This window comes from Ruegeria sp. AH7 (genome assembly GCF_056541325.1).
In genome coordinates this window covers 1-57,671 of the sequence record NZ_JBQFYF010000010.1, presented here as the reverse complement: position 1 = coordinate 57,671, position 57,671 = coordinate 1, and the positions used below count along the sequence as shown (strand labels likewise).

The 57,671-nt window shown below is 57.1% G+C and carries 51 protein-coding genes and 2 tRNA genes; 11 read left to right on the top strand and 42 right to left on the bottom strand.

Features of this window, described 5'->3' with window-relative positions; translation table 11 throughout:
* Positions 1 to 44: 44 nt before the first annotated feature.
* Complete coding sequence (locus ACR0JX_RS18885) at positions 45 to 332, top strand: HU family DNA-binding protein (RefSeq protein ID WP_170453278.1); 288 nt, start codon at positions 45 to 47, stop codon at positions 330 to 332.
* Positions 333 to 593: 261 nt separating this feature from the next.
* Here ACR0JX_RS18885 and ACR0JX_RS18880 read toward each other — a convergent pair whose 3' ends face one another.
* On the bottom strand, positions 594 to 980 hold the full coding sequence (locus tag ACR0JX_RS18880; protein ID WP_480545303.1) for a hypothetical protein: 387 nt from the start codon (positions 978 to 980) through the stop codon (positions 594 to 596).
* A 498-nt stretch (positions 981 to 1,478) separates the two neighbouring features.
* On the opposite strand from ACR0JX_RS18880, the gene ACR0JX_RS18875 reads away from it, so the two are divergent.
* On the top strand, positions 1,479 to 2,207 hold the full coding sequence (locus ACR0JX_RS18875; protein ID WP_480545302.1) for a hypothetical protein: 729 nt from the start codon (positions 1,479 to 1,481) through the stop codon (positions 2,205 to 2,207).
* 293 nt (positions 2,208 to 2,500) lie between these two features.
* A complete protein-coding gene (locus tag ACR0JX_RS18870) occupies positions 2,501 to 3,388 on the top strand; it encodes a DMT family transporter (RefSeq protein WP_480545301.1) in 888 nt (295 codons plus the stop codon).
* Here ACR0JX_RS18870 and ACR0JX_RS18865 read toward each other — a convergent pair.
* The gene (locus tag ACR0JX_RS18865) at positions 3,364 to 3,885 is read right to left on the bottom strand and encodes a glutathione peroxidase (RefSeq protein ID WP_480545300.1); all 522 of its coding nucleotides are present in this window, start codon (positions 3,883 to 3,885) and stop codon (positions 3,364 to 3,366) included. The genes ACR0JX_RS18870 and ACR0JX_RS18865 overlap by 25 nt on opposite strands.
* A 142-nt stretch (positions 3,886 to 4,027) precedes the next feature.
* On the opposite strand from ACR0JX_RS18865, the gene msrB reads away from it, so the two are divergent.
* Positions 4,028 to 4,474 (top strand): peptide-methionine (R)-S-oxide reductase MsrB, encoded by a 447-nt coding sequence (msrB, locus tag ACR0JX_RS18860; protein WP_480545299.1) that lies wholly within the window; start codon positions 4,028 to 4,030, stop codon positions 4,472 to 4,474.
* Positions 4,474 to 4,983 (top strand): peptide-methionine (S)-S-oxide reductase MsrA, encoded by a 510-nt coding sequence (gene msrA / locus ACR0JX_RS18855; protein ID WP_480545298.1) that lies wholly within the window; start codon positions 4,474 to 4,476, stop codon positions 4,981 to 4,983. The genes msrB and msrA overlap by 1 nt, the downstream gene beginning before the upstream one ends.
* Positions 4,984 to 5,014: 31 nt before the next feature.
* Here the strand turns inward: msrA and ACR0JX_RS18850 are convergent, their stop codons facing one another.
* From ACR0JX_RS18850 to ACR0JX_RS18815, 8 genes are all read right to left on the bottom strand, one after another.
* Positions 5,015 to 7,018, bottom strand: a complete 2,004-nt coding sequence (locus ACR0JX_RS18850) for a hydantoinase/oxoprolinase family protein (protein WP_480545318.1) — start codon at positions 7,016 to 7,018, stop codon at positions 5,015 to 5,017.
* Between the two features lie 71 nt (positions 7,019 to 7,089).
* On the bottom strand, positions 7,090 to 8,127 hold the full coding sequence (gene queG / locus ACR0JX_RS18845; protein WP_480545297.1) for a tRNA epoxyqueuosine(34) reductase QueG: 1,038 nt from the start codon (positions 8,125 to 8,127) through the stop codon (positions 7,090 to 7,092).
* A gap of 73 nt (positions 8,128 to 8,200) precedes the next feature.
* Positions 8,201 to 8,866 carry an FtsZ-binding protein FzlA gene (fzlA, locus tag ACR0JX_RS18840; RefSeq protein WP_170534489.1) on the bottom strand — a complete coding sequence of 222 codons (666 nt, stop codon included), beginning with the start codon at positions 8,864 to 8,866 and terminating at the stop codon, positions 8,201 to 8,203.
* Positions 8,867 to 8,924: 58 nt separating this feature from the next.
* On the bottom strand, positions 8,925 to 9,659 hold the full coding sequence (mtgA, locus tag ACR0JX_RS18835; protein ID WP_480545296.1) for a monofunctional biosynthetic peptidoglycan transglycosylase: 735 nt from the start codon (positions 9,657 to 9,659) through the stop codon (positions 8,925 to 8,927).
* A 39-nt stretch (positions 9,660 to 9,698) separates the two neighbouring features.
* On the bottom strand, positions 9,699 to 10,613 hold the full coding sequence (locus ACR0JX_RS18830; protein ID WP_480545295.1) for a Hint domain-containing protein: 915 nt from the start codon (positions 10,611 to 10,613) through the stop codon (positions 9,699 to 9,701).
* Between the two features lie 186 nt (positions 10,614 to 10,799).
* Entirely contained in the window at positions 10,800 to 15,332 is a 4,533-nt protein-coding gene (gltB, locus tag ACR0JX_RS18825) for a glutamate synthase large subunit (protein ID WP_480545294.1), read from the bottom strand.
* Positions 15,329 to 15,763, bottom strand: a complete 435-nt coding sequence (locus tag ACR0JX_RS18820; protein WP_480545293.1) for a GFA family protein — start codon at positions 15,761 to 15,763, stop codon at positions 15,329 to 15,331. The genes gltB and ACR0JX_RS18820 overlap by 4 nt, the downstream gene beginning before the upstream one ends.
* Before the next feature lie 27 nt (positions 15,764 to 15,790).
* Positions 15,791 to 17,224 (bottom strand): NAD(P)-dependent oxidoreductase, encoded by a 1,434-nt coding sequence (locus ACR0JX_RS18815; protein WP_480545292.1) that lies wholly within the window; start codon positions 17,222 to 17,224, stop codon positions 15,791 to 15,793.
* Between the two features lie 229 nt (positions 17,225 to 17,453).
* On the opposite strand from ACR0JX_RS18815, the gene ACR0JX_RS18810 reads away from it, so the two are divergent.
* Positions 17,454 to 18,257, top strand: coding sequence for an undecaprenyl-diphosphate phosphatase (locus tag ACR0JX_RS18810; RefSeq protein ID WP_480545291.1), 804 nt, complete (start codon positions 17,454 to 17,456; stop codon positions 18,255 to 18,257).
* Here the strand turns inward: ACR0JX_RS18810 and ACR0JX_RS18805 are convergent, their stop codons facing one another.
* A complete protein-coding gene (locus ACR0JX_RS18805) occupies positions 18,258 to 19,241 on the bottom strand; it encodes a complex I NDUFA9 subunit family protein (RefSeq protein WP_480545290.1) in 984 nt (327 codons plus the stop codon). It abuts the gene before it with no gap.
* Between the two features lie 201 nt (positions 19,242 to 19,442).
* Here ACR0JX_RS18805 and ACR0JX_RS18800 point away from each other — a divergent pair.
* A tRNA-Leu gene (locus tag ACR0JX_RS18800) sits at positions 19,443 to 19,529 on the top strand.
* Positions 19,530 to 19,630: 101 nt separating this feature from the next.
* Here ACR0JX_RS18800 and ACR0JX_RS18795 read toward each other — a convergent pair.
* The 9 genes from ACR0JX_RS18795 to ACR0JX_RS18755 all read right to left on the bottom strand — a co-directional run bounded on the left by ACR0JX_RS18795 (position 19,631) and on the right by ACR0JX_RS18755 (position 28,962).
* Positions 19,631 to 20,893: an O-antigen ligase family protein gene (locus tag ACR0JX_RS18795; RefSeq protein ID WP_480545289.1), complete on the bottom strand. Its 1,263-nt coding sequence runs from the start codon at positions 20,891 to 20,893 to the stop codon at positions 19,631 to 19,633.
* Between the two features lie 76 nt (positions 20,894 to 20,969).
* Positions 20,970 to 22,814 (bottom strand): GumC family protein, encoded by a 1,845-nt coding sequence (locus ACR0JX_RS18790; protein WP_480545288.1) that lies wholly within the window; start codon positions 22,812 to 22,814, stop codon positions 20,970 to 20,972.
* Between the two features lie 294 nt (positions 22,815 to 23,108).
* Positions 23,109 to 24,335: a flavin monoamine oxidase family protein gene (locus ACR0JX_RS18785; protein WP_480545287.1), complete on the bottom strand. Its 1,227-nt coding sequence runs from the start codon at positions 24,333 to 24,335 to the stop codon at positions 23,109 to 23,111.
* A 17-nt stretch (positions 24,336 to 24,352) separates the two neighbouring features.
* A complete protein-coding gene (locus tag ACR0JX_RS18780; RefSeq protein ID WP_480545286.1) occupies positions 24,353 to 25,189 on the bottom strand; it encodes a sterol desaturase family protein in 837 nt (278 codons plus the stop codon).
* The gene (locus ACR0JX_RS18775; RefSeq protein WP_480545285.1) at positions 25,186 to 25,743 is read right to left on the bottom strand and encodes a TetR/AcrR family transcriptional regulator; all 558 of its coding nucleotides are present in this window, start codon (positions 25,741 to 25,743) and stop codon (positions 25,186 to 25,188) included. Before ACR0JX_RS18775 ends, ACR0JX_RS18780 begins: the two co-directional genes overlap by 4 nt.
* 158 nt (positions 25,744 to 25,901) lie before the next feature.
* Positions 25,902 to 26,498, bottom strand: coding sequence for a rhomboid family intramembrane serine protease (locus ACR0JX_RS18770; RefSeq protein ID WP_480545284.1), 597 nt, complete (start codon positions 26,496 to 26,498; stop codon positions 25,902 to 25,904).
* 46 nt (positions 26,499 to 26,544) lie between these two features.
* Positions 26,545 to 27,651, bottom strand: a complete 1,107-nt coding sequence (locus ACR0JX_RS18765; protein ID WP_480545283.1) for a saccharopine dehydrogenase family protein — start codon at positions 27,649 to 27,651, stop codon at positions 26,545 to 26,547.
* Entirely contained in the window at positions 27,644 to 28,357 is a 714-nt protein-coding gene (locus ACR0JX_RS18760; RefSeq protein WP_480545282.1) for a DUF4166 domain-containing protein, read from the bottom strand. Before ACR0JX_RS18760 ends, ACR0JX_RS18765 begins: the two co-directional genes overlap by 8 nt.
* Before the next feature lie 41 nt (positions 28,358 to 28,398).
* The gene (locus ACR0JX_RS18755; RefSeq protein WP_480545281.1) at positions 28,399 to 28,962 is read right to left on the bottom strand and encodes a GbsR/MarR family transcriptional regulator; all 564 of its coding nucleotides are present in this window, start codon (positions 28,960 to 28,962) and stop codon (positions 28,399 to 28,401) included.
* 246 nt (positions 28,963 to 29,208) lie between these two features.
* Between ACR0JX_RS18755 and ACR0JX_RS18750 the strand changes: the two genes are divergently transcribed.
* A complete protein-coding gene (locus ACR0JX_RS18750; RefSeq protein WP_480545280.1) occupies positions 29,209 to 30,180 on the top strand; it encodes an alpha/beta fold hydrolase in 972 nt (323 codons plus the stop codon).
* Positions 30,181 to 30,252: 72 nt separating this feature from the next.
* Here the strand turns inward: ACR0JX_RS18750 and ACR0JX_RS18745 are convergent, their stop codons facing one another.
* Both ACR0JX_RS18745 and ACR0JX_RS18740 read right to left on the bottom strand, forming a co-directional pair.
* Positions 30,253 to 32,232 carry a bifunctional 2',3'-cyclic-nucleotide 2'-phosphodiesterase/3'-nucleotidase gene (locus tag ACR0JX_RS18745; protein WP_480545279.1) on the bottom strand — a complete coding sequence of 660 codons (1,980 nt, stop codon included), beginning with the start codon at positions 32,230 to 32,232 and terminating at the stop codon, positions 30,253 to 30,255.
* Between the two features lie 293 nt (positions 32,233 to 32,525).
* Positions 32,526 to 32,601, bottom strand: a tRNA-Lys gene (locus tag ACR0JX_RS18740).
* 211 nt (positions 32,602 to 32,812) lie between these two features.
* Between ACR0JX_RS18740 and dapF the strand changes: the two genes are divergently transcribed.
* Complete coding sequence (dapF, locus tag ACR0JX_RS18735; RefSeq protein WP_480545278.1) at positions 32,813 to 33,655, top strand: diaminopimelate epimerase; 843 nt, start codon at positions 32,813 to 32,815, stop codon at positions 33,653 to 33,655.
* The gene (gene mtaB, locus ACR0JX_RS18730; protein ID WP_480545277.1) at positions 33,652 to 34,908 is read left to right on the top strand and encodes a tRNA (N(6)-L-threonylcarbamoyladenosine(37)-C(2))-methylthiotransferase MtaB; all 1,257 of its coding nucleotides are present in this window, start codon (positions 33,652 to 33,654) and stop codon (positions 34,906 to 34,908) included. The genes dapF and mtaB overlap by 4 nt, the downstream gene beginning before the upstream one ends.
* A gap of 143 nt (positions 34,909 to 35,051) precedes the next feature.
* On the opposite strand, the gene ACR0JX_RS18725 is transcribed toward mtaB, so the two are convergent.
* The 3 genes from ACR0JX_RS18725 to petA are packed head-to-tail and all read right to left on the bottom strand — an operon-like array spanning position 35,052 to position 37,788.
* Positions 35,052 to 35,840, bottom strand: a complete 789-nt coding sequence (locus ACR0JX_RS18725) for a cytochrome c1 (RefSeq protein WP_170534384.1) — start codon at positions 35,838 to 35,840, stop codon at positions 35,052 to 35,054.
* Between the two features lie 17 nt (positions 35,841 to 35,857).
* Entirely contained in the window at positions 35,858 to 37,189 is a 1,332-nt protein-coding gene (petB, locus tag ACR0JX_RS18720) for a cytochrome b (protein WP_170534382.1), read from the bottom strand.
* A gap of 14 nt (positions 37,190 to 37,203) precedes the next feature.
* Positions 37,204 to 37,788, bottom strand: coding sequence for a ubiquinol-cytochrome c reductase iron-sulfur subunit (gene petA / locus ACR0JX_RS18715; RefSeq protein WP_170534380.1), 585 nt, complete (start codon positions 37,786 to 37,788; stop codon positions 37,204 to 37,206).
* Between the two features lie 458 nt (positions 37,789 to 38,246).
* Between petA and ACR0JX_RS18710 the strand changes: the two genes are divergently transcribed.
* Positions 38,247 to 38,690 carry a c-type cytochrome gene (locus ACR0JX_RS18710; protein WP_480545276.1) on the top strand — a complete coding sequence of 148 codons (444 nt, stop codon included), beginning with the start codon at positions 38,247 to 38,249 and terminating at the stop codon, positions 38,688 to 38,690.
* Between the two features lie 44 nt (positions 38,691 to 38,734).
* Here the strand turns inward: ACR0JX_RS18710 and ACR0JX_RS18705 are convergent, their stop codons facing one another.
* The 17 genes from ACR0JX_RS18705 to ACR0JX_RS18625 all read right to left on the bottom strand — a co-directional run.
* Positions 38,735 to 40,231 carry a mannitol dehydrogenase family protein gene (locus ACR0JX_RS18705; RefSeq protein ID WP_480545317.1) on the bottom strand — a complete coding sequence of 499 codons (1,497 nt, stop codon included), beginning with the start codon at positions 40,229 to 40,231 and terminating at the stop codon, positions 38,735 to 38,737.
* Complete coding sequence (locus ACR0JX_RS18700) at positions 40,231 to 41,004, bottom strand: L-iditol 2-dehydrogenase (RefSeq protein WP_480545275.1); 774 nt, start codon at positions 41,002 to 41,004, stop codon at positions 40,231 to 40,233. The genes ACR0JX_RS18705 and ACR0JX_RS18700 overlap by 1 nt, the downstream gene beginning before the upstream one ends.
* Positions 41,001 to 42,005, bottom strand: coding sequence for an ABC transporter ATP-binding protein (locus ACR0JX_RS18695; RefSeq protein WP_480545274.1), 1,005 nt, complete (start codon positions 42,003 to 42,005; stop codon positions 41,001 to 41,003). Before ACR0JX_RS18695 ends, ACR0JX_RS18700 begins: the two co-directional genes overlap by 4 nt.
* Before the next feature lie 12 nt (positions 42,006 to 42,017).
* A complete protein-coding gene (locus ACR0JX_RS18690) occupies positions 42,018 to 42,848 on the bottom strand; it encodes a carbohydrate ABC transporter permease (protein ID WP_170568548.1) in 831 nt (276 codons plus the stop codon).
* Positions 42,849 to 42,860: 12 nt separating this feature from the next.
* A complete protein-coding gene (locus tag ACR0JX_RS18685; RefSeq protein ID WP_480545273.1) occupies positions 42,861 to 43,727 on the bottom strand; it encodes a carbohydrate ABC transporter permease in 867 nt (288 codons plus the stop codon).
* A gap of 107 nt (positions 43,728 to 43,834) precedes the next feature.
* Positions 43,835 to 45,139 (bottom strand): ABC transporter substrate-binding protein, encoded by a 1,305-nt coding sequence (locus ACR0JX_RS18680; RefSeq protein ID WP_480545272.1) that lies wholly within the window; start codon positions 45,137 to 45,139, stop codon positions 43,835 to 43,837.
* Positions 45,140 to 45,234: 95 nt separating this feature from the next.
* On the bottom strand, positions 45,235 to 46,260 hold the full coding sequence (locus ACR0JX_RS18675; RefSeq protein ID WP_480545271.1) for a LacI family DNA-binding transcriptional regulator: 1,026 nt from the start codon (positions 46,258 to 46,260) through the stop codon (positions 45,235 to 45,237).
* A gap of 142 nt (positions 46,261 to 46,402) precedes the next feature.
* Positions 46,403 to 46,855: an SRPBCC family protein gene (locus ACR0JX_RS18670; RefSeq protein ID WP_480545270.1), complete on the bottom strand. Its 453-nt coding sequence runs from the start codon at positions 46,853 to 46,855 to the stop codon at positions 46,403 to 46,405.
* 107 nt (positions 46,856 to 46,962) lie between these two features.
* Positions 46,963 to 47,775, bottom strand: coding sequence for an XdhC family protein (locus tag ACR0JX_RS18665; RefSeq protein WP_480545269.1), 813 nt, complete (start codon positions 47,773 to 47,775; stop codon positions 46,963 to 46,965).
* An 11-nt stretch (positions 47,776 to 47,786) separates the two neighbouring features.
* A complete protein-coding gene (locus ACR0JX_RS18660; protein WP_480545316.1) occupies positions 47,787 to 48,977 on the bottom strand; it encodes a vWA domain-containing protein in 1,191 nt (396 codons plus the stop codon).
* Positions 48,977 to 49,843: an AAA family ATPase gene (locus ACR0JX_RS18655; RefSeq protein ID WP_480545268.1), complete on the bottom strand. Its 867-nt coding sequence runs from the start codon at positions 49,841 to 49,843 to the stop codon at positions 48,977 to 48,979. The genes ACR0JX_RS18660 and ACR0JX_RS18655 overlap by 1 nt, the downstream gene beginning before the upstream one ends.
* A 100-nt stretch (positions 49,844 to 49,943) precedes the next feature.
* The gene (locus ACR0JX_RS18650; RefSeq protein WP_480545267.1) at positions 49,944 to 52,361 is read right to left on the bottom strand and encodes an aerobic carbon-monoxide dehydrogenase large subunit; all 2,418 of its coding nucleotides are present in this window, start codon (positions 52,359 to 52,361) and stop codon (positions 49,944 to 49,946) included.
* Entirely contained in the window at positions 52,358 to 52,852 is a 495-nt protein-coding gene (locus tag ACR0JX_RS18645; protein ID WP_480545266.1) for a (2Fe-2S)-binding protein, read from the bottom strand. The genes ACR0JX_RS18650 and ACR0JX_RS18645 overlap by 4 nt, the downstream gene beginning before the upstream one ends.
* Before the next feature lie 12 nt (positions 52,853 to 52,864).
* Positions 52,865 to 53,698, bottom strand: coding sequence for an FAD binding domain-containing protein (locus tag ACR0JX_RS18640; RefSeq protein WP_480545265.1), 834 nt, complete (start codon positions 53,696 to 53,698; stop codon positions 52,865 to 52,867).
* A gap of 139 nt (positions 53,699 to 53,837) precedes the next feature.
* Positions 53,838 to 54,935 (bottom strand): MHYT domain-containing protein, encoded by a 1,098-nt coding sequence (locus ACR0JX_RS18635; RefSeq protein ID WP_480545264.1) that lies wholly within the window; start codon positions 54,933 to 54,935, stop codon positions 53,838 to 53,840.
* Positions 54,936 to 55,017: 82 nt separating this feature from the next.
* Positions 55,018 to 56,511, bottom strand: a complete 1,494-nt coding sequence (locus ACR0JX_RS18630; RefSeq protein WP_480545263.1) for a heme biosynthesis HemY N-terminal domain-containing protein — start codon at positions 56,509 to 56,511, stop codon at positions 55,018 to 55,020.
* A 10-nt stretch (positions 56,512 to 56,521) separates the two neighbouring features.
* Positions 56,522 to 57,671: COG4223 family protein (locus tag ACR0JX_RS18625; protein ID WP_480545262.1), on the bottom strand; the 1,150-nt coding region annotated here is incomplete at its 5' end.

Genomic DNA, 57,671 nt, shown 5'->3' with positions numbered 1-57,671 from the left:
CGCGGTGAGGCCCAATTTATCGGGCACGTTAAGGAGACCAAGAAATGGCAAAGCCTATGACAAAGACTCAGCTGGTTGCTGCTCTCGCTGAGGAAATGGGGACTGACAAGAAATCAGCGAATTCCGCGCTGGAGGCCATCACCGGCCTGATCACCCGCGAAGTTTCGGCTGGCGGCGCAGTCACGCTGCCCGGCGTTGGCAAAATCTACTGCCGCGAGCGCCCCGAGCGCATGGTGCGCAACCCCGCCACCGGCGAGCAGTTCAAGAAAGAGGCCGACAAGGTGGTCAAGATGACCATTGCGAAGGCGCTGAAGGACAGCGTGAACGGCTGATCCAAGCTGTCACTGCGAAATGATCAAGGGCCGCCGCTTGGGGGGCCCTTTTTCTTTTGGGGTAGATGCGGGCTCAAAAGTGCAAGCATCGTTGTTCTCCCGTTTGGCCTACTCTAATCCCAAATGACTATATTGAAGTGTTTGAGCTCAGCACCATCGGGATAGCTTAGGTCGATTTGATCAGAGAAGGATCGACCTAAATTGGTTGAAAGAACACGACAAAGAGCTAGCGCAAAAATCCGACCTTGGGACGTTGATGCGCTACCATCTGCAGTTTGGAGCATCCATAATGCAATCCATGGGGTACTTCAAAGCATTGTCGATCACAAGCGACACCGACTCAAGCTTGCTGGCGTCAGTTCCGTTCACAGTCTGATAGTCAAACTGTAGGTTGCCGTCCTCCAGCTTCGGATTGCTGAGTGTGACGATCAATCCAACCTGTTCACCATCGCTCTGTCCGGTCAGAGCCGCATTGGGAGGGTCAACCGCAAAACTGTTTTCGCCTTTGTCCCAGATATCTATGATAGACTGCACAGGCGCATCCATTGCGTCGCGATAGGGGCGATCTGCAAAGACAACAACCTGATCGTCAACGCCTTCAAGCACCAATACACCATTGTCTAGTGTTGCGCTTTCAGCGACTTCCATAAGGAGCCAACTCTTGGGTTCTTCCGCGGCAGCTACAGAAGCACAAGCAACGAGGCCTGCAGCAAATCCCATCTTGAGCAAATCAAACTTCACATTATTCTTCTTCAACGAGGTCGCGGTCATCGCAGAAACAATTTCTGGTTTGAAAAACTATGGTACCAATTGTCCTATGGTTGCAAGTTAAGAAAGATCTATCGGGCGGTATGATAGAGCCCTACTCAAGTTCTTATTTGCAATGGTCAAGTTTCCACAAAGAGCGCTGATGATAGCTGCCAGCCCGGAGTTGGTTGGGTCATTTTCCGGCGTGAAGGTTCCAAATGGCGCACTCTATTGCCTAAGCCTGTCTACGATATGCCGTGTCGACTAAAGAACAGCCGAAATACGGCAGCACTATTCATTTAGACAAAGCGCAAACTATTGAGTGAGCAGCTTCACTGACAAGAAAACAACCATCAGTTAAAAATTGGGGGTTCTTCCAGTAAAATTGGAGTTCTTCTTATGTATCTTAAACTAATTGCATCACTGGCAATCGCATATCTTGGGCAAGCAACCTTTCTTGTTGCACAAGAGACTGAGACAGAAATCATAACGTCCAATAGCCTGACAAGACTGAACTACGAAGTGGTGGATCACGGAACCGTCAGCATTTTTCTTCCCGCACAAATCTTACCTGGCGATACCGTAACCAGTCGTATTCGAACGAAAGAAATCCCGGATGGAAAGCTTGATACTTACCGAATTCGAATGGCGAACAAATCGCACTACCTCCGCGACGGCTTGGTCGAGTGGACAATTCCGAACGACGCAAGCGCAGAGGTGAACTTCGAGTTAGTCGATGCATCAGGCGACGTTTCTGCCCGAGTTACACTGTCGCTTGCCAATTATCCCACCAAATCCAAAGGATCGCCGGGACGCGATGGTACCGGAATCAAAACGCTTCCGATGCATCCAAAATCAGGATCATATACTCCTATCGCAGACGACTTCTTCGAAGGTATTGAAATCGTTGCTGCATCGCCTCGTGAGCTGGTCATCTTTGACAGTCTCGTGCTCGACATTCGCCCTGATCCGGTTTTGTGTTGCTCAGAAGGCGGACCATGTGGATTAACCAGTTGCTGCGACTTCATCCCCTCCCGCAACTGCGTGCACTGCAACGTATCCGGCTATGATATTTGCCTCACAGACAAGGGCCCGCCAACACCTAACCCTAGTCCGACTCAAGACTGATAATCAGTGTGTTAGGTTGCACCTGTCTTTGTTGTGCGCACGATGTGCTGTCAAAAACGCAAAGGACTATATACCAATACTAAAAAGGGGCAGGTGCCTATCAAAGCACCTGATTCAAATCACTTGCTAAGCCCGAACAGAAGTCAACCTTGCCCGTGCTAAACAGAGTTACCTGCTTTCCCTTAAAGATCAATGGCTTGAGATTTTTTCATTTTAGAAACGGGTTCTTCGAAGCAACCCTTGCGGATAGTTCAATTATCGGGAAAGCTCCGATCGTTGAGACGGAGGGGTAAATGGATTTACGCGCCATTGCCATGGGGCTGACATTTGCGTTCATCTGGTCATCGGCATTCACCTCGGCACGGATCATTGTGGCCGATGCGTCACCTTTGTTCTCCCTTGCGCTACGCTTTTTGATCTCGGGCCTGATCGGCGTCGCGATCGCGCGAGCCATGGGGCAAAGCTGGGCGCTGACGCGGGCACAGTGGCGGGCGACTATTCTGTTCGGAATATGTCAAAATGCCCTGTATTTGGGTCTAAATTTCTATGCGATGCAATCGATCGAAGCCTCGGTTGCAGCCATCATCGCGTCGACTATGCCCTTGCTGGTGGCACTGGCCGGTTGGCTGTTTCTTGAAGATAAACTTCGGCCTCTAGGGGTACTCGGCCTACTGGCCGGATTCGCCGGGGTCGCCCTGATCATGAGCAGCCGCGTTACCGCTGGGATCGACCTGTTTGGTGTGATGCTGTGCGGCATCGGTGCCCTGGCTCTGACTTTTGCCACGCTTGCGGTGCGGGGTGCGACCTCGGGCGGGAACTTCATGATGGTTGTTGGTCTTCAAATGCTGGTGGGGTCGGCGGTTCTGTTCGTTGCAGCGCCTGTTTTCGAGAGCATCTATATCAACCCAACCGTCCCTCTGGCGCTGGCGTTCATCTACACAACTCTTTTCCCCGGCCTTCTGGCGACGTTGATCTGGTTCCTGTTGCTCGACCGTATCGGCGCCACCCGCGCGGCCACATTCCACTTTCTGAACCCGGTCTTTGGGGTTGCCGTCGCAGTGATCATACTCGGAGAGAAACTTGGGCCAATGGACCTGTTGGGCGTTGCCGTCACAACCCTTGGCATCTTGGCCGTGCAGATGTCCCGGCAACCCGCTCAGCGCAGCAGCGCTTCGACCTGAGACAACAGTTTACGCGAGTCTGGCCTGACATTCGATCCAAAGGTCGCCGCAACCTCTCCGTTGGGATCAATCAGGATCTTGTTGAAATTCCAATTGGGTACAAAGCCTGTCTGACTGGCAACTGCCTGATAGAACGGATGCGCGTTTCGGCCTGTGACCGATGTGATATCCGTCATAGGAAGGGTCAAACCATAGTTCATTTCGCAGAATTGTTTGACCTCATCCGCTGATTCCAGCTCCTGATTGAAGGAATCGGACGGAACGGCCAGAACCACAAGACCTCGGTCCGCGTAAGCTTCATACACATCTTGCAACACAGCATATTGCCCGGTGAACCCGCATTGAGACGCCGTGTTTACAACCAAAACCGGCTGCCCACGCCAGTCTTCGATCGACAGCGTGCCGCCATCTATCGACTCAAACTCACCCACCAGCGGGGCCGCCTGAACTACGCGTCCCACCAATATCAAAGCCGTCAAAAGCAGTAGTCTCAACACTGACCATCCTCCTTTTAAGACTTCTACGTCCGAAACGGGCCGGCAGATCACTTGCACGAAGGCGAGAGGCCTCTGAAATATGACTTTGCTTTCCCACGCTCAAACCCCAAATATTGGGCAAAAGCCAAGAAAAGGAGACGCCATGACCCGTTATACCAAAGACCCCGAGGCCATTGCCGCTCTTTCCCCTGAAGAGTTCCATGTGACTCAGCGCAACGGCACCGAACGACCCGGAACTGGAAAGCATCTGGGCAACAAAGAACCCGGCATCTATGTGGACATCGTTTCGGGTGAACCTCTGTTTGCGTCGACCCATAAGTACGAATCCGGCTGTGGCTGGCCCAGTTTTACCAAACCCATCGTCCATGAACATGTGGAAGAGTTTCGCGACACCACCCATGGTATGATCCGAACCGAGGTCCGCTCGAAACACGGTGACAGCCATCTGGGGCATGTATTCCCGGATGGCCCGCGTGACCAGGGCGGGCTGCGCTATTGCATCAACTCAGCCGCCTTGCGGTTCATCCATCGCGATGAGATGGAGGCCGAAGGCTACGGCGATTACCTGAATCATGTGGAGGAAATCTGATGACCATTAAACGCGCCGTTCTGGCAGGGGGCTGCTTTTGGGGCATGCAGGACCTGATCCGCAAACTGCCCGGTGTTTCGCGCACGCGTGTCGGATATACCGGTGGCGATGTGCCCAACGCCACCTATCGCAACCACGGCACCCATGCCGAGGGGATCGAAATCTGGTTTGACCCTGCAGGCATCACCTATCGGGAACTGCTGGAATTTTTCTTCCAGATCCATGATCCAACCACCCCGAACCGTCAGGGCAATGACCGCGGGATGAGCTATCGCTCTGCCATTTACTACGTCGACGGGGCACAGAAACAGGTGGCGCTGGACACGATTGCCGATGTGAACGCCAGCGGTCTGTGGCCCGGTAAGGTTGTGACCGAACTAGAATCCGTGGGTGACTTTTGGGAGGCCGAGCCAGAGCATCAGGACTATCTGGAACGCATTCCCAACGGGTATACATGCCACTTCCCGCGTCCCGATTGGGTCTTGCCCAAGCGCGACGCGGCAGAATAAACATCGGCCCCTGTCAGAGGTCTGAAGGGGGCTATCCCGTCGCCACGCGCGGGCGGCCACTGGCCTCAACGGTCAGCATCGCCTCGACAAACACGTCTCGCTCTTCAATCCGGGCTGTTCGGATGTCGCGGTCGACGACCACCCGAATATCGTCGGCCCCGGCATCCCTTACCGCACCCTCAGCCTCAATACGCAGCACCCGCTCCAACAGTGCGAGCGCCTCGTCTGATGCACCAAAATCCTGTGGCCCATCTTCCAGATGAACGCGGTATCGCCCTTCAGAAGGCGATGTGACGGTGCCCGACCGCCGCAAGGTCAGCCGCCCGACCACCGCACCGATGGCATTGGCGACACCTGCATGTTCAGGCAACACCATCTGACAGCGCAACCGATCCCCCACTGCAGGGTAATAGCTGGGGGCAGACGCGCCCAGCCCCACCACATCCACATTCAACGCTGCATCTAAAGCCAGCAAACCCCGGTGTTGCGCCAAACCCCGTTGGGTCAATACATGGCGGGCAAGGTCTTTTGCGGGCAGGTCGAAATCCTCTGCTTCTTCGGCAAAAGCAGTCTCTAACAAGGTCAAACTGGTTTGCTCGGTGAGTTGATCGATGATCATCTGCGCCAAATGTTCAGGCGACGTAGCCAGCATATCACCCGACCCAACCCGCTTACGGGCCACCAGCTCCAGTCCCTTGCGCGCAGCATCGGCATCCCAGGCATCTACGCGCCCCAGCACATGGCTGGCATCTGACGGGGTAATACCTGAGACCTGCACGAGCCCTCGATCCACCAGACGAGTCAGCGCCCCGTTCTCCATTCGCGTCCGCAACAAAGCGCTCAGCGGCAGAACCTGATCGCCAAGCCGATCGAGCAAAACCTCTTCTCGCGCGCCAACACCATCCGCGTGAACCCCGGGCACGCGACGGGCAAACCGGGTATCATGCTCGCCAACCGTGGTTGAACGCAGTTGTTCGTCAAGCACCGAATGCACCACTTCAGGCGCCTCCGAAGCGATGAGAGAAACCGGCAGCACCCGTCGCGGCCCCAGGAAAACGCCGCCGCCCAGCCCTTCAGTCACCACATGCGCCTGGCTGTCTCCGCCTAGCCCATGGGTGCGCATTGCCACGGCTTCGACCATGGTCCGAAACCCGCCAACCTGCGCCCCCGCGGGGTCAATCGCGGGCTTCCCATCGCGGATCAGCGCCACATCGGTCGTCGTCCCGCCAATATCCGAGACCAGAGCATTCTCGGCCCCCGTCAACCAGCGCGCACCTACAATCGAAGCAGCAGGACCGCTGAGGATCGTCTCGATCGGTCGCTCACGCGCCTGTTCGGCGCTCATCAACGCGCCATCGCCGCGCACGACCATCATCGGGGCCGTAATGCCCAACGTCAGCAACTGATCTTGCGCACGCCCGATCAACCGGTCGATCATCCCGATCAGACGCGCGTTCAAAACGGCTGTCACAGCGCGCTTCGGCCCGTTCAGCTTGGCCGACAGATGATGAGAACATGTGACGGGCGCGCCCGTCTTCTCTGCAATAATCCGCGCTGCCTCCAGCTCATGCGCCGGGTTGCGTGTTGCGAACTGCGCAGCAACCGCAAAGCCGGAAACCCCTTTATAAGAGTCTAAGAAACCCTCCAAAGCCTCGATATCCAATGGCTGAGCCTCACCACCCGCGTGACTGTGCCCACCGGCCACAACTAGCGCTGGGTCGTCTTTCAACGCATCCCTTAGGCCATGCTTCTCAAGATCACTTTCCTTGAACCCGATATAGATCAGCGCGACCCGGCCACCCTGCCCCTCGACCAGCGCATTCGTCGCTAACGTCGTCGAAAGCGACGCCATAGAGATCTGATCGGGCGTAACCCGCGCCTGATTCAGCACCGCCGAGATCGCCTTACCCACGCCAATCGCCAGATCAGCCCGCGTGGTCAGTGATTTGGCCGAGGCAACCACCTCAGCCTCATCCCGGATCAAGACCGCATCGGTATAGGTTCCGCCCGTATCCACCCCCAAAGCCAGCGCCATCGGGTCCTCCATTCGTTCGCTTTGGATGGGTGTAGCGGTTTGGACCGACACGTCCAGCCTGTTTGCGGCATTCAAGTCAATCGTTCAAACGCCCAGCGCGCCGCATCAGCCACCGACGGCTCGGGATCCTCGGTCAACGCCTCAGCAACCGGCCGAAGACCCTGCTTCCCGGAGTTCCCTATGGCGTACAATACGTTGCGGACAAACCGGTCCCTCCCGATCCGTTTGATCGGCGAGCCTGAGAACTTCGCCCGAAACCCGGCGTCATCCAGCACCGCCAGGTCCGCCAACACAGGAGCCTGCAGGTCATCGCGGGCCGCATACCGAATATCGCTCGCCGCAACGGCAAACTTGTTCCAGGGGCAGGCGGCCAGACAATCATCGCAACCGTAAATCCGGTTACCCAGTTTACCCCTTAGATCCTCGTCAACAGGACCTTTATGCTCGATGGTCAGATATGAAATACACCGCCGCGCATCCAACTGATACGGGGCCGGAAACGCATCCGTCGGGCAACTGTCCAAACACGCACGACATGATCCACAATGATCGACCTCCGGAATGTCCGTAGGCAACTCCAACGTGGTAAAAACAGACCCTATGAAAGCCCAATTGCCCCAGTCTCGGCTCACCAGATTGGTATGTTTGCCTTGCCAACCCAGCCCGGCAGCGTGCCCTAAGGCCTTCTCGGGCACCGGAGCCGTATCGACGAACACTTTCACCTCGCCGCCGGACTCAGCAATCAACCACCGCGCCAATCGCTTCAGGCGCTTTTTAACCAGGTCGTGGTAGTCCTTGTTCTGCGCATAAACTGAAATCGCCCCGCGCTCGGGATGCGCCAACACCTCGGTCGGGTCATGCTCGGGCGTGTAGCTTTCGGCCAACATGATCACAGATCGCGCGTCGGGCCACAGCGCCGCCGGGTCGCCACGCCAATGGGTCCGCTCGGCCATCCAGCCCATCTGCCCGTGATACCCAGCCTCAAGAAAGGCCTCCAACCGCGCAGGCACTTGGGGCACATCCCACGGCCGACACACCCGACAGGATACAAACCCCTCGGCCAAAGCCTGCGCTACCAGTTTGTCCTTTAAACCCGATCCATTCTTCATCTGGCTAAAAATATCCTCGGGGGTGAATTGGCCTGTAGGGACAAGAGGGGGCAGACAGCCCCTTAACACCCTATCAGAAATCCAGATCCGCGTAATGGGGCGGAGGCCGGAACCCTGGCACCTGATCGGCCAAGATTGACCGGAACGCAGGGCGCGACTTGATCTTGGCATACCAATCCTTCACCGCAGCACTGCGATTCCAATCCACGTCCGAGATATAGTCCAGCGCCGATAAATGCGCCGCAGCCGCGAAATCAGCCAGAGTCATCTGATCCCCGGCCAACCAGCGACGATGATCCAGCAACCACGCCATGTAATCCAAGTGATACTTGATTGCCCGCGCACCTTCTTTGACGTTCTTGCTGTCCGGATAGCCCTGTCCGGTCATCTTCTTGTTGACCCGCTCATACAACAGCTTCGATGTCACCTCATGATGAAACTTGTCATCGAACCACCCGACCAAGCGGCGCACTTCAAATCGCGCCTCGGGCGTTTTCGGCATCAGAGGCGGTTCGGGTCGCGTCTCTTCGATGTATTCACAGATTGCCGCACTTTCCGACATGATTTGCCCATCCAACCGCAAGACAGGCACTTTGCCCGCCGGGTTGCGGCGCAGGAAATCGGGGTCCTGTTCCCAGTACTTCTCCTCAACCAGCTCGACCTCGATCTTCTTTTCCGCCAGAGACAGCCGAACCTTGCGGCAATACGGGGACAGGGGAACGTGAAACAGACGCGCCATGGGCTTCCAATCGAACCAGTGAGTACTTCTCAGCTTTAGCCCCGAGAGGCGATGAGTTTCAATCCTCGAAACAATCCGCGCGACCATCTGCGCGGATGGTAGCCGCCCCCTGCAGGATGGCCGCAGCCCGCCTGCGGGTAAACACCGATGGATCCGTGACCGACCGTTTGCGCGGTGATGGCAAGATCGCCGCGATCCGCGCTGCGTGTGTCGGCGTCATGTTCGCCGCGCTGACCCCGAAATTGCGCTGTGCCGCAGCCTCAACTCCAAACACGCCTGTGCCGGTTTCAGCGACGTTCAGATAGACTTCGAGAATGCGCTGTTTGCTCCAGAAAATCTCGACCACCGGCGTAAGCGAGGTCTCCATCGCCTTGCGCACCCAACTGCGGCCCTGCCAAAGAAACACATTTTTTACGACCTGCTGCGTAATGGTCGAGGCGCCACGGTTGCCGCCATCCTCCAATGCATCACGGATGGCCGCGACATCAAACCCCCAATGCAGGCAGAAATTCGCATCCTCGGCCGCAACGACCGAACGCGCCATGATTGGGTTGATTTCTTCGATCGGAACCCAATCCCGCTCGACTTTGCCCAGCCGCCGCCATTCGGACCAGATCGTATGGGTGATCGGTGGATTCACCACAGAGTAGAGCAACACCAGCGCTAAAAAGAAACACATAATACCCAGAACCGCGCGCGTTACCCAACGGCGCAGTTTCTGACCCAATGGCATTGTCTTTTTGCGTGCCTTGCTCTTTTTACCGCTCGATTTGCGGGCTGCTTTCTTTGCCATATCACAGCTATACGACGCGCGCCGCTGCTTTGGAACGGCCTATATTGCGATTGCTCGCGCCTCGCGGGGTGGAACCACAGGCCGGGCGGTATCAGGCAGCTTTGCATCGCGCGCTTTCAATTCGGGGAACAGCCGCAGGATTTCGGCCTGGGTGTCGCGTTCCGACGCCGTCAGCGCATGGCCGGGGTAGTAGCTTTCGCTTTTGGCCCCGTTGGCAATGACAATTTCATGCTGCTTGAACAGCAGATGGAAATAGACAACTTCGCCACCTTCGACGCGCGTGACCGTATCGCCATTGACCAAGGTATGCGCGGCCACCAGCGCTTCGCTATAGCCAAACATGTAACCCGCCCGCCAATCGTCGATCAGCATCCGGTGCTGCGGAGAAACCAGCAAGGGCCGTTCCAATCCCAGCACACCCGCCGCGAACTGTATTGGGGCAAATTTACCCTGCGCCTCGACCTTGGTTTCACCAACCCAGATCAATGGCTGTGGACCATGATCCACTGTCATCACCAGATCGCCTGCCGTCAGGCTTTCCACCGGGCGTTCGCCTTCTGGTGTTGCGATCATGGTTCCGGGCGTAAAACAGGGTGGACCCAGATCGCCAACTTGCAACGGACCCTGCGTGTTTACAAATGTCGACGACACAAACGTACCAGGTTGCAGCACCTGACCGTCCGTTGGTGTAAAGACCCGTGTTCCATCGGCAAGATAAAAGGTCGTGCCGGTATAGGTGACATTGCCCACACCAGTTACATTGATCGTTACGGTATCGCCCGGCCACGAATCTGTAACGTCCTGTCCGTTTACGGTATCCCCGCTAGGCGCGTCGATTTCGCCGTCATCATCCACATCGGTCAGGTTGAACTTGTCAACGACAACCGCCGTGCCACCTGGGGGCGGATTCGCAGGGTCAAACGAATAGAACTGATCAAGATATGTCGTTGGCATTTGATGCCTCCGGTGTACTCACGTGTGTTGAAACGCAATATGGCAGAAATTCCAGATCAAACTATGGCAAAATTTATATTTGGTTTATGCGGATGTGGCAAAATTGTGGCGAAAAGCCCTGATTGAGAAGAACCCCGCTTGCGTCAAAGCGCACGCGGGGTCCTTAACCCAAAAAGGGCCACAGAACTATTCGGCCGGGACTGCGGTTGCCTCAACGCTCAGCGGATGAATGAGCTTGTTCAGCATCTCTTTGGGGCAGACCTGAAGGAAATGAGCCTTCTCGACATCCCAGTGTTGTAAGATATCCGCGGCCTTACGGCTTGAGGTTTCCCTAGCGTGACGTTCGATCAGCGCTTTCAACTGATCTTCCCAATGGTCGACGGTCACCGGGCAAGTCACCAGCGTTTCCATGTTCATAAGCAATTCGGCCTTGCCCTCTGGATCATACAGATAGGCCATGCCCCCGGTCATGCCCGCACCAAAGTTGGCACCGATATCACCCAGAATGACGGCCACTCCGCCCGTCATGTATTCGCACCCGTTCGAACCGCAGCCCTCAATCACCACTTTGGCACCCGAGTTACGCACGGCAAACCGCTCACCCGCACGGCCTGCGGCGAACAGATGGCCATCGGTGGCACCGTATAGGACGGTGTTGCCGATGATTGTGTTGTCATCTGCCTTCAACGGGCTGACCTGCGGCGGGCGCACGACGATCATGCCACCAGAGAGACCCTTGCCCACGTAGTCATTGGCGTCACCCGACACTTCCAGTTTCAGACCGGGCGCCGCAAACGCGCCCAGCGACTGGCCTGCCGAACCCTGCAGCTTTACATGCAGGTGGTCATCCTGGAACGTATTCCGCATGCCGAAATTCTGCACGATATGGCTCGAGACGCGCGTTCCCACCGTCCGGTGCGTGTTCTGCACTGCATAAGACAGCTGCATCTTCTCGCCATCCTTCAGGAACCGCGCCGCATCGCGGACAATCTCGGCGTCCAGAGTATCGGGCACCGCGTTGCGGTCCTTGTCGCGGTTGTAGACGATGTCATGCGCGCCATCGACGGTGATCAGCAGCGGGTTCAGGTCCAGATCGTCCAGATGAGCCGAGCCCCGGCTGACCTGAGCCAGCAGATCGGCCCGTCCGATGATCTCATCAATCGAACGTGCGCCGAGGCTGGCCAGCAACTCCCGCACTTCTTGCGCATAGAAGGTGATCAGGTTGACGACCTTATCCGCATTGCCGGTGAATTTGGCGCGTAGGCTTTCGTCTTGGGTACACACGCCGACCGGGCAGGTGTTCGACTGGCACTGACGCACCATGATACAGCCCATTGCGATCAGGGCAGCGGTGCCGATGCCATATTCCTCGGCCCCCATCATCGCGGCCATGACGATGTCGCGACCGGTCCGCAGGCCACCATCGGTCCGCAGGGTCACCCGGTCGCGCAGGTTGTTCATCGCCAAAACCTGATGCGCTTCGGTCAGGCCCATCTCCCACGGAAGACCGGCATATTTGATCGACGTCGCCGGCGAGGCGCCGGTGCCACCATTGTGACCCGAAATAAGGATGATATCCGCTTTTGCCTTAGCCACACCGGCTGCAATCGTGCCCACGCCCGAGGACGCCACCAGTTTCACAGTTACCTTGCAGCGCGGGTTGATCTGCTTGAGGTCATAGATCAGCTGCGCCAAATCCTCGATCGAGTAGATGTCGTGATGCGGCGGCGGCGAGATCAGTGTCACGCCTTTGGTCGAATGCCGCAGACGCGCAATCAGATCGGTCACTTTCATGCCCGGCAGCTGACCACCTTCACCGGGTTTCGCACCCTGGGCGACCTTGATCTCAAGCTCTTCGCACTGGTTCAGGTATTCGGCGGTTACACCAAACCGGCCCGATGCCACCTGTTTGATCTTGGCTGATGGGTTATCACCATTGGGTTCCGGCACGAAGTGGGCCGGATCTTCGCCACCCTCGCCCGAGTCCGATTTCGCACCGATCCGGTTCATCGCCACGTTCAGCGTCTTATGCGCCTCGGGCGACAGCGCACCCAGCGACATGCCCGGCGTGACAAAGCGTTTGCGGATCGAGGTGATGGATTCGACCTCTTCAATCGGCACCGGCTTGCCTAATGGTTTGAAGTCCATCAGATCGCGCAGATGGATCGGCGGGTTCGACTGCATCTTGGCCGAATACTGTTTCCACAGCTCGTAGGACGCACGGTTACAGGCCATTTGCATCATATGCATCGAGGTCGCTTCCCACGCGTGAGTCTCACCCGACTTGCGCGCCTTGTAGAAACCACCGATGGGCAGCACGTCCAGACCGCTGTCCCAGCCTTTGGCATGGATTTCCTCGGCCTTGGTCTGAATACCGGTGACGCCGATACCCGAGATCCGGCTGGTCATGCCGGGGAAATACTCGGCCACCATGGCGCGGCTGAGGCCCACGGCTTCAAAGTTCAGACCGCCGCGATAGGACGAGATCACCGAAATCCCCATCTTGGCCATGATTTTCAACAGGCCCTGATCGATGGCTTCGCGATACCGCGCCACGTTTTCGGTCAGCGAGCCGTCCAGCAGGCCACGATCAATACGGTCGGCCAGCGAATCCTCGGCCAGATAGGCGTTCACCACGGTCGCACCGCAGCCGATCAGAACCGCGAAGTAATGCGGATCGACGCATTCGGCGGACCGTACGTTCAGCGAACAGAACGTCCGCAGCCCCTGCCGCGTCAGATGCGAATGCACCGCGCTGGTCGCCAGGATCATCGGCATAGCCACACGACCCTGACCCGAGTTCAGATCAGTCAATACCAGATGCCCCGCACCCGAACGCACGGCCTCTTCTGCTTCGGCTCTAATACGGGCCAAAGCGGCATTCAGAGCACCACGCCCCGGTTCAAAGCTACAGTCGATTTCGGCCAGCGGAGAGTTGAAGTTTTCAACCAGCTTGTCCCATTGCGCGTTACCAACAAAGGGACTTTCCAGCACGATGATCTCGGTCTGACTGCTGTCTTCGTCCAACACGTTCTTCAGGTTCCCGAACCGTGTTTTCAAGGACATGACGCGGTATTCGCGCAAACTGTCGATGGGCGGGTTGGTCACCTGGCTAAAGTTCTGACGGAAGAAATGACTCAGCGGACGGTATTGCTTGGACAGAACCGCTGACGGCGTGTCATCCCCCATTGAAGCCAAAGATTCTTTGCCATCCTCGGCCATCGGGGCAAGAATTTGCTCCAACTCTTCCACAGAATAGCCCGCTGCGATCTGGCGCTTGCGCAGTTCTTCGCCCGAAAAGATCGGCGTCTCGGTCACTCCGGCAAGCGATTCATCAACATCATTGATCTTGCCGACCCAGTCACCAAAAGGCAGCGCACGCGCCAATTTGTCTTTGATCTGCTTGTCCCGGAACAGCTTGCCCTTTTTCATATCGACAGCCAGCATCTGACCCGGCCCCAGAGCGCCTTTTTCGGTCACGCTGGCCTCGTCAATCGGCACCATCCCGGCCTCGGACCCCGCGATGACCAAGCCATCACCGGTGACGACATACCGCATCGGTCGCAGACCGTTGCGGTCCAGACCGGCACAAACCCAACGACCATCGGTCATAGCCAGAGCAGCAGGGCCATCCCACGGCTCCATCACCGAGTTGCAATAAGAATACATGTCGCGCCAGGCCTGCGGCAATTCCACCGCCTGCTTGGACCAGCTTTCCGGCACCAGCATGGTTTTTGCCATGGGCGCCGAGCGGCCAGCGCGCACCAGAACCTCAAAAACCGAGTCTAATGCGGCCGAATCTGACGATCCGCCTGCGATGATCGGCTTTATGTCCTCGGCATAGTCACCAAAGGTTCCGCTGGCCATCCGGATTTCATGGCTTTTCATCCAGTTGATGTTGCCCTTCAGCGTGTTGATCTCACCGTTGTGAGCCAACATGCGGAACGGCTGCGCCAGCCACCATTGTGGGAACGTGTTGGTCGAATAGCGCTGGTGATAGATCGCAAAGGCCGATTCAAAGCGCTCGTCCATCAGGTCGGGGTAGAACACGGCCACCTGTTCGGCCAGCATCATGCCCTTGTAGATGATCGACCGGCAGGACAGCGACGCCAGATAAAGGCCGGAGATCCCCGCTGCCGCAGCCGCTTTTTCGATCCGGCGACGGATCACATATAGCTCGCGCTCGAACGTTTCTTCATCGACACCTTTCGAGTTCGAGATCAGAATCTGTTCGATCTCAGGCCGGGTCGCGTTGGCCTTTTCACCCAGGCAGGTCACATCGACCGGCACATGGCGCCAGCCATAGATGTAGTAACCCATACGCAGAACTTCGGTTTCCACGATGGTCCGGCATTGTTCCTGCGCACCAAAATCGGTGCGAGGCAGAAAGACCTGACCAACGGCAATCAACTCATCCAGGTTGGGTTCATGGCCGGTGCGACGGATCTGGTCGTAGAAGAATGGAACAGGGATTTGCACGTGGATACCCGCGCCATCGCCGGTCTTACCATCGGCGTCCACGGCACCGCGGTGCCAGATTGCCTTAAGCGCGTCGATCCCGGCATCCACCACCTTGCGTGATGGCTTGCCATCGACGGACACAACCAGGCCCACACCGCAGGAGGAATGCTCCTCTTCCTTGGAATAGAGACCGTTTTCGGCCATCCATTGACGTTTGGCTTCTTCGGCCCGCACCCAATCGGCATCATATTTGGTCACTGGCTGTCTCCTTCTTCCGGCAAGGCGTACATGGCTTCGACCTCTGCTTTGGTCATCTGCCGGCGTTCACCTGCGAATGCGTACCCGTCGGGCTTTTTGTCGATATAAAGTTCCAGTTGCAGCGCGTTGCCCGTGTCTGGGAACAGGCCCGCCGCCATTTGCGTTTGTCCGTGCATCTCGCCCGGCAGCGTGATCCGGTACCAGAGCGCCGATCCGCAGTCGGCGCAGAACGCCCGTTCGGCCCAATCGGACGATGTGAACGTCTTGACCGGACCCAAAGCGGCATATCCGGGTTCAGCTGGAAACGTCACCAACATTGAACTGGTCCACCGGCGACACTGGTCACAATGGCAGGCGCCAAGCGAATCTTTTGCTGGGGTGGCGCTGATCGTGACCGCACCGCACATACATTGGCCTTTCAATTCAGGCATCTGAACTCTCCTGTCGCGGGGCGTTGATCACTCGGCCGCAATTGCAGCTTTGGCGTTGAACCGTTCGATGATCGCGTCGGCACAATCGCGCCCATCGCGGATCGCCCAAACGACCAGAGAGGCGCCACGCACGATATCTCCGATGGCATAGACACCGTCCATTTCGGTCTCACCCGTCTGGAAAGCCGCCTTGACGGTGCCCCAGCGGGTCACGGGCAGATCGGGCTGGCCAAACAGGGTCGGCAGGTCCTCGGGCTCAAAACCCAGCGCCTTGATCACGAGATCGGCGTCTTCAACATAGTCCGCGCCTTCGATCACCTCGGGCGCTTGGCGGCCAGATGCGTCAGGCTGACCCAAGCGCATTTTCTGCACCATCACACCAGTGACATTGTCATCGCCGGTGAAGCCCTTTGGCGCACTCAGCCATTCGAACACAACGCCTTCTTCCTCGGCGTTTTGTGTTTCGCGCTGCGAGCCGGGCATATTCGCGCGGTCGCGCCGATACAGGCATTTGACCGAAATCGCTCCTTGTCGGATCGAGGTGCGCACGCAATCCATCGCGGTGTCGCCGCCGCCGATCACAACGACCTTCTTGCCCGCAGCGTTCAAGCGGCCATTGTCGAAATCTTCGACGTCGTCGCCAAAGCTTTTACGGTTCGAAGCAGTCAGGAAATCGATCGCCTTTTCGATCCCATTCAGCCCGCTTCCCGGCATCGACAGATCGCGCGATTTGTATACACCTGTAGCAATGATGACCGCGTCGTGCTGCGCCCGAATTTCATCAAACTTAGCTGCGTCCACATCGCAGTTCAGAACAAATTTGACCCCGCCATCTGCCAACAGGTCGTTGCGGCGCTGTACGACGTCTTTTTCTAATTTAAAGCCTGGAATTCCGTACATCATCAATCCGCCCGCACGGTCATAGCGGTCATAGACTGTAACCTGAACACCCGCGCGCCGCAGCATATCCGCCGCAGCCAACCCGCCCGGGCCGCCGCCGATAATGCCAACGCTTTCACCGCGCTCAGAAGCTGGAACAACGGGCTGTACCCAGCCTTTGTCCCAGGCGGTATCAGTAATGTATTTCTCGATCGTGCCGATGGTGACGGTGCCGTGTCCCGACTGTTCGATCACACAATTGCCTTCACACAAGCGGTCCTGCGGGCAAATACGACCGCAAATCTCGGGGAAGGTATTGGTGGCCTGACTGGTCTGGTAAGCCTCTTCCAGGCGGCCGGTTGCTGTCAGGTTCAGCCAATCAGGAATATTGTTGTGCAATGGACAATGTGACTGGCAATAAGGTACACCACACTGGCTGCACCGGCTGGCCTGCTCTGCCGCTTTTTCTGCAGCGAATTCCGCATAGATTTCATCAAAATCTTCTCTACGGTCATCGGCGGCACGCTTTTCGGGCATGGCACGGTCGATCTGCACAAATTTCAGCATCGGTTGCTTGGCCACGGGTCAGACTCCATGAATTGGCTTGGTCGGCATTCTTTACGAGATGCGATTTCAGATGAAAAGTCAATTATACTGACCTAATTTAGAAAAAGTGCTCGCAAAGAGAGATTCTAGCGAGTTTTCGCGCTAATTTTAGTTCCGCTTCGGACCTATCAACCTGCTTTCCTTTTTACGGGCGCCGGAATACCCATGAACCTGAACACAAAACGGTAGCGGTACGGCAGGTTCAATGAGTCTCTTTCACTTGATTCTGGTGGCGGTCATTCAGGGACTTACAGAGTTTCTGCCAATATCTTCATCAGGTCACTTGATCCTGCTGCCAAACCTGACAGGGATGCAGGATCAAGGCCAAACTATCGATGTCGCTGTTCATGTGGGCACGCTGGGCGCGGTCGTGTTATATTTCTGGAGCGACGTGAAAGATGCCATCCTCGGCTTGCCGCGTGCCCTGTTGGGTCGTACGGATACCCCGCAATCACGGCTGGCACTTGGGCTTATCATCGCAACGATCCCAACTGTGATTGCTGGGCTGATCCTCTATCTAACGGGACTGGCCGAGGCATTGCGTTCTATCGCGGTGATAGGCTGGACGATGCTTTTGTTTGGCCTGTTGCTCTATTGGATGGATCAAAAGGGACCGCAAACCAAAACCGCACAGGATTGGGGTCTGCGTGATGCAATTGTCATGGGCCTGTGGCAGGCCGTCGCCCTGATCCCCGGCACTTCGCGTTCGGGCATCACGATCACCGGCGCACGCCAGCTTGGGTATACGCGCGAGGACGGCGCCCGGATCGCCATGCTGATGTCGATCCCGACCATCATCGCCTCGGGGGTTTTGTTATCAGTGGATGTTATCCAGCAGGCGGACGCGCAGCTTGCAAAAGACGGAGCAATCGCTGCGGCCTTCGCCTTCGTCTCGGCACTGCTGGCCCTAAGCCTGATGATGCGCCTGTTGCGCAGCGTCAGCTTCACGCCTTACGTGATCTATCGCGTGGTTCTGGGCATTATCCTGTTAGCAGTCGCCTACAGCTGATCAAGTTCGCAGATTGTTGGCTGAATTCTGAATGTCATCATACTGACCCGAGGGACGGAATTTCCACAGATACTCCGGCAGTACCGACGCCAGTGTCGTTGGCTCGATACCCAACTCCTTGAAGGACATAGCCCCATCCGAGACCACATTGTCGTGACGCAAGCTCTTGAGCTGGTCGCGGGTCAGGATATTGTTGGGGAACAGCTGAAAGCTGACGAATTTCACAATGTCCAGTACACCGGCCATGATCTTTGCCACAAAGAAGGGCACACCCAGAATGATCCGACGACGGTGGATCACCTCAAGCATCTGCTGCATCAACGCGCGGAAGGTCTTCACTTCGGGCCCGCCAAGCTCATAGACACCAGTCGTTGCCTGCCCCAAAACGCCCTTGACCGCCGCCTGCGCCACATCATCCACATAGACCGGTTGAAACTGCGTTTCCGCACCGACCAGTGGCAGGAACGGACCCATGCGCGCCATACTGGCAAAGCGGTTAAAGAACTGATCTTCCGTACCAAAGATGATCGACGGCCGCAGGATCACAGCACCGGGCATATGCTGAAGCACGCCAGCTTCACCCTGCGCTTTGGTGCGGGAATATTCGCTTTGGGCATCCGCATCCGCCCCGATCGAGGACAGATGCACCATCCGGGAAATACCCTGCGCGGCAACCAATCTTGCGATACGTTCGGCACCTTCGGCCTGAACCGCCGGGAATTCATTCTTGCCCAACTCATTCAGAACGCCCACGCAGTTCACAACCGCATCCGCGCCGTGCATCGCTTGCGCAACGGATGCGTCATCGCGAATGTTGCACAAGACCGGCTCGACCTGACCAACAACGCCATAGGGTTTAACAAACATCGCCTCATTCGGGCGCCGTACCGCTACCCGGACACGCCACCCCTCACCCGCCATGCGCCGCGCGATGTAGCGACCGACAAAACCTGACCCGCCATAGATCGTGACCAGTTTGGACATGAGAGGCCTCCTGTTCGAAGTGTACGCCATAGACCTAACGCCCACTCAGCCCCAGAACAAGGCGCTAAATCGCCACGCAATACCCATTGTCTTTTGTCCAATCTAGGGTCCGGATCAGCGGGTTCAAAAAACTTTCAGGATTCTTCCCGAATCCGGTTGACGCCCTCCGTCGCTGGGCTTAAACGCCCCTTCACGACACCTGCCCAGGTGGCGGAATTGGTAGACGCGCTAGCTTCAGGTGCTAGTGTCCGTATGGACGTGGAGGTTCGAGTCCTCTCCTGGGCACCATTTCTTCCGAACATAGATAGATACGACCGCTCGGTTTCATTGAGCTTGCTACTTACGTTCAACTTGCAGCCCATCCGAACACCTGCTGCAATGCGCAGGCGTCAAGTTCCGCCACGTACCTGCGCCTTATGCAGCCAATCCGGGCGCATCGGGCTGTACAAAAGCCCGATTGAGACAATCCACGGCACCAGATACGCGCGATGGTAGATGTGGGTGAAGCTCACCATCAACGCAGCAAAGGTCAGCGTCGCCGTTATGACCGTCGTGCGCGCCGCGGTTCTATACGGCGTATCGGGGCCCGCCAGAGTGGCATAGGTAATCGCTGCCAGATACAAAAACAGCAGACCCATCAATGACATCAGGCCACCTTCGTTGGCCAGCAGCAGATACAGATTATGGACCGGCAGATCATGTGAACTGAGTTCGCGGTACTGCTCGGCCCCCATGCCCAGAACATAGTAGTCGGGCAGGAACCGCCAGGCCTCGATCATCAGCTCAGCACGATCACTGAAGGTGCCGACACCCTCGATATTCCCTTGCTGAAGTGGGCTGAGAACGCGTTCGACAAATTTCTGCGGTAGGATCTTGTCGGCAAATGTAATGCCCACCCAGGCAGTCACGGCAAACACCGCCGACCAGATAAAGAAAATACGGAATTTTCCTAGCAAGAACAGATAGATGGCGCCGCTGATCAGCGCCCCTGCCAGATTCGAGTTGGAGCTGGTGAAGATGAGCCCGGTAAAGGTCAAGGCGAAGAAACACGCAAATGTAATCATCTTATAGGCGCGCACCAAGCCGAGATACCAAAGCACCGGGAACCACAGCACGATGATTGCCGCAAAGGCGTTGGCGTTGTCGGTCAAACCCGTCAGTCGGTTGTTGCCTGCAACAAGCGCAAGCTGCCGTCGGTGCCCGCCATTATACCCGATTGAATAGGCGCCAAGGCCGACAAGGCAGCTTATGACAACGGACATAACGCCCATTTTGGCGAGCAATACCGCCTCTTTGTGCGGGCGGCCAAGAATGGCGAGCGGCAATGCGACAAATGAAAAGAAGTACTGGATCAGGACAACCACAGCATCCACCGGATCGCCATAGGCGATGCTGCCGATCAGCAGCCCGGTCATCAGCATCGCGATACCCAGCCACCACATCGAAGAGGCTGCCTGCATCGGGTATAGCGGGATGGCCCTGATAAATCGGAACAAAAGCCCGAAGGTGATAAAAAAATCGCTGACCGTGAAGGAGGCACCGGGATGACGCAAAGACGCAAAAGACGAAAACAGCACACCCAGGACGACGCAGAAAAACTCGGCGCTTTCCAACGATGACCGAGGTCGCTTGAGTGTTTCGCTGCTGATCATCTTGTCATTCAACCTATGTCATCGCGTGGATGTCACCTTCCCCGGTCGAGCCTGCTAACCGCCGATCTCCAAGGCGCTATTTGTAATAGTCATAGTGCCCATAGTAGCCTTCATATCCGATCCAGCGGAACTTTTTGGGATCGACGTCATTCAAGATGGTTCCGATGACATTGACATCGGCCTGAGATAGGCGCCGCGTGACCGCCTGCACGGCGTCTTGGGGCGATCTGCCCCAGCGAACCACAAGGATCGCGGCATCGATCAAAGTGTTGTTCCGATAGACCTCATCCATGACCAGCGCGGGCGGGGTATCGATCACCACCAGATCGTACCTGGATGTCAGCGTGTCCTTCAGCTTGCGCAGCTTCATTTCGGCATCATCTGTCAGCTCGCGCGTTGGGGATTCGACCGTGATCAGGTCCAGCTTACCCGGCGCATCCTGGGCGCCAACAACCTGTTGCGGAACGATGTCATACGAGTACAGGTCCGAGCATTTGATATCAGCGCTGTCCGGGATCAGAAGCTTGGTTGCCCCTTTTCGGTACACATCCAGATCAACAAGGGCGACATTCATTCCATCTGCGGCCGCCGTGGTCGCCAGCACCGTACTGATGAATGATTTCCCTTCGTTGGGCAGCGCCGATGAAACCAATACCACCTTCGAGTGTTGAAACTTGATGCAGTTGGTCAGAATCCCGCGTGCCGTTTCTGCCAGAGGGGTCCGTGGGTTCTCAATCGGTTCGAACACGGCAGCAGCACGCCCTTTTGGCCCGTATTTCTGCTTTACGAAATAGCCAAGATTCTGCAGCCCTGTCGCATTGAAAATCTGTTTCTCGGTCTTGATTGTTCGATCAAGCCCTTCCCGGATCAGTGCCAGAACAAAGCCGATCATGATCGACATCGCTCCGGCCAGGGCAACTGTCAGCGCACGATTGGGCGCGTATGGCACTTGCGGAACGCGGGCGACGGACACCTGGCTTGTGCCTGCTTCGATCTGGCCGCTTCGGGTTTCCAGCAGATTCAACTCATCAACCGAGGCCTGATACCGCGACCTGAGCAGCTCGATTTCCCGCTCCTTACGCAGCAGCGTCAGCTCTTGCCGGGTTCTGAGTTGAAGCCGTTCCTCAGCGGCGGCCAGTTCTTCACGCAACACCAGTTCTTCTTCCGGTGGAACGTTTTGCTCCAGACCAATGGACAGGATGGTGCGGGCCCGCTCGGCCGCGCTGCGCAATTGGTCCAACAGCTGCTCGTCATCCAGATTGTCCGAGCGGATAAAATTCGCCAGGTCCGCTTCGTTGCTGGTAAGTTCTTCGCCCAGCAAATTGACACGCCGCCGTACGTCATCGATGTTTTTGTCCAAACGATTAATACGTTCGCCAAGCTCGTTACTTATGTACTGCGTGATGACCGTATTGGCCAAAGCAGCAGACAGTTCGGCATCTGTGGACCGACCCTCCACCGAAATCGCTAAGCTTTCGCCAGCGCGGGACAGGCTGTATGAGCCCAGAACTTTGTCAATCACAGCCTCGCGATGCAGCGCCGCAGGTTGTTCGAGCCCGGTATCGGGGTTTATGCGCGAAACGAAACTATCATCCTCAAACAGGCCCAGTGTTTCCGCCACTTGACCCGCGAAATCGCGCGATTTGAGCTTTTCGATCTCGGTCTCGATACTTGATCGACCCAGTTCAATGGTTTCAAGACGCCCCGTCGTGTCACTGTATCGTGTCTCTGACAAAGACAGCACCATCTGGGCGACGGTGCGGTACCTGTCGGGAACCGTCCGCATGTACAGAGACGTCAAAATCACTGCGATTCCAAACAGGAAGGCCACAGGAAGCAGATTGCGCCGGATCACCAGCCATATGCTGACAAACTCTCCCGGGTCGCCCTGACCACCTTGAAAACCATTGTTGGAAAGCACAGGAATACTCCAAAATTTCAGATACAATCTTCAACTGGCCCAGAGGCGCTGCGCGCAAGAAGATTGAAATACCGGGTGTTTGTAAAGCTACTTTAACGGCCTTGATTTACGATCTGTAGGCGTCATCAATCACCAGTCATGATGCCGCTCTTCGGTTTGGTAGAACTTATTACAATACTGGGCGGAAATAGAAAGCTCTGCAGCGCAGCTTTTGAAACTGGCCGTCACTGCTGAATAAGGATTGGGAACGCCAGATTTAAGAGAATACGACGCCTTGCAGAGGTGCGGCGACCGCTAATCAAAAATAGGATATGCAGTGTCGAGTGTTTTCTGGGCGCGTTCGACAATCTTTGCATCAGACAAATTCGCCAAATCCCGCGCAGGCTGTGCGCCGTTAAAGGCCATGATGATCGGCTGCCCGGTATAGGGATAAAGGTTTAGCCATTGGTTGAATTGGCCCTGCGGCAAACCGGTTTCCGGTGTGATGATCCATGTTTTGTCGGCATCCCAGAAGACATCTTTATACCGCAGATACACTTTGTCTAACGTCCCCATACCAAGACTTGCGATGGCGCTTTGCTTTTCAGCTGGCAAAGGCGGAGAGAAGGTGATCGAACCCTGTTTCAGCACACCCAACGGAACCGTCACGATAACTGTGTCGAACCTGTCCGATTGCCCGGCCTTGTCTTCCAATCGAACGCCTTCGCCATCAAACTCGACACGCGCCAATTCGCGATTCAACTGGATGTCGAAGTCGTTGGAAAACGCGTCGAGCAGCTGTGCATAGCCCCCCGGGAAGACTACCTCTTCCCCGCCATAGTCAGTATCTCGCAGATAGGCCAAGACATTGATCTCGGCAGTATCCGCGCCTGCGCTGTGCTGAACGGACACAACATTATCAACCCAATCAGGGGTATCATCAACCGGTATTTCGCGCCCATCACTGCCACGAATGACATAGCTATCCGTCGTTGCCAGGGTTGCTACGCCCTGTGATTTCGCAAGCTGTGTTAGCGGATTGCCATCGGTGCCGTGTATCCAGCTCGCGCCCAGATCAAGCGCTGCGCCAAGGCGATTGTCGGTCCAGATGCGTCCACCAATACGGTCGCGCGCTTCCCAGATCGTGATATCATATCCGCGCCTTGCCAGCGCATCCGCGGCGGCAAGCCCGCTCATCCCCGCGCCAATGATAGCAACGGTTTTGGCACCTGTTTCAGAAACCGCCTCTGACGCCATGATCCCGGATTCATAGGCGGCATGCACCGTGCTGTTATAGGATGGATGGGTGGCCTCGCCTGCAAAAAACAGACGATCACCGACTGGACGGCCAAGGGCTGCGTGATCCTTACGCCACGATCCTTTGGCAAGATAGGAATAGGACCCAAGGCTATATGGATCGCGGCTCCAATTTGTTCGGATGTATCCGGTTGCAGTACGTGTGCCTTTTGCAGCCCCGGCAATGGGCACAAAGCCAGACGTCAAGGCACCCAAAGCTGCGGCTATGAAATCTCTGCGATCCATTGTAACCCCGCGTCTGATCACTTCTTCGGCTCCCAGCCCGGAGGCCTGATCAGAGTAGAGAAAGCTTCTTGGATGCTCTTTGACCGGGCAATATCCCGGATCAGGTCCGGCCATTCCGAGAACCAGACTTTGATCGGGTTCCGGCTGTCAAAATCGCGTGTCAGGCCATAGCGGGGGGTCTCTTCCTCGATCTGGAATGTGCCCCAGATCCGATCCCAGATGATGAAGATACCACCATAATTTTTGTCCAGATACTTGTCATCACACCCGTGGTGGACACGGTGATGAGACGGCGTGTTCATCACATATTCAACCGGCCCCAGCTTGCCGATCAGTTCCGTGTGCAGCCATGTCTGATAAGCCAGCACTGCGATCACGCCAAACACAATTGCCTCGGGTGCGAACCCCATAAGGGCCAGCGGAATATGGGCGATCAGGGACCATACGCCTTCCAAGGGGCCAAATCGGATACCGGTGATGATGTTCATATCGCGCGAGGAATGATGCACCGCATGCTGGGTCCAAAGCAGGCGCACCTCGTGGGCAATCCGGTGTTCCCAATAATAGGTGATGTCGGCCAGCACGATCACCAAAATCACGCTCCACCAGGTCACGGGGATGGTCCATGGCAGACCCTGAGAGATGATCCAATACAGCCCGTAGGCCCCAGTCAGAACAAAGGTTTCGACCAACAGATACGGGATCTGGGTCGATGCGCTTGCCAGCATTTCGCCAAAGGTCTTGGCTTTGAAATCGCCTTTGAAAATCATCTCGGCGATTTCGATCAACAAGATCGCAGCGCCGATCAGAAAGAACACCTCGTCGATCTGTGTGGTCAGGGTTTCGAGGTTCATGACGCCTCTCCTTTCAATCCTTGGGAAAGTGTCCGCCAGGCCAAATCGGCAGCTTGCTTGGCTGTTGCCTCGCCGGATTGGACAAGGGACCAGGCGGCGTAGATGAGGTTTTCATAGGCCTCGACAATCCAGTCAGTTGGAACGTTCGGGTCAAACGCGCCTTCTTGTTTGGCCGCGTCGACATCGCGCCGAAGCTCCTGAAGGCCTTTGTCATAGGCTGCGGCTATTTCAGGGTCTGCCTCCAACCCCTCATTGGCCAGAAACAACTGACGGTTTGCCAGTGGAACAATTGCGTACAGTGACAGCCGAAAGCCTTCTTCATAGCTTGTTGCATCTGCCGTGGCCTGTTCAACGGCTTCATCAAGTTCGGCCATTGCAATCTTTGCCAAGGCGCGCATCAGTTCGGGCCGTCCGGGGAAATGCCGATGCAGCGTCGCACGGCCCACGCCGGCATGCTGTGCGACATCGCCAAGTGAGGCGGCTTGGTTTTGCGAAAAAACCTCGAACGCGGCTTCGATGATGGCATCTTTGGTGGTTGGACGAATTACACTCATGAGACACAGATGTATCATACGAGACTTGAATTCAACCCCACCCGCGATCTTAAATGCTTACCCGGCCGGCAAGCCCGCAATCAGCTATCGTTTTTAGGGATCGAGCCAAAGATGACCGCAAGCATGTCTCTTCCAGTCGTCCTTATCGGACGCCCCTATCATTGTTCGACATTCGAGATACGCGGCGCATGAACATGGGTGCGGATCACAAGGGCTGCAACGGCTCCGGCCAGGGCACCAAATAGATGCGCCTCCCACGAGACACCCGGTTGGCCGGGCAAAACACCCCAGATGATCGAACCATAGACCAAAGCCACCAAGAGCGCGGCCCCGAGCGTCACCAGAGACCTGTCGACCACACCACGCGCGACAAGAAACCCGAACCATCCAAACACCAGACCAGATGCGCCGATATGGATGGCGTTGCTACCAAAAAGCCAAACGAGCGCGCCGCCTAGGGCGATAATGACGGCATTCACCAACAGAAGCGCGCGCGTTGCGGTCAGCGCAAGCAACGCGCCCATCAACACAAGTGGCGGTGTGTTGGACATGAGATGAGAGAAGCTGGCGTGCAGAACCGGCATCCCGAAAATCCCGTCAATCCCGCCGATATGCCGGGGGATCAAACCGAAGGCCAGGTTCAAACGATAGCCCAGCGCCCAGTTGATGACCTGTATCGCCCATAGCGCACCAATGAAGATAGCCAGCGCCCAAAGTCGTTTTCGAACCACACTGTTGTTGTTCTGAACTGTCATCTGGACCAGATAATTCCTTCGCAAAAACCGATCAAGAAGGGCTGGGTTAGACCGTCTTGTCCAACCGAATGGCAATCGCCAGATCGCTCATGGCGTCTTCAACAACGACTCTGGGCATCTCAGCCAAACATGGGCGCGCACCTGAACGCGGTTTGACATTCCCGCGCAGGATTGCACGACAGGTGATACCCGGCACAAACGGGCCATCTCCGTCCTCGGCGATCAGAGTCCATGTGCGGTTAATGTTCTGACCGTTTTTCCGCCCCGTGACATGCACCTGCATCCCCCCGCGATCTGTTCCAAACGGATAGAGCGCTTTCGACAACCAGTAGAGCGCCGAATACGCCGTTTCGGGCAGGGAAAGGCGCCAGCGGCGGCGGAACCAGGCCAATGCGGACAGAGATGCATTCATCACGCCTAGTTCCAAACCCGCCCGAAACATGACGGTTGAGGCGGCAATCCTGTCTGGCAGCAGGTGAATGTCGGGGACGTCCACGAAATAACCAGCACGCCGCAGACCCGGCGCAAGCGAGTAGATTTTGCGATCTGTCCAGCCCCGCACGGTCTGCCAACTGCCATCCCGAAGAACCTGTGAGGGGCGGCCAACGCCGCTGACAATGCTCTTGATCACCGACATCCCGCGCGGCGCCCGGTTGCCCGGCAGTATTGCAATGTCGATAAGGTCGATCTTGTCCAGCCCGTCTATCAGATCGTCAACGATGATCGAGGACAGGCCCGGTACGCTGGACGCGCCCGAAAGCACAAAGACATTTGCCGCCTCGGCCTGTGCGTTCAGCCGCGCGATACCCATTGTGAATTCTGAACTGTCGGACAAATCCAGATAATGGCAGCCGTGCTGAACACATAAGCGCGGGACAAGATATGGATCCTGGCCATAATGTTGGAACGGCCCCGCCGCATCTATGACAACATCCGGCGCGACACTGAAAATGATTTCGGGTGCAGAGTGAATATCGACCGCCAGGGTCTCTGCCCCGAGTTCTCGGGCAAGAGCGCAACCCTTCGAAGGTTGCCGGCCGGCCAACCACAGTTGATGCCCATCGCGCGCAAGCAAACGGGCAGTCAACGCACCAAAGACGCCATATCCACCGATGATCACAACCTTCATGGTGTGGTTTGGAAGATCAGGCATCGGTCGCCTCAACGATCTCGGCATCGAAGAAGACCGCATCCTGATATATGACCGAACCCAACAGCCGATGAGTCAGTGCCAGTGTGAACTTGAACTGCCCATCACCCAGTTCTTCATGCCCGATGACAAGATTGCCCGGGCATACCCATTTGGGCAAAGGGATGCGCCTGCGGCCCAGTTTCACAAAATAGCTGTCACTGATGAACAGCAAGGCGTTCCGGGTGCTTTGCAACCGCAATGCAATGCCAATTCCATAGCCTATGTATTCCTCTAACCCTGTTGGGCCGTCGAAGTGTTTGGAGCTGCTGACAATCTGTGGAAACCCCGAGGACCGGCCATATTGCCGGATCCAGAATTGACCCCCGGTTGCAACGTCTTCGGTGACAACCACAACGGCAGAACGCCCGGCCGATGTGCGATCAAACGGCAGCGGTGCGCCTATGGCTCGCATGACAAAAGCCAGGAAACGCCCGGCCAGATTCATCTGCATCTCGGACACGCGACCCTGATAAACAAGACTGGCACCTCCAGACAATCGTTTGCTAAAGCGCCGCCTGATCGCCGCGGGCAATCGGTTCCATCCGTCTTGCCCCAACAGCTCGAAGAAACGGATATCCCCTTGGTGCCGATCACATGGCTGCGTTTTGACATCAGCCTCAATAGGCTGCGCGTTTTGAAAGGGCTGCACTTCGTGTTTTTCGGACATTCTGTTATTTCCGTCAGAAGAGAAATTGTAGGTCAAAATTTTTAGCCGCTTGGCTTGCCCCCCGTGAGCTTCAGGAATGAGGCGACTTTGCTGCCCATCTTCATAAGCATGATCAGCTTGGGCCGAGGAATCGTCAGCATGTCGTGATACCACTTGTCAGCCGTGCTTAAGAAATCCTGCATCGCCTGCATGCGCTGCAATACCTCCGGCTCTAGCCCACTTTCGCTTTCAGCCTGCGCGACACATGTGCGAATGGCTGCAGCAGCGGGATCGATCTCACGCTCTTTGCGGCCTTGCGCGATGCGGATCACCATCTCCCAAACATCGGTCTCGGCCTCGAAATGTTCGCGCCGCTCACCCGGAATCGGCACCCTCCGGATCAAACGCCAGCTGACAAGTTCTTTCAAAGAGTTCGACACATTTGAACGCGCGATCCCAAGCGCCTCGGAGATTTGTTCCGCATTCATCGGCTTGGTGCTGAGGAACAGCAGCGCGTGGATCTGCGCCACCGATCGATTGACGCCCCATTGGGTGCCCATATCGCCCCAATATAGGATGAACTGACTGGATGCGTTGGATTTCGATATGTCAATAATTTCTGTCATGACAGAAATATCAGATGCAACAATGCAAAAGTCAAGTCTGAAGAGTCGATCTGTGATCTCTTTGCCGTGTGCTTTGATCCGGTATACTCTGATCAGACGGGCCGTTGCCGAAAGCCTTGCAATGGTCGATTTGAATGAATGTTTTGAGCTGAACCAAGCCGTGGTTGACCGAAGTAGCTGGTCCGCAATTTTGCGGATGTGACGAAATTCAGGGCACGACGCCTCCTTCACCATGGCACATTTCAGATGGCAATCGCGGCGACGGACAGAATACGCCGATGCGATTTAAGGAGATTGGGTATGGGGATTTGGGACTCAGAATGGCGCAAAGATGAATACGCGCGCAAGGTGATGGTGGGCCATGACCATAAACCCTTGCCGGGGCGCTTCTTAGACCTCGAACATGGCCAAATCTACTATGAGTTAGACAACAAAGAGGACGACAAAGGTAAACCTTTGCTCATCTGCATTCACGGGTGGTCAACCGCAAGCTATGTGTGGACCGCGCTGAAACCCGAACTGCGCAAGAAAGGCTACCGCATCCTCAGCTATGATCTGTACGGGCGTGGATATTCCAGCCGTCCCGATAATGTGGCGCACACGGCAGAGCTGTTCACACGCCAACTGACCCAAATACTGGTACACCTGAAACTGAATGACCAAAAACTGAACATCGTTGGATACTCGATGGGTGGTGCCATTGCCGCGCGTTTCGTGAGCGAACGGCCGGGTGACGTCGAACGTCTTCTGCTGATTGCTCCGGCTGGCATGGCGGTTCAAAAACCGTTCCCCCGCTTCGTCGCCCGGCAGATTCCCAGGCTTTCCGATCCAATCATTTCAGAGTTTTTACCCTGCGCCCTGTGGAAACAGTTCAAGAGAGCAGCAAGAGACTTTCCGAATGACAAGAACGTGCAGTTTGTCCTTGAGAATCAACTGGCAGAGCTGGAGTACCGGGGGTACATCCCAGCGCTGTTATCCTCATTAAAGGGAGTGCTGGCATCCAAGATGAGGGCCGAGCATGAGGCGATTGCAGATTCAAACGTGAAAGTTCTGGCAATCTTTGCGGACCAAGACAGCACCATACCTCATCCTGATGCGCAAAGGCGCTTTGACAGATGGAACCGGAATCAAGTTAGCCACGTGATCGAAGGGGCAGGTCACGCAGTGACCTATACCCATGCGCAGGAAATCATTACAAAAACTGGTAACTTCTTGTAGGCCTTCCGCCACTGGGTCTTCCGCCACCGCAATATTACCGTGGCGGAAGAAGTCATCAAATTGGATCAGGCGTCAGAGTTTGATCCGGAAGGCGGCAAACCCGTCTGCACCTTCGCCGGCATCCTCGATCGTGACCCCTTTGACATCGCTCATATAGTCGCGGGCTTTCGGGCCGGTTTCAAACAGAACCGTGGTGCCCTCAAGCGGAGCAAAGGACCAGTTGGCGTCTGCCTTTGGATCGATGGTGCCCTGCTCGACAATGTAGCGCACGATGACATCGCGGTTGGTATCCGGGGCCTCGAACACGACCGTATCGCCCAACGCGCCGGGGAAGGACCCACCGCCCGAGGCGCGATAATTGTTAGTGGCGATGATGAACTCCATGTCATCTGTGACCGGCTCACCGTTGAAGGCAAGGTTCACGATCCGGGCGGCGTCTGGGTTGACCTCTTCCCCTTTCGGTCCAAAGCGCGAGGGTTGTGACAGGTCGATCTGATAGGTCACGCCGTCCATTACGTCGAAGTTGTAAGACGGGAATTCCGGGTTCAGCAGGATCGCATCCGCCGCACCAACTTCAACCTGATTGAACATGCCTGCCGACCGCTCGAGCCATCCCCGGACCTGAGCGCCGTTCACACGCACCGCGCGCACTGTGTTGGGATACAGATACAGGTCAGCCACGTTCTTGATGGCCACATCACCGACCGGAACATCGGTGTAATATTCAGGACCACCGCGGCCACCGGCCTTAAAGGGCGCTGCTGCTGACAGAATGGGCAGGCCTTCGTGCTCGGTACCCTTCATCATCTCTTCGACATACCATTTTTGCGCGATTGAGACGATCTGGACGGACGGATCATCCGCGACCAACGCAAAATAGCTGTGCAGCGGGGCCGAGGTTTTGCCAACAGCGCGCCGGACATAGGCCAGCGTTTCATCGTGATCCTGCGCAACCGAGTCGAGCACCGTCTGATCATCACCCACCAAAGCGGTGATGGAACGATCTTCGTTGCGTTTGGAAATCGGGCGCGCCTCGGACGTGGTGGTGACCACCCGCCATTGATTTCCATCCCGCTCCAACAACAGATCCAGCAGACCAAGATGGGAACCCCAGAAGCCACCCATGACAGCGGGCTTGCCCATCAGCGTGCCCTTTTCCACGTCAATGCCAGGGCGATCCGCAAAGGTTGGTGATGGGAAGACAAGGTGATTGTGGCCAGTGACCAGCGCGTCGATACCATCAACCCCGGCCAGAACGACCGAAGCATTCTCCATCCCGTCCGCATGATCGGCCTCGCCAATCCCCGAATGCGAAAGCGCAATGATCAGATCGCAACCCTGTTCCTTCATCTCGGGCACGTAAGCTTGCGCGGTCTCGACGATATCGCGGGCCTCGACATTGCCCTCAAGGTGCTTGCGATCCCAGTTCATGACCTGCGGCGGGGTAAAGCCGATCACCCCGATCTTGATCGGATGCTTGGTGCCGTCTCCCATTTCGATCTCGCGATCCAGGATCGCGTAGGGTTTCACCAAGGTTTTGTCATCGCGCGGGTTCGCGCCTTTTTCCTTGGCGACATTGGCCAGAACAACCGGGAATTCGGCCCCTGCCAGGGCTTTGTCCAAGAACTCCAGGCCGTAGTTGAACTCATGATTGCCCAGTGTCGCGGCATCATAGCCAACCGTGTTGAAGGCAGTGATGATCGGGTGGCTGTCGCCTTCTTTCATGCCCCGTTCATAGGCGATGTAGTCACCCATCGGATTGCCCTGCAGAAAGTCGCCATTATCGACCAGCAGAGAGTTCGTCGCCTCTGACCGGATCTCATTGATGATCGACGCGGTGCGGGACAGGCCAACCGTATCGCGGGGTTTGTCTGCGTAATAGTCGTAGGGGAAGACATGGACGTGAATGTCAGTGGTTTCCATGATCCTCAGATGCGCCTGGTTGCTCGCTGCAGCCGCCGAGAACGGGTGCAACGTAATAGCCGCAACACTTGCTGTTGTCGTGGCGAGGAACTGGCGGCGAGAAATCTGATTGCGGCTGGAGAAAGACATAGGTCACCTTTCGAGTTTGTGAATCAACGCGCCTTTTCTGAACTTTTGACTACACGCGTGTGACAAGAGAGGTCAGATTTTCGGGTACGTCAAAATCAAGGGCAATACACGGCACCATATCCCAATATGACACGATTCCCAGAGCGTCACAGTATAAAGAACAGATTTCTGCCGATGGATCCCGCCAGCTCGGCAAAGGTTGCAAGCCGCCAGAGTGAGCCGGTTCCACACTAGGCCAATTCCCAATGGTTCAGGCCCGGAATCGCCACGTCAAACATGTTCTTTGAAAAAAGTGGTGAGCCGTGCAGGATTCGAACCTGCGACCCACTGATTAAAAGTCAGTTGCTCTACCAACTGAGCTAACGGCCCACTCTTTTGTTGGATCTTGCTGATCCGTGGCGCTCTGTAAGGTATTTTCCCGATCAGGTTCAAGACCTTATTTCACACCTCGTTTCGCCTGTGTTTTAGATGTTTCCGGCGACCCGATAGGCGGCCTACTTAGGCAGGTGGCGCGGGGGGGTCAAGACCTTTTTTCACGAATCGTGGCGACAGGGTGGATTCATTATTCCACCGACGTTATATGCCCGCCATGCAACAGAGACTCGATACCGGTTTGCGCTTCATGAAGATGCATGGGCTGGGCAATGACTTCGTCATTGTCGATGCACGCGAACATGCGTCATCGATCACTCCGGCTATGGCCAAGGCCATCGGGCATCGCCAGTTTGGCGTTGGCTTCGATCAACTGGCCGTTATCGAAAACGGCGCTGAGGATGCGCACCTGGTGTTCTATAACGCCGATGGTTCAACCTCGGCCGCCTGCGGCAACGCCACGCGCTGCATTGCCCGGTTTCTAATGGACGAGGCTGGAAAGTCCGAGCTCTCATTGACCACCGAACGGGGCTCTCTCGCGGCCAAAGATGCAGGCGATGGTCTGACCTCGGTCAATATGGGACAACCGCAGCTCAATTGGCGGGACATCCCTTTGGCAGAAGAGATGGATACGCTGGAACTGCCAATTGAAGGCGCGCCCACCGCGACCGGCATGGGCAATCCACATTGTACGTTTTTCGTAGACGACGCCGATGCGATTCCCCTCACTGAATTCGGGTCGCGGTACGAGTACCACCCGCTCTACCCCCAGCGCACAAATGTGCAGGTGGCACAGATCATTGGTAGCGATCATATTCGGATGCGGGTGTGGGAGCGGGGCGTTGGCATCACCCTGGCCTCGGGCTCGTCCTCCTGTGCTACAGCGGTCGCGGCCGCGCGCCGTGGGCTGACGGGCCGCAAGGTCCAAATCGAACTGGATGGCGGTACCATCTGGATCGACTGGCGCGACGATGGCGTCTGGATGACAGGACTAACGGCCCATGTATTTTCCGGCACCCTGACACCCGAATTCCTAAGGTCTTTGGGATGAGCGCCCCAAAGTTCACCACCCTGGGCTGCCGCCTCAACGCCTATGAAACCGAGGCGATGAAGGAACTGTCCCAGCAGACTGGCCTGACCGACGCGGTCGTGGTGAACACTTGCGCGGTGACGGCCGAGGCCGTCCGCAAAGCCCGTCAGGAAATCCGAAGGCTGCGTCGGGAAAACCCTGACGCGCGCCTGATTGTCACCGGCTGCGCGGCACAAACCGAACCTGAGACCTTTGCAAAAATGGATGAGGTCGACGCGGTCATCGGCAACACCGAAAAGATGCAGCCCGATACCTGGAAGGGGATGGCTGCAGATTTCATTGGCGAGACCGAGGCGCTTCAGGTTGATGACATCATGTCGGTCACAGAAACCGCCGGTCATCTGATCGATGGCTTCGGTACTCGATCCCGTGCCTATGTACAGGTCCAGAACGGCTGTGACCACCGTTGCACCTTTTGCATCATCCCCTATGGCCGAGGCAATTCACGCAGTGTGCCCGCAGGCGTCGTAGTGGATCAGATCAAGCGTTTGGTTGATAGGGGCTACAACGAGGTTGTGCTAACCGGCGTTGATCTGACCTCATGGGGCGCGGACCTGCCCGCGCAGCCCAAGCTGGGCGATCTGGTGATGCGCATTCTGAAGCTGGCGCCAGACCTGCCGCGCCTGCGGATCAGCTCGATCGATTCCATCGAAGTGGACGAGAATCTGATGCAGGCAATCGCGACCGAGCCACGCCTGATGCCGCATCTACACCTGTCCCTGCAACATGGCGACGACCTGATCCTGAAGCGGATGAAACGCCGCCACCTGCGCGATGACGCCATCCGCTTCACCGAAGAGGCGCGCAAACTGCGACCCGAGATGACTTTTGGCGCCGACATCATCGCCGGGTTCCCCACTGAATCCGACGCTCATTTCGAGAATTCTATGAAACTGGTCACTGAATGTGATCTGACCTGGCTGCATATCTTTCCGTACTCAAAACGCGACGGTACACCAGCCGCCCGCATTCCGCAGCAGGTCAACGGCACAATCATCAAAGCCCGCGCCGCCCGTCTGCGCAAAGCCGGTGAGACACAGGTCGCCAAACATCTCGCTTCCCAGATCGGCAAAACCCATCAAGTTCTGATGGAAAACCCGCATATGGGTCGAACCGAACAGTTTACCGAAGTAACCTTTGATGCGCCCCAAGCCGAAGGCCAGATCGTAACTGCAACGGTCACCGGTCACACTGCGACACAGCTCACAGCCTGATCCACTCTTCATCTGGCCAGAAATATCTCGGGGATGAATTGGCCAAAGGCCAAGAAGGGGCTGGCCCCTTCAACCAACCTTCAAGCAAAAACCCCCGCGACCTGATGGTGCGGGGGTTTCCAATTCCAATCCGATAAGAACGATCAGTCCTTACGCGCTTTGCCCTTGTGCGGTGCCCAAAGGCGCTTGTTCACCAGATACAGCAGCACAGACAGAACCGTCAGGAAGATCACGCCGACAAAACCGGCATTCTTACGGTCGATCAACTTTGGCTCGGCTGTCCACATCAAGAACGCAGCCAGGTCTTCCGACATATGCTCAACGTCATTTGCGTGACCATCGGCAAACTCGACCTGCTCATCCGACAGAGGCGGTGCCATCGAGATCCAACCGCCGGGGAAGGCTTTGTTCTCGTACAGGATGGTTCCCGCCTCTTCTTTCTCTTCTCCTGTATAGCCATTCAACAGGGACGCGATGTATTCTGCGCCACCCATGCCTTTGACCAGCTGGTTGATCCCCAGACCATAAGGTCCGTGGAACCCTGCACGCGCCTTGGCCATCAGGCTCAGGTCAGGTGCGCCAACCCCTGTGTTGGCCGGGAAGTGATCAGTCGGAATCGCCGGGCGGAAATCGTCCAGCTCAGGGTCGAACACCTCGAAGTTGGCGGCCGCATAAGCGATCACCTGTTCTTCCGAGTACCCCAGCGCTTCGAGATCACGCAGAGGCACATATTGCAGGCCATGACAGGCTGCGCAAACCTCGGTGTAGATCTGAAGACCGCGCTGCAGTTGGAACTCATCCCAAGTACCAAACGGCCCTTCGAACGAGAACGCATAGTCTTCGATATGCTGCTCACCGCCACCTGCCGCAAAGGTCGAGGCGGGCGCAAGGGCCAGGGCAAACGCGGCACCGATTGCAAGTTTCTTGAACATGTTTCCGGTCCCTCTTCTTACTCGGCCGGCGTGGCTTCGGCGTCAGCCTTGCCATAATGCGCGTTGAAGTCTTCTTCGATCGTTTCAGGTTGTGGCAGCGGCTTCTCGATCACACCAAGTACGGGCAGGATCACGAAGAAATAGGCAAACCAGTAGGCCGAGGCGATCAACGAGAAGGTCGCATAGGGTTCTTCCGCAGGCATCGCACCCAGCCACATCAGGGCAAAGAAGTCGACGATCAGCAGCAGGAACCACCATTTGAACATCGGGCGATACTGACCCGAACGCACGTTCGACGTGTCCAGCCACGGGGCCAGCGCCATCGCCAGGATCGCGCCGAACATTGCAACCACACCAAAGAACTTGGCATCGACGATGCCGCCGGTGATGAAGCTGGCGAACTGTACAACCCAGACTTCGCCGGTGAAGGCCCGCAGGATCGCGTAGAAGGGCAGGAAGTACCATTCGGGAACGATATGCGCAGGCGTAACCAGCGGGTTCGCTTCGATATAGTTATCGGGGTGACCCAGGTAGTTCGGCATGTAGCCGACGATGGCCCAGAACACGACCATGATAACAGCCAGTGCGAACAGGTCCTTGATCACGAAGTAGGGCCAGAAGGGCAGAGTATCTTTCTCGGCCTCGGCTTTCGAGCCACGGCGAACCTCAACACCCGTTGGGTTGTTGTTGCCGGTGGTGTGGAAGGCCCAGATATGCACTATAACCAGCGCCGCAATGATAAACGGCAGCAGATAGTGCAGCGAGAAGAAGCGGTTCAGCGTGGCATTGTCCACAGCCGGTCCGCCCAGCAGCCAAGTCTGGATCGCATCACCCACAAACGGGATCGCGCCAAACAGGCCGGTGATCACGGTCGCACCCCAGAAGGACATCTGACCCCAGGGCAGAACGTAGCCCATGAAGGCCGTGCCCATCATCATCAGGTAGATGAGCATCCCGATGATCCACGTGATCTCACGCGGGGCTTTGTACGAGCCATAGTAGAGGCCGCGGAACATGTGGATATAGACCGCAACAAAGAACAGCGACGCGCCATTCATGTGCAGATAGCGGATGAAGTAACCACCATTCACGTTGCGCATGATGTGCTCGACGCTAGCGAAGGCCAGATCGACATGCGGGGTGTAGTGCATCACCAGAATGATACCGGTGACGATTTGCAACACCAGGCAGAACGCCAGAACGATACCCCAGATCCACCACCAGTTCAGGTTCTTGGGAGTCGGGATCATTAGGGTGTCATACAGTAGGCCGACGATGGGCAGGCGGCTATGCAGCCACTTTTCGCCATTTGTCTTCGGCTCGTAGTGATCGTGGGGAATTCCGGACATAAGTTGGGTCTCCCTTAGCCGAGTCGGATTGTCGAATTGTCGACCCATTCCGCAGGCGGAACAGGCAGGTTTTCAGGCGCGGGACCCTTGCGGATACGACCGGCCAGATCATAGTGCGAGCCGTGGCAGGGGCAGAACCAGCCACCAAAGTCCCCGGCATCGCCCAGCGGCACACAGCCGAGGTGCGTACACACACCCATCTGAACGATCCATGCGCCCGGCGCTTCGCCTTCGGGCGAGGGCATAACGCGGTTCGCGTCAGTTGCGGGTGCATCGGCGTTCAGGTTAAAGTTACGCGCCAGCGGATCCGGCAGGGCATCGACGCCTTCGGCATCCTGCTCTTGCGCTTCGGCGATTTCTGCGCCTGTGCGGTGACGAATGAAAACCGGCTTGCCCAACCACTTGACGGTCAATTGCGTACCCGGCTCAACCCCGCTGACATCCACGCGGATCGAGGACAGGGCCTGAACATCTGCGGATGGGTTCATCTGGTTGATCAGGGGCCATACGGCTGCCCCGGTAGCAACGACACCTGCGCCGCCAGCGACGTAATACAGGAAATCTCTGCGGGTGCCTTCGTGGTCTTCTGCGTGGGACACGAGGTAATCTCCGATTGTCTGGCGCCCGCGTGCGGGCAAATAGCTCGTACACCGCACGAAGGCGGTGTCTTAACCGCGTTGTCTACCGACGCAATTAGTATTCGTCCAGCGGTCATAAACGCGCAATACGCCGCATCTGTGTATTTTGTCACGACACACCGGGTTTTTTGGGGATTCTATATCACTCTGCCTGCCAACAAAACGAATCGAATAGGCCTGATTCGGGCCAGCTTTCGGCACGTCTCGACATCAGCTTTGTCTGTTTCACTATGCTTGGCTTTTGTAAGATTGGTTCGAAACCGAACACGATCTGGGGCACGAATATCCCTTTGTTCCGCAACAAATAATACCCCTGAAATAGATGATTTTCGCAGCACGAAATCCGGCGGAATATCGTTGCGCTTCACCCAGATACATCAGACATCAACTCCTGCGCGAACGTCAATCAGGAGACTACGATGTCAAAAACCCCCTTGGCTGCCGTTCTGTTAACGATTGCCCTGTCTTCCCAGGCAACCGCCTCCGGTGATCCTGTCAAAGGCGAACAGCTTTATAACCGTTGTTCATCCTGCCACGCGATTATCAAGGATGGCGAAGTTCTGGTGAAAGGTGGAATCACCGGCCCCAATTTATATGGCGTAGTCGGCCGCATCGCCGGAACCGAGAACGACTACCGCTATGGCAGTGAGCGTCTGCCTATTGGCATGTTCACCGATGACATGATCCGCGCGGGCGAGGAAGGTCTGGTTTGGACCGAAGCCAACCTTATCGCCTATACGCAGGATCCGATCGGTTTCATCAAAGAGTATCTGAACGACGAGGCCGCTCGCCCGAACATGAGCGTTAAGCTCAAAAAAGGCGCGGAAGATATTACCGCCTATCTGGCAACCTTCGGCGACTAGGCAGGGTGGTCTTAAGTGAAGGCACCCCGATTTCGCGCGGGGTCTTACGACCTGACATATCTGGCAATTGCGGCACGGCTCCCCTCTTGCCAGATACAATCCAGCCAATCGACGAAAGCTTGGGCAAACCGTTGGTCCTGCCCCACCTCACCATAGAGGTTAGCCACACCCAGCCATTGTGCGGGATTTGCCCGAGCCACGCGGGCGGCGGCCTGCAAATCCGGCCAAATGGGGTCATTGGGCGCAATCGTGGTCCCATCCTCGCGCGCGCCAGCGCACATGCGGCACCAGAAGGCTTCGGCCAAGGCCAACCCCGACAAGGACGCGCCCGAGGATATCGCATCGCGAAGCGATGGAAACAGAAACCCCGGATGCCGGGCTGATCCATCAAAGGCCACACGACGTGTGGAATCACGGATCGTCGGGTTCAGGAACCTGCGCTCAACCTGCTTTAGATACGCATCTGGGCTGGTCTCGGGCACGCCTTTGATATGAGGCAGTATCTCTTCGGTCTGGACCTTGTGAAAAAAGGCCGAGAGGTCTGCATCCTGCAGGCAGTCCGAAATCGTAGGCAGGTTCAGAACCTCACCCGCGTTGGCCAAGATCTGGTGACCGCCATTGAGAATGCGCAGCTTCAACGCCTCATAGGCATGCACATCTTTGGTGATCGCCACCTCAAGCGTTTCCAAAGGTGGACGCCCGGCGCAGAAATCATCCTCGATCACCCATTGGCGGAAGTTCTCGTGCGAAACCGGGGCGGCGTCCGTGATGCCCAGCGCCTGACACTGGCTGCGAAGGTCATCCGACGTGGCAGGTACGATGCAATCCACCATCGAGTTTGGAAAAGCCCCGGTCTGGTCGATCCACTCCGCAAGATCGCGATCGGACAGGCGCGCCAGCCCGACCACACAGTCACGCAGGATCGCACCATTGCCTTGCAGGTTATCGCAGCTGAGCGCCGTGAAGGGCGCATGCCCGGCAGCGCGCCGACGCTTCAGCGCGGCAACAAGTGCACCGAAAACGCTGCGCGGCTGTTCCGGGTTCTGCGCATCATGGCGAACATCATCATGTTCCGTATCGAACACACCCGTTTTGGCGTCCAGATAGTATCCGCCTTCGGTAATGGTAAGCGACACGATGCGGATGGCAGGGTCTGACATTCGTTCGATCAGCGGCCCGTTACCCGGCTCAATCGGCACATAGTCGATCATCGGGCCAATCACTTCTGCGGACAAGGCCGCCGGATCAAGCTCAACCAGTGTTGTCAGGCAATCCTGCTGAATCAGCTTTGCCCGCAACTCTGCATCATAACTGCGCACACCCGCGCCGATGATGGCCCAGTCCAACGCCAGACCTTGCTGCATCAGCCGGTGGATATACCACGCCTGATGCGCGCGGTGAAAATTGCCAAGACCAATATGGACAATACCGGGCGTTAGGTCCTCGCGCCGGTAACGGGGCGTTTTAACATCTGCAGGAAGCTGGGACAGATTGTCCAACCGCAGCTTCACTGGTGTATGAGTACGCGCCAATGGATCCATCAGCTCATCCAATTTCCGCCATCCACGTTGTAGGTCTGTGCGACGACATAGTCCGCTTCATCTGAGGCCAGAAACACCGCCATCCCGGTCAGGTCCTCGGCGCACCCCATACGGCCATGGGGAACTGCAGCGGCGACCTCGCGCTTCTTCTGTCCCGGTGGCTTGCCCTCGTGCTTTGCGAAGAATGCATCGACGCCGTCCCAATGCTCGCCATCCACCACACCCGGCGCGATCGCGTTCACATTGATGCCATGTTGGATCAGGTTCAGCCCGGCGGATTGGGTCAACGAGATAACGGCCGCCTTGCTGGCGCAATAAACCGCGACCAAGGGCTCTCCGCGTCGCCCGGCCTGCGACGCCATGTTGATAATGCGGCCTTTGATCCCCTGTTCGATCATGTGCCGCGCGACAGCCTGAAGGGTGAACAAAGTGCCTGAGACATTAATATCAAAGACGCGCTGGTAGTCTGCGCGCTCGATCTCGACAATCGGAGCGGCGGTGAAGATCGCGGCGTTGTTGATGAGGATATCTATCCGACCAAAACCATCCAACGTTTGCGCGATAGAAGCATCAATGCTGTGTTGGCTGGTGACATCCATCTCAACCGCAATCGCGGCTTCGCCGATCTCCTGTGCGGCCATTTGCGCGCGGGCGATATCGATATCAGCCAATGCCACGCGCGCGCCTTCCGCGATATAGGCCTTGGCAAAAGCCAGCCCAATCCCGCGCGCCGCGCCTGTGATCAGCGCCGTTTTGCCCGCCAAGCGTTTCATTCGATCCGCAATCCTTTGGCGTCAAATCGATGAATGACATCCGAGCGCGGGGTCAGGTGAATACGATCCCCGTGCCGGAACCCGACCTCGCCATCTGCGCGGACGGTGATCGTTTCGGCCAGCCCGGTTTCGTGGATATGGAAGAACGTGTCCGATCCAAGATGTTCGGATACGCCCACAACACCAGACCATGTACCGCCGCTCTCGGACACAGTGATATGCTCGGGCCGGATACCAATCGTCTGCGCATCATGTTTTGCGGCCTCTTCGCCTTCGATAAAGTTCATCTTTGGCGAGCCGATGAAGCCTGCCACAAACAAGTTTCGCGGGGTACGATAGAGCTCCAGAGGCGAGCCCACCTGTTCGATCACACCGGCCTGAAGGACAACGATCTTGTCTGCCATGGTCATGGCTTCGACCTGATCGTGGGTCACGTAGATCATGGTGGTCGCCAGACGTTCGTGCAGCTCACTGATCTCTAGCCGCATGCCAACTCGCAGTGCCGCGTCAAGGTTCGATAGAGGTTCGTCGAACAAGAACGCCGCCGGCTCGCGCACGATAGCGCGCCCAATGGCAACACGCTGGCGTTGTCCGCCGGAGAGCTGTCCGGGACGGCGGTCCAGATAATCGGTCAGGTTCAGGACGCTGGCGGCGCCTTCGACGCGCTTGTCGATCTCGGCCTGATCCAACTTGGCCATACGCAACGGGAACGCGATGTTCTTGCGCACTGTCATATGCGGATACAGCGCATAGGACTGGAACACCATCGCCAGCCCTCGCTTCGCGGGCGGTACATCGGTGGCATCCGCGCCGTCGATGTCGATGGAGCCCGAGGTGATATCTTCCAGGCCTGCGATCAGCCGCAGCAGGGTGGATTTACCACAGCCCGAGGGGCCGACGAAGACGGTGAACTCGCCATCTTCGATGGTCAGGTCCAGCGGTGGAATGACCTCAACGTCGCCGAAGCTTTTGGTCACGGACTTGAGTTGAATACGTCCCATTTGTCGTGTTCCTTATTTCACAGCGCCGAAGGTCAGGCCGCGGACAAGTTGTTTCTGGCTGAACCAGCCAAGGATCAGGATTGGCGCAATCGCCATGGTCGAGGCCGCGCTGAGCTTTGCAAAGAACAGGCCTTCGGGGCTGGAATAGCTGGCGATGAAGGCTGTTAGCGGAGCCGCGTCGACGGCGGTCAGGTTGAGGGTCCAGAACGCCTCGTTCCACGCCAGGATGAAGTTCAGCAAAACGGTCGAGGCGATGCCGGGAATGGCCATAGGGGTGAGGACATAGAGGATTTCCTCTTTCAACGTCGCCCCGTCCATCCGCGCGGCCTCCAGGATCTCACCGGGAATTTCGCGGAAATAGGTGTAGAGCATCCAGACAATGATAGGCAGGTTGATCAGCATCAGGACGACGACCAGCCCTCCGCGCGTGTCCAGCAGACCCAGCCGGATGAACAACAGGTAGATCGGGTAGAGAACACCGACGGCAGGCAACATCTTGGTGGACAGCATCCATAGCAGAATGTCCTTGGTGCGCTTGGATGGAACGAAAGCCATCGCCCAAGCCGCAGGTACGGCAATGATCACGCCCAGAATGGTCGAACCACCGGCTATGATGACCGAGTTCCACAGGAACCGCATATAGTCCGACCGTTCTTGCACGACGGCGTAGTTTTCCAAGGTCCAGTTGAAGTTTAGGAACAGCGGCGGGCTGGCGATCGCCTGCGCCTCGGTCTTGAAGCTGGTCAGGATGGTCCAGAGGATCGGGAAAAAGATCAGCAAACCAACGGCCCAGGCGAGGGCGGTGTTCAACGATTTGCGGCGGGTTGTGACAGCGCGGGCCATGATCTTACCTCCTCACGCGTCCAGGTTCTTGCCGACGATGCGCATCAGGAAGATCGCAACGATATTGGCTAAGATGATTGCGTAGACACCTCCGGCGGATCCGAGGCCAACGTTTTGGCTTTCCAGCACACGTTGGAAGATCAGGTAGGTGAGTGTTCGGGTGCCGAATGCGCCGCCGGTGGTCACGAAGATCTCGGCGAAGATCGACAAAAGGAAGATCGTCTGGATCAGGATCACGATGGTGATCGCGCGGCTCAGATGCGGCAGGACGATGTGATAGAACCGTTTCAGGACTGGCGCTCCGTCCATTTCGGCCGCCTCCAACTGTTCGCTGTCCAGAGACTGGATCGCAGTCAACAGGATCAGCGTTGCAAAGGGCAGCCATTGCCACGAGACGATCATGATGATCGAGGTCATTGAGGCTTCGGATAGCCACGAGATCGGCTCAGCCCCGAAGAAGCGCCACAGATGCGCCAGCAGGCCGTTGACCGGATCCATGAACATGTTCTTCCAGACCAGGGCGGACACGGTAGGCATAACGAAGAAGGGCGCGATCACGAGGATGCGGACAACACCTTGGCCCCACATCGGTTGGTCCAGAAGCATCGCCAGAAGGATGCCTAGGACAACGGTGATGATCAGAACTCCTCCGACGATCATCAGCGTTGCTTGAACCGCGGGCCAGAATGAGCTGGATGATACGAACCGGACGTAGTTGTCGAAGCCGACCCAGCCCAGATCACCACCGCGCAGGGGCAGATATTTCTTGAAGGAAAAATACAGGGTCATCGTCAAGGGCACGAGCATCCAGCCAAGCAGCAGGACCACTGCGGGTGCCATCATCAGCCGGGCAACGGATCGGGAGTGTTGGGTCGCCATGATGCAAGACCTCTCTGTTCAGGCATGGGGCTAGCCTGCGAGAAAAACACAAATTGCGAAAGAGGGGAGCGGGGGACAGATTGCCTGTCCCCCACGGGAGGGAAGCCTTAGTAACCTGCGGCTTCCATTTCTTCGGCTGTGAAGGCCTGCGCTTTGGCAAGCGCCTCGTCCACCGATTGTTGTCCGGCGTATACCGCCGAGAATTCCTGGCTGACTTGCGTGGCGATGCCCGCGAACTCAGGAATGGCGACAAACTGAATGCCGGTATAAGGCGTCGGCTGGGCGCAGCAGTTCTGCGGATCAGCGGCAAGGATCGACTTTAGCGTCATCTGCGCAAAAGGGATGTCCTTGTAGTTGTCGTTTTCATACAATGAGGTCCGCGCACCCGGAGGCACATTGGCCCAGCCTTCGTTCTCGGCCACCAGCTCAATGTAGCCCTTCGAGGTCGCCCATTCGATGAACTGCTTTGCGGCATCCTCTTGCTGCGTACCGGCAGGGATGGCGAGCGCCCAGGCCCAGAGCCAGTTGGCGCGCTTGTCCACGCCTTCCGCATTTGGTGCCAGCGCAAAGCCGACCTTATCCGCCACAGTTGAATCGTTGGGGTTGGTCACAAATGACGCTGCAACTGTCGCGTCGATCCACATGCCGCACTTGCCTTGCTGGAACAGCGACAGGTTTTCGTTGAACCCGTTGGTCGCATAACCCGCTGGGCCTGATTCATTCATCATATCGACAAAGAAAGTCAGCGCTTCTTTCCATTCAGGCTGATCGAACTGGGGTTTCCAGTCCTCATCAAACCAGCGTGCGCCGAACGAGTTTGCGGTCACGGTGATGAAAGCTCCGCCTTCACCCCAACCGGCCTTACCGCGCAGGCAGATGCCGTTGATGTCGTTGTCACGATCCGTCATGGCTGCTGCCGCTTCGCGGATGAACTGCCATGTGGGCCCCTCGGGCATTTCCAATCCGGCCTTTTCCATCAGGTCGGTGCGGTACATGATCATCGAGCTTTCGCCGTAAAACGGCGCCGCATAGAGCGTACCGTCATTGCTCAGGCCACCGGCCATCGCGGGAAGCAGGTCCCCAACATCATAGTCAGCGGACATTCCGTCCAGCGGCACCAACCAACCATTGGCACCCCAGATCGGGGTTTCGTACATGCCGATGGTCATGATGTCGAACTGACCGCCCTTAGTGGTGATATCGGTAGTCACGCGCTGACGCAGCACGTTTTCTTCCAGCGTCACCCATTCCACATCAATGCCGGTCGCTTCGGTGAAATTGTCGGTGTAGCCCTGCATCCGGATCATGTCGCCGTTATTGACGGTGGCGATCGTTATGGTTTGTGCATGGGCCGCTGCCGTAGCGACGAATGTCAGTGCAGTCGCCGCACGAAGTGCGTTCTTCAGATACATCCCTGTCCTCCCTGAGCTTGGATGTCGTGTAGAGAGGGTAGTTCCAAAATTGTCGCGGCGTCAATAAAAACTTTACGCGCGTTAAGTTTATTGACTCACGCAGATTCTCTTAGCACCAGCCGCGCAGGGAACAAAGTTTCGGTCCTCTTGCCAGAATTTTCCGCATTTTCAATAAGTTCAAACAAGGCCTCGACGCTGCGCGCAGCCACGTTGTCATAGTCATGTGCAGCAGTTGTCAGGGACGGACAGGTAAACTTGGCAAAGGGATGATCGTCATTTGATGCAACGCGAAGCGCGCAATCCGGACGCCGCCCCACGCGAATCCCCTGCTCGTAACACGCCGCCAGAAAGCCAATGGCAAGGCGGTCATTGCTGCACAGGACTGAGTCCGTGCGCAGCAGACCTTGATCCAAAACCTTCAAAGCCCCCTGATGGCCGATCTCTTCGAAAGCCCAGCCTTCACCATCGATCTTGATGACATGGGGCTCGAACCCCAAACGATCCATTACCTCGATATAGGCCTTGCGGCGTTTGTTGGCATTGGGGTTTGCGGGCGTCCGCATCTCAAAGAATGACGGCGGCTCACCTGTCCGAGTCATGTATTCGACCGTCTGAGAGACAAAGCTGAAATTGTCCGAACCAATAAATGCAGCACCCAAACCTTCGAGGTTGCTGTCAAACAGCACAGTCGGAACATTGGCGCAGAACTTTTCGATCTGAGACCGATCCGATGCGCGCCCCAAGGGGGCCAGCAGCACGCCCGCCGGCTTCAGCGACCGCAAACTGTCGAGAATCTCATTCTCCAATTTCTGTTCGCCATGCGAGCTGAACAAGGACGGTCGATACCCCGCAGCGATACAGCTTTGTTCCAGATACCTCGCGATCTCGGCAAAAAACGGATCAGCGAGATAAGGCACCACGATGCCGATATTCTTGGTCAGCTTACGGTTCTGGTTAACCGCATAGATGTTGGGACGATAATCAAACTGCTCCAGCGCTTCTTCGATCCGTGCCCGCGTCGAGGGCCGAACGCTCTCGGGGTCGTGGAAGTATTTCGAAACCGTCGGCCTTGAGATACCGCTCAGCGCCGCGAATTCTTCCATGTTCTTGATTTTCGTCATGCCTACCGCTTGCGGACCCTTGCTGCCTGTATCTTGTCACAGCTTTTCATTTTCTTTACGCGCGGTAAAAAATCAATAGCGGCGCGTGCCGCTATTTCTGTCCTGTTGGCTGAACGGTGTTGAGTGCTGTTTGTTGCTCGCGTCAGGAAGCCCCCTGCTCGGACACGATCTCACCAAACCGTGTGAAGAATTTTCCTGACAGTTTCTTGGCTGTTCCGGCGATCAAACGGCTGCCCAGCTGTGCGATTTTGCCGCCGATATCCACCTTCGCGGTATAGGCAAGCACTGTCTCATCTCCGTCCTGGGTCAGGGTCACGTCGGCCCCGCCCTTGGCAAATCCAGCAGCCCCGCCTTTGCCTTCGCCAGTTAGCGAAAATCCATCCGGCGCCTTGGCCGTATCCAGCGTTACCTGACCCGCAAACTTGGCTTTGACCGGGCCAATCTTCAGAACCACCTTAGCTTCAAGCTCCTCGGGTGCGGTTTGCGTCAACTCTTCACAGCCAGGGATACATTCCCGCAAAATCTCCGGATTGTTCAGGGCCTTGTACACCACGTCACGCGGGGCCGAGATGCGGATTTCGTCGCTCAATTCCATTCAGATCTTTCCTCTTTCAGCAGCATCTCGGGAACACGATCAGCGCCAGCTCTTCTTTTTCCTTCAGGCTAAGATCAGGGCGCTTCGGCCACGTCGCGCGGCACAGCTTAAGCAAGCCTTTCATCATGCGAAACCTCCTGTGCGGTATCACTGTTCCGCCAAAGCACGATCTCAGCCAGGATCGACAGAGCGATCTCGTGCGGGTCAATTGCATGAATATCCAACCCTGCTGGGGATTTAAGGCGCGCGGCGCGCATCGGATCCAACCCATCGGCGATCAGTTTCGCCAACAGCGTATCAGCCTTGCGGCGGCTGGCGACCATCGACACACGATCGGCAGAACTATTCAGCGCCGCCCGAAGTGCAGCACCATCATTGCGACCTTGAGAGGCGACGACCACAAAGTCGCGCCCCTCAACCCCCAAATCTTCGACCTGATCGAGTGAAAACCGGTCATAGTCGTCCGAGGCAACAGCCCCATCCTCAAGATAAATACGCAGCCCTGCCAATGCGCCATGGGCGGCCAAGGCCGAAGCAATGGGCGAGTCACCGAAGATCACCAATCGCGGGGCCTGTTGGTAGGGTTCGACCAAAAGATCAACGGTGCCGCCAGATGGGCACCCGCTTTTGAAGGTCTGCACATCATCAGGGTCCGTCATGCTCACCACCTTTTCCGAAGGTTTCACGCGGATCATCTGCGGTACACCGCTCGCCAGCGCTTTTTGCGCTGAGGTGCGAACAGCCCGCTGTACACAGGCACCACCCAGATGGCCCAAAATCTCTCCATCGCGATTGATCACAGCCTTGCCCCCCGCCTTGGCCGAGGTCGCATCCGCCGTTCGCAGAACTGTCGCTACGCAGAAAGGCTGACCGCTCTGTCGCAACTGATCAATTCTGTCAAAGAAGTCGAGATTCGCCATATTAGAGCCTTTCAAAGCTTCCGGAACTCGGGTTCAAGTGCCGCCAATGCGTCGAGCGTATTGGCGGGTAGATGCGCATCCAGATGGGGTTCTGCCGCCTGCATGGCAGTCGCGATAGGCTGATAGTCTTTCCATCCTTTGAGAGGGTTCAGCCAAACAATGCGCCGCGCTTTGCGTCGGATACGTGCAAGGGCATGGCCCAGCGCCTCGGGATCTCGGCTGCAATAGCCATCCGACAGGATCAGCACGATCGTCCGCCCATTCAGGGCGCGCGCGCCATACCCGTTCAGAAAGGTTTCAAGACTTCCCGAGATATCGGTGCCACCACCAAATCCCTCGGCCATAAGCGACAACCGCCCAGCGGCCCGCAGCGTGTCATGATCCCGCAACGCGTCGGTGACCCGCATCAGCCGTGTGTGAAACAGATACGCGTCGGCTTCAGTCCCGCTGCCGATTAGGCCTTTTAGAAAGGCAAGGAACACGCGAGAGTACACGGTCATCGAACCGCTCACATCACACAACGCAACGATCCGCATCGGGCGCGGTGGCCGGGCGCGGCGATACAGGTCCAATGGCTCTCCACCCCGCGCAAGGCTTGCCCGCTGAATACGTCGCATGTCTAGCGCAGGTCCTCTCAGCGCCTGTTTTCGCCTGCGAGATCGTCGATCCCGTATGGCACGCGCAAGCCTCAAAGCAGCTGTTTCCGCCTGTTTTAGGCTCTCTTCATCCATCAACTCACGCAGATCTCGGCGGGATAGGTTTGTCGTCTGGGTCGCAATCAGCTGCCCATCGATCCCCTCAGCCTCACCCGCGCCCGTTTCCGGTACAGCAGCTTCTGTATCCGCTTCATCCTGAGGCTCTTCTGCCCCTGTGTTTTGACTTTGCCAGATCATTGGCTTCGCCGATTGTACCCTGACATGTGTGGTTTTGGACGAACCCGAGCGCTGTTTGCCGGCGTTGAACCAGTAGGCGTCAAACAGGTCGTCGAACCGAAGCCAATCTTCTGCATCTCCCGCCAAAAGTGCGCACAAAGCCTGACGTGCTTGTTCGGAATCAGTTGCCTCAACTGCGGACAAAGCCGCCATCGCATCACCAGTTTCCCGCGGCCCCACATGAAGGCCGTTCATACGCAGATGTGCAATGAAGCCCGACATACGGTCTGCAAACCCTGCGGCGCGCGAGGGGAACCGCGTGACTTGCATCACGCCACCTTCCCAATCAGCCGATCCATCACTTCGGGTGGGGCAGCATCATAGTCAGCAGCTGTCTTGAGCAAACACACTAATGTTGCCTGCACCTCATCCCGGGATTTCGCCAGATCATTGACCCCAAGACCGGACAAGGCCGCCGCCCAATCCAGCATCTCGGCAATACCTGGTGTTTTTTCCAGTTCTTCTTTGCGCAACGCTTGCACGACCCCAATGATCTGCCGTGCCAGGATCCCTTCGATCTCTGGCATTCGTGCGCGCAGGATCGCCATTTCAGTTTCCTTCGACGGGTAGCTGAGGAAACTGTACAAACACCGTCTTCGCAACGCGTCAGACAAGTCTCGCGTTCCGTTGGCCGTCAAGATCACGGTTGGCCGTGATCGGGCTGTAATGGTCCCTAACTCCGGAATCGTGATCTGAAAATCCGACAGTATCTCCAGCAGATACGCCTCAAACTCCTCGTCCGCCCGATCAATCTCATCAATCAACAAGACCGGCGGCGTTTCTTCAGATATAGCCTCTAACAAGGGTCTTTTTAGCAGGTATGCATCCGAAAACAGCTCTGCCTCACCCACCCCACCTTTTGCTTCACTCGCTCGGATAGCTAAAAGTTGACGCTGATAGTTCCACTCATAGATGGCGTGGCTCGCATCCAACCCTTCATAGCATTGCAAGCGGATCAAACGCGCCGCACGCCACGCAGCCATTGCCTTAGCCACCTCGGTCTTCCCGACGCCAGCAGGACCTTCCAGCAACAAAGGCCGTCCCAAGGCTAGCGCCAGATGCAGCGCCATCGCCAACCGATCATCGGCGACGTAGCCCTGCGCGGCCAACCCGTTCTGCACATCCACTAAAGTCAAAACCAGGATCCATTCTTCATCTGGCTAAAAATATCCCGGGGGTCCAAGGGGGCAGAGCCCCCTTGCCTCGGTCGGATCGGTCAAGCCGATCCGAACCCAATCACCCGTGCATCCCCAACCCGTTGGCAATCTTCCAGATCCGCCAATGGTCATGTGGCATATGGCTCTGGACAAGGCCAAAAGGCCGGAAGGCATCATGAACCGCGTTCGAAAACGCGGGTACACCGCCAACATTCGGGCTTTCTCCCACACCCTTTGCACCAATGGGATGGTGCGGAGAGGGCGTGACAGTATGATCGGTCGTATAGTTCGGTGTCTCCCACGCGGTCGGCAGGAAAAAGTCCATTAACGTACCGGTCTTCACATTACCCATCTCATCATAGGCAATTTCCTGCCCCATCGCGATGGCCAGCGCTTCGGTCACACCACCATGAACCTGCCCCTCGATGATCATCGGGTTGATCCGGGTGCCGCAATCATCCAGCGCATAGAACTGTCTGACATCCCATTCGCCGGTATCCACGTCGATCTCCATGACACAGATATAGGCCCCGAACGGATAGGTCATGTTCGGCGGATCATAGTAGCTGACCGCTTCCAAACCGGGCTCCAGACCGGGGATGGCCTGGTTATAGGCGGCAAAGGCGATTTCCTTCATCGTCTTGAACCGCTCAGGCGCGCCTTTGACAGAGAACCGGTCCACGTCCCATTCGACGTCGTCGTCATGCACCTCCAGCAGGTAAGCCGCGATCATCTGCGCCTTTGCTCGGATTTTGCGCGCGGCCATTGCCGTTGCAGCCCCGGCCACAGGTGTCGATCGAGACCCATAGGTCCCGAGACCATAAGGAGCCGTATCGGTATCACCCTCCTCCAGCGTGATGTCGTCGGCGGGCAGGCCAATCTCACTGGCGATGATCTGGGCAAAGGTCGTGGCATGGCCCTGACCCTGTGAGATCGTCCCTAACCGCGCGATGGCCGAACCCGTAGGGTGGATGCGGATTTCGCAGCTATCGAACATGCCAAGCCCGAGGATGTCACAGTTCTTCACCGGGCCAGCGCCAACGATCTCAGTAAAGTGCGTCAGGCCAATACCCAGCAGTTTGCGGGTCTTGCCAGCTTTGAAATCCTCGATCCGCTGCGCCTGCTCGGCGCGTAAACCGTCATAGTCCACGGCCTTCAGCGCCTTGTCCCAAGCGGTGTGATAATCACCCGAGTCATACTCCCAGCCCAGCGCGGACTGATACGGGAATTGATCGGCCTTGATGAAGTTGATCCGACGCAGTTCAGCCGCGTCCATGTTCAGCTTGATGGCCAGAACCTCGATCATGCGTTCGATGAAATACGCCGCCTCGGTCACACGGAACGAACAGCGATAGGCCACCCCGCCCGGAGCCTTATTTGTATAGACCCCATCCACAGCCAGATAGGCAGTCGGGATGTCATAGGACCCGGTGCAGATATTCATGAACCCAGCCGGGAATTTAGTCGGGTCCGCACAGGCGTCAAAGCCACCATGATCCGCCGTCGTATGACACCATAGGCCGGTGATTTTACCGTCTTTAGTGGCGGCGATCTTGCCCTGCATCCAGTAGTCGCGGGCAAACGCGGTGGACATAAGGTTTTCCATCCGGTTTTCGACCCATTTTACCGGCTGACCGGTAACGATCGAGGCCACTACCGAGCAGACATAGCCGGCATAGGCGCCCACCTTGTTGCCAAATCCACCACCAATATCGGGGCTGATCACCCGGATGTTGTGCTCAGCCAGACCAGAAATCAGCGATACGACAGTGCGGATCGCGTGCGGAGCCTGGAAGGTACCGTATAGCGTCAACTTGCCGGTCACTTTGTCCATTGAGGCAACACAACCGCAGGTCTCCAGCGGACAAGGGTGGGTGCGGTGGTAGTAAACCATCTCTTCGGCGACCACATCGGCCTCACCAAGAACGGCCTCAGTCGCGTCTTTGTCGCCCTGTTCCCAAGTGAAGATGTGGTTGTGGTGCTTGCGCGGCCCATGGGCACCCTCGGTCTGACCCTCCAGGTCTTCACGTAGGACTACATCTGATTTCAGCGCCTCGAACGGGTCGGTCAGGACAGGCAGCTCTTCGTACTCAACCTCGACCAGCTCTGCCGCATCTGCTGCGATATACCGATTTTCAGCAACGACATAGGCAACCTCCTGGCCCTGGAACAGCACTTTGCCATCTGCCAGAACCATCTGCTTGTCACCCGCCAGTGTCGGCATCCAATGCAGGCCCAAAGGCGCGAGATCTTCGGCGGTCAACACGGCAACAACACCAGGCACGGCCAGTGCGGCCTCTTTGTTCACACTGACTACGCGGGCGTGAGCATAGGGCGAGCGGACGAATGCGCCGAACAGCATCCCGTCCAGCTTGATGTCATCGACATAGTTGCCCTTGCCTTGAGTAAAGCGCACATCCTCGACGCGCTTACGGGCGCAGCCCATGCCTTTGAGGTTGGCGGCGCGTTCTTCGGGGGTCAGGGTCTGGTCGTTCATTCCGCAGCCTCCTTCTGTGCATTGAGCAAATCAGCCGAGGCCGAGATCGCCTTGACGATGTTCTGATAGCCGGTGCAGCGGCAGAGGTTACCGGCCATGCCAAAACGGATATCCTCTTCGGTCGGGTTCGGGTTTTCCTGCAGTAACCTATGCGCACGGGTGATCATGCCCGGCGTGCAGAAACCGCATTGCAGCCCGTGATGTTCGCGGAACATCTCCTGCAATACGCCTAGGCTGCCATCGTCATTGGTGAGGCCTTCGACGGTGGTGACATCGGCCCCGTTCACTTGCGCTACAAAGGTAGTGCAGGATTTGACGGATTTGCCATCGATATCCACGGTGCAGGCCCCGCAATGGCTGGTTTCGCAACCGATATGAGGGCCGGTGATTTTCAAATCTTCCCGCAAGAAGTGGATCAGCAGCGTGCGCGGCTCGGCCAGTCCTTCGACCTCTTTGCCGTTCACAGTGAGTTTTACGTGCATTTTCGACATGGTTTCCTCCCTTCAACCCGCGCGATTCTGCGCACGGTCGATGGCGCGGCGCAGCATCACGGCGGCCACATGTTTCTTGAATTCGACGGGGCCGCGGTTGTCGGCCACCGGGTCGATCGCATCGAGCATTGCCGTAACGCAGCCATTTACATCGCCATCGGCCAACGCATTGCTTGCGCTTTCTGACCAGATGGGCGTATCGGCCAGATTGGTCATTGCGACCGAGGCTGTGCCATTGCCAACCATCACCGCTGCAGCCGCAGTCGCATAATCGCCGATCTTGCGCTTTTGCTTCTCGTAGGCCTGACCGACACCCGCACCCGGCACGGGAATGGAGATGCGGGTCAGAATTTCCTCATCTTCGCGCGCTGTGAAATAGGCCGCCTCGTAAAATTCACGCGCAGCGACGTCGCGCGCTCCGTCGGGACCCGATAGATGAAAGGTCGCGTTAAGGCATTGCATCAGACCCGGCATGTCATTGCCCGGATCGCCATTGGCCACATTGCCGCCAACAGTGCCCATGTAACGCACTTGCGGATCAGCGATCTGCAACGCCGCTTCGCGGATCAAAGGGATCGCCGAGGCCAGGCCCTCATGCGTGATCAGCTCATGCTGTGTGACCATGGCACCCAAAGCCACGGTATCGGACCCGACCTCGATACCCTTCAGCTCATCAATCGCCTGAAGGTCAATCAGATGGCCCATTTCGGCCATACGCAGCTTCATCATCGGGATCAGGCTGTGCCCGCCCGCGATCACGCGCGCCTCGTCTCCATGTTCTTGCAGAATGCCAATGGCCGAGGCGATATCGCCTGGCCGGTGATACTCAAAACCGGCTGGTATCATGTTTTCCTCCCTGGGTCCGAGCGGTATGCCTTGGGGGACCTGAGGAAAGAAAAGAGGACCCGGCGCTATCGCCGCCAGTGGCGTGAAACAGGGCGCGCCGGATGTTTCACGAATTGCGAATAAGCTGCACGAGTTGCGATCATAGGCCCAGCGCGTCACGGATTGCCGTTAGTCGAGATCGACTGACCGGAACCTTTGGCAAGGCATCAACACCCTCGAAATAGCAGGTGCCATTGTCCTTGTGCCGTTCAAAACTCGACACATGTTTCGGGTTCACCAGATAGCTGCGATGCGCCCGCAAGAACCCGTCGGGTTTCAGGCGCGTTTCAGCCTCGGTAATTGACCAGGGACAGAAGAGTTTCTCGCCCCCCATGTAAAGCACCGTATAATGCCCTTCGGCCCGGATTGCTGCCACGCTGCCGGCGTCTGTAAAGAAGGTCTGTCCTTCGCGCTCGAACGGAACGCCTGCGCGCAACGCCATTGGCTGAGGTTCAGGCGCGGGGTCTGGCATCGGAGTTACATCAGCGGGCTGAGGCCCGATAAAGGTGATTCCGGTCAACAGGAAAGCCCCACAAATCAGGAAAACCGAGACGGTCACGCCCATCGCCAGCACCTGATTGTTCAGCGCAGGCCCTGCTCCGCCTGTATTGTCGCTGGCAACAAAATCGGTCAGACCAGTGGCCACGAAATGCATCGTGAAGACGGCGAGACCAAAACACACAGTGCCCAGCAAAATGTTGCGCTGGGTACGGTTGTCATAGGCCACCCAGATCGCGAGCACCGACAGAACCACCGAAGCCACGGTCGAAATCGCAATGTCCCAGAAGGTATAGACGGGGCGGCATAGCTCCATCCCGGCCATGCCGACATAATGCATCACCACAATGCCAAGGCCGACGATCACACCTGCCGTCACCATAGTCTGCATCGTGCGAGGTCGGAAATGCAGTAGCAGCAACGCAAGTCCCACCATCAGGATCGCCACAAGGGCTGAGATCAATGTGATCAACGCGTCATAATAAAACAGGATCGGCAGTTGCAGGCCCAGCATCGCAACAAAATGCATCGACCAAATACCGCCGCCCAAAATAACCGCGGCCAGCGCGACCACGAATTTGCGCTTTTGATCATCCAGTTTCGATGCGCCATGCGTCAGGTACAGCCCGGTAAACCCGGCCATCAACGCCACAGCCAGTGACGCAGCCACCAGCCAGGGGTTATGCGAATAGTCCAACATTCAGATTTGGGTGCCCTCCCCGACACGAGGGCGACGTTAGCAAACGGAATTGGCTGGGACAATCATCTGCCCACCAGGAGTGTCAGGCCTGTTTCTCGACCTTCTCGTCGACCGTTTCGACATCCAATTCGATCACATCCGCTGTTTCTGCTTCGCCAGCGTCGGTCTCGTCCTCGGTCTCGGTCTCGGAGTTGTCTTCCAGCGCGCCGACGATCAACGGCAACATGTGAACACCGGTTGCACTGGTGATCTCGGGTGTTTGCGGAACCTTCCAACTGAGCGTGTCAAAGCTGCCGCAATTATCGCAGACCGGGGTCCACTCCGCCTGAATATGCTGGCAATTGTCGCAGACCCATTGCGGCCCGCGCGGCGCAGTCAGGGCTTTTGCAAGCCAGCCCTGTACCACGGAGTCCGACGCACCTTCGCCCCGTTCAATCGCCGCCATCAAAGTGTAGCCACGCGCATCCGCCTGCTGTTTAACCACGTCCCCCAGCGCGCGGCGCGCTTCGGGGAAGTCTTCGGCAACGATGTTCAACTCGGCCAGGATCAGGCGGGTTTCAGGATGTTCAGGATGAATGCGGGTCAATGCCGCAAAGCGTTTGATCCGGTCCGGAGCAGACTCATCCGGCGCAATCTCGGCAAAGGCGTGAGCCAGATCCGGATGCGGCTGAGCCTCCCAGGCTTTTTTGATGATCTTCGTCGCGGCGCGGGGTTTACCCTTTTCGATATAGGCCCGCGCGGCCATCGCGGCAGCAGGAACCAGATCGGGCGACATACGGTTGGCCTCAATCGCGCGCTCTTGCTGATCCAAGCTGGCGTCCTCGTTCAGAATATCCTTGGCTTCGGATAGGGCCAGAACCGCATCGCGCCGTTTGAACACATCGCGCGGCAGATACCCGGCCTTGAGCTTTGAGTTCAAAGTGGACCGCGCACCAGCCCAATCCTGGGCCTTGGTCTGAAGGTTCAACAATACGTCCTGCGTTTCCTCGTGGCGCGGTTTGATCGCCAGGGCTTTCTCAGCCAGCTTCCGCGCGGTGTCCTGATCCCCTTCGGCCAGCTTCTGCTTCATGATGCCCCGCACGCCAACAAACCGGGTCGCTCTGTTGGTCACCAGTTTCTTGTAGGTCTCGGACGCTTTCTTGGTGTCGCCGGTCATTTCAGCCGCTTGGGCAACCAGCAGGTTGGTCAGCTCCGGCTTGTTCAGCAATCTCTCGGCCTTGTTCGCCTTGGTCATCGCCACGCGCCCCTCGCCCGAAGCCAACGCCATCAGACCGTCAGACAGCGCCTGATAGCCGCGCTGTTCGCGGCTGCGGTCGAAATAACGCGACAAGGCGGTTTCATCGCCGTTGAGGAATTTCAGTGTCGCAATCAGAAGGCTGAGCAGTTTGAAGAACAGCCACACCGCAAAAACCAGCACGCCCAGCGCGATGACCGATTGCAGCGGGCCCAGCGTATATTCAGTTCCCGCGACGGTGATCTGCACGCCTCCGCTGGTCTGCATCAAGAACTGGGCACCTAGGGCTAACAGTCCGATAATCGCAACGAATACAAGGATTTTAAACAATGACCACAGCATGGCAGGTCCCTCAGTTCGAATTCAGGCTGGACGCGAGCGTATTCGCGGCCTCTACGGCAGAGACCCGCGTCTGTGCCGCCTGCTCCCACTCGGCCACTGCGGTCTGCGCCGCTTCGGGCAGTGATTTCAATTCCGTCAACGCCCCGTTCAGATCGCCCGAGGCCAGGGCGGCTTGCGCACGCGACAGAATGGCATCCGGGTCGTCCCCATCCTGAGGCGTCACCGACCGCGCACCGGTCTGGCGCTGCAGGAAGGCGACGAAGCCTGTGCCTTTATCCGCGCCCCGGGCATCGGCCAACGCTGTTCGCGCAACCGGATCAAAAGACGCCCGCAATGACGAAAGTGTTTCAACACCGCTTTCTGCCGGGCCAGCCAAGGCATCCGGAATATCCACACCACCTGCTTTCAGTTCAGTCACAAGGTCTTGATACGGCTCGCCCGCCTGCATCTGACCACGCAGGCGCGACAGGATCGCGGCATTGGTCGCCGCGCGCGCCTCAGCCGAGGCTTTGGCCTCAAGCGCTTGCGCATCTGCAACCATCTTTTCAACCTCAGCCCGCTGCGCTGCCAATGAGTCTTGCAGTTTTGACAGTTCCGCCTCAAACGCAGCCGTTGCTTCGGGCGAGGCGTTTGAGGTGACCGGGTTCGCTTCGAGCGTATTCAACCGATCCGATAACGGTCCGACTTGTGCACTCAGCGCTTCAACGCTGGATTTCACTGCGCCCAAGTCGGTTTCGACCGGGCTTAGCTTGTCAGACAAGGCTTTGATTTGATCCGTAAGACCCGAGGTTTCAGACGTCTGGGCAAGTTTCGCAATCTGATCGGATTGATCTGCCAATTTGGCCTCCAACGCTGCAATAGCCTGGGCAGGGTCGGCGTCGCCCGACGGGATCAGGTCGGCACGTCCCGCGATAAAGCCGATTGCTGCGGCGACGATGCCTCCGATCAGTGCGGGCACAAACCCGCCCCGCTTTTCAACAACGCGTTCGTCAGTTTTTTCCGGCGCCGGATGTGTTTCCTCCACCGGCGCTTCGGCTTCGGCTTCGGCTTCGGCATCGGCATCGGCATCGGCATCGGCATCGGCATCGGCATCGGCATCGGCATCGGCATCGGCATCGGCATCGGCATCGGCATCGGCATCGGCATCGGCATCGGCATCG

What these genes read in the sequence shown, in the direction of transcription:
- petB (WP_170534382.1), bottom strand. Translation starts at nt 37,189, where the DNA reads ATGTCCGGAATTCCCCACGATCACTACGAGCCGAAGACAAATGGCGAA.
- ACR0JX_RS18645 (WP_480545266.1), bottom strand. Translation starts at nt 52,852, where the DNA reads ATGTCGAAAATGCACGTAAAACTCACTGTGAACGGCAAAGAGGTCGAA.
- ACR0JX_RS18870 (WP_480545301.1), top strand. Translation starts at nt 2,501, where the DNA reads ATGGATTTACGCGCCATTGCCATGGGGCTGACATTTGCGTTCATCTGG.
- ACR0JX_RS18705 (WP_480545317.1), bottom strand. Translation starts at nt 40,231, where the DNA reads ATGGATCCATTGGCGCGTACTCATACACCAGTGAAGCTGCGGTTGGAC.
- ACR0JX_RS18760 (WP_480545282.1), bottom strand. Translation starts at nt 28,357, where the DNA reads ATGTCCGAAAAACACGAAGTGCAGCCCTTTCAAAACGCGCAGCCTATT.
- dapF (WP_480545278.1), top strand. Translation starts at nt 32,813, where the DNA reads ATGCCCGCCATGCAACAGAGACTCGATACCGGTTTGCGCTTCATGAAG.
- ACR0JX_RS18640 (WP_480545265.1), bottom strand. Translation starts at nt 53,698, where the DNA reads ATGATACCAGCCGGTTTTGAGTATCACCGGCCAGGCGATATCGCCTCG.
- ACR0JX_RS18665 (WP_480545269.1), bottom strand. Translation starts at nt 47,775, where the DNA reads ATGGCGAATCTCGACTTCTTTGACAGAATTGATCAGTTGCGACAGAGC.
- fzlA (WP_170534489.1), bottom strand. Translation starts at nt 8,866, where the DNA reads ATGGCGCGTCTGTTTCACGTTCCCCTGTCCCCGTATTGCCGCAAGGTT.
- ACR0JX_RS18725 (WP_170534384.1), bottom strand. Translation starts at nt 35,840, where the DNA reads ATGTTCAAGAAACTTGCAATCGGTGCCGCGTTTGCCCTGGCCCTTGCG.
- mtaB (WP_480545277.1), top strand. Translation starts at nt 33,652, where the DNA reads ATGAGCGCCCCAAAGTTCACCACCCTGGGCTGCCGCCTCAACGCCTAT.
- ACR0JX_RS18675 (WP_480545271.1), bottom strand. Translation starts at nt 46,260, where the DNA reads ATGACGAAAATCAAGAACATGGAAGAATTCGCGGCGCTGAGCGGTATC.
- ACR0JX_RS18785 (WP_480545287.1), bottom strand. Translation starts at nt 24,335, where the DNA reads ATGGATCGCAGAGATTTCATAGCCGCAGCTTTGGGTGCCTTGACGTCT.
- ACR0JX_RS18695 (WP_480545274.1), bottom strand. Translation starts at nt 42,005, where the DNA reads ATGGGACGTATTCAACTCAAGTCCGTGACCAAAAGCTTCGGCGACGTT.
- ACR0JX_RS18690 (WP_170568548.1), bottom strand. Translation starts at nt 42,848, where the DNA reads ATGGCCCGCGCTGTCACAACCCGCCGCAAATCGTTGAACACCGCCCTC.
- mtgA (WP_480545296.1), bottom strand. Translation starts at nt 9,659, where the DNA reads ATGGCAAAGAAAGCAGCCCGCAAATCGAGCGGTAAAAAGAGCAAGGCA.
- ACR0JX_RS18805 (WP_480545290.1), bottom strand. Translation starts at nt 19,241, where the DNA reads ATGTCCAAACTGGTCACGATCTATGGCGGGTCAGGTTTTGTCGGTCGC.
- ACR0JX_RS18850 (WP_480545318.1), bottom strand. Translation starts at nt 7,018, where the DNA reads ATGGCGCTGGCTTTGGGGGTGGATACGGGCGGAACCTATACCGATGCG.
- ACR0JX_RS18635 (WP_480545264.1), bottom strand. Translation starts at nt 54,935, where the DNA reads ATGTTGGACTATTCGCATAACCCCTGGCTGGTGGCTGCGTCACTGGCT.
- ACR0JX_RS18810 (WP_480545291.1), top strand. Translation starts at nt 17,454, where the DNA reads ATGAGTCTCTTTCACTTGATTCTGGTGGCGGTCATTCAGGGACTTACA.
- ACR0JX_RS18685 (WP_480545273.1), bottom strand. Translation starts at nt 43,727, where the DNA reads ATGGCGACCCAACACTCCCGATCCGTTGCCCGGCTGATGATGGCACCC.
- ACR0JX_RS18885 (WP_170453278.1), top strand. Translation starts at nt 45, where the DNA reads ATGGCAAAGCCTATGACAAAGACTCAGCTGGTTGCTGCTCTCGCTGAG.
- ACR0JX_RS18700 (WP_480545275.1), bottom strand. Translation starts at nt 41,004, where the DNA reads ATGAAACGCTTGGCGGGCAAAACGGCGCTGATCACAGGCGCGGCGCGC.
- ACR0JX_RS18670 (WP_480545270.1), bottom strand. Translation starts at nt 46,855, where the DNA reads ATGGAATTGAGCGACGAAATCCGCATCTCGGCCCCGCGTGACGTGGTG.
- ACR0JX_RS18680 (WP_480545272.1), bottom strand. Translation starts at nt 45,139, where the DNA reads ATGTATCTGAAGAACGCACTTCGTGCGGCGACTGCACTGACATTCGTC.
- ACR0JX_RS18880 (WP_480545303.1), bottom strand. Translation starts at nt 980, where the DNA reads ATGGAAGTCGCTGAAAGCGCAACACTAGACAATGGTGTATTGGTGCTT.
- ACR0JX_RS18780 (WP_480545286.1), bottom strand. Translation starts at nt 25,189, where the DNA reads ATGAACCTCGAAACCCTGACCACACAGATCGACGAGGTGTTCTTTCTG.
- ACR0JX_RS18750 (WP_480545280.1), top strand. Translation starts at nt 29,209, where the DNA reads ATGGCAATCGCGGCGACGGACAGAATACGCCGATGCGATTTAAGGAGA.
- ACR0JX_RS18660 (WP_480545316.1), bottom strand. Translation starts at nt 48,977, where the DNA reads ATGCAAGTCACGCGGTTCCCCTCGCGCGCCGCAGGGTTTGCAGACCGT.
- ACR0JX_RS18745 (WP_480545279.1), bottom strand. Translation starts at nt 32,232, where the DNA reads ATGTCTTTCTCCAGCCGCAATCAGATTTCTCGCCGCCAGTTCCTCGCC.
- ACR0JX_RS18770 (WP_480545284.1), bottom strand. Translation starts at nt 26,498, where the DNA reads ATGACAGTTCAGAACAACAACAGTGTGGTTCGAAAACGACTTTGGGCG.
- ACR0JX_RS18830 (WP_480545295.1), bottom strand. Translation starts at nt 10,613, where the DNA reads ATGCCAACGACATATCTTGATCAGTTCTATTCGTTTGACCCTGCGAAT.
- ACR0JX_RS18765 (WP_480545283.1), bottom strand. Translation starts at nt 27,651, where the DNA reads ATGCCTGATCTTCCAAACCACACCATGAAGGTTGTGATCATCGGTGGA.
- ACR0JX_RS18710 (WP_480545276.1), top strand. Translation starts at nt 38,247, where the DNA reads ATGTCAAAAACCCCCTTGGCTGCCGTTCTGTTAACGATTGCCCTGTCT.
- ACR0JX_RS18795 (WP_480545289.1), bottom strand. Translation starts at nt 20,893, where the DNA reads ATGATCAGCAGCGAAACACTCAAGCGACCTCGGTCATCGTTGGAAAGC.
- ACR0JX_RS18755 (WP_480545281.1), bottom strand. Translation starts at nt 28,962, where the DNA reads ATGACAGAAATTATTGACATATCGAAATCCAACGCATCCAGTCAGTTC.
- msrB (WP_480545299.1), top strand. Translation starts at nt 4,028, where the DNA reads ATGACCCGTTATACCAAAGACCCCGAGGCCATTGCCGCTCTTTCCCCT.
- queG (WP_480545297.1), bottom strand. Translation starts at nt 8,127, where the DNA reads ATGAAGAATGGATCGGGTTTAAAGGACAAACTGGTAGCGCAGGCTTTG.
- ACR0JX_RS18650 (WP_480545267.1), bottom strand. Translation starts at nt 52,361, where the DNA reads ATGAACGACCAGACCCTGACCCCCGAAGAACGCGCCGCCAACCTCAAA.
- ACR0JX_RS18875 (WP_480545302.1), top strand. Translation starts at nt 1,479, where the DNA reads ATGTATCTTAAACTAATTGCATCACTGGCAATCGCATATCTTGGGCAA.
- ACR0JX_RS18775 (WP_480545285.1), bottom strand. Translation starts at nt 25,743, where the DNA reads ATGAGTGTAATTCGTCCAACCACCAAAGATGCCATCATCGAAGCCGCG.
- ACR0JX_RS18630 (WP_480545263.1), bottom strand. Translation starts at nt 56,511, where the DNA reads ATGCTGTGGTCATTGTTTAAAATCCTTGTATTCGTTGCGATTATCGGA.
- msrA (WP_480545298.1), top strand. Translation starts at nt 4,474, where the DNA reads ATGACCATTAAACGCGCCGTTCTGGCAGGGGGCTGCTTTTGGGGCATG.
- ACR0JX_RS18820 (WP_480545293.1), bottom strand. Translation starts at nt 15,763, where the DNA reads ATGCCTGAATTGAAAGGCCAATGTATGTGCGGTGCGGTCACGATCAGC.